This window comes from Enterococcus sp. FSL R5-0957, from assembly GCF_038008005.1.
In the GTDB taxonomy this organism is placed as follows: Bacteria; Bacillota; Bacilli; order Lactobacillales; family Enterococcaceae; genus Enterococcus_B; species Enterococcus_B faecium.
This window is the reverse complement of the sequence record NZ_JBBOYG010000001.1, coordinates 1,354,201-1,411,871: the sequence shown is the minus strand read 5'-3', so window position 1 is coordinate 1,411,871 and position 57,671 is coordinate 1,354,201. Positions and strand designations below refer to the sequence as shown.

The window sequence follows — 57,671 nt, the reverse complement described above, 5'->3', positions numbered from 1 at the left end:
ATTGATAGCCGTCTCTGGAAATATCAGACACATTTCCGGACAATTCTTCTTTGTTGGCGTAAGCAACTGCATGGACAAGGCCGTGGATCTCCCCAGCATATTCACCGATGGCATTCATTGCTTTTTCGATGCTTTCGTCGCTAGAAACATCACATTCTACAGTGAATGCTTCTTCGCCGACCAATTTGACTAATGATTTTTTCATTCGTTCATTTTGGTAAGTATAGATAATTTCTGCCCCTTGTTTCAACATTGCTTCAGCACAACCCCAAGCAATGCTTTTTTTGTTAGCGACGCCCATAATGACGATTTTTTTTCCTTCTAGAAATGACATAATGACTCTCCTTTGTTTCTGATAAAAATTTGATAGTAGTAAAAAAATAGAGAATAATAGCTAAAATAACTTCTTGATTTCTTAATTATTAGTCAAAATGTTTTGATTGTCAAACTATTTTTTCTTAAATCGCGAATTGTAAAATTAAGTTAGAAAAATAAAAAGGCATTTATGGTACACTCAAATTGTATTTCCGACGAAAGAAAACAAAGGAGTGTAACCATAAATGACCTACAAACATCTTACCATAGACGAACTGACAATGATAGAATCATATTATCTTCAACATAATAAGCCGGTTGAAATCGCTAACCGAATGGGACGTGCTATACAAACTATTTATAATGTAGTCAATAAGTTCAAGCAAGGTAAGACTGCTCTTGATTATTGGCACCAGTATAAAGAAAATAAGAAAAAATGTGGGAGAAAAGTCATTCAATTACCTGCTCATGAAGTAGATTACATTAAAGAGAAAGTCACTCTTGGTTGGACGCCTGACGTCATTATCGGGCGAAAAGAAAGACCTGTTTCATGCGGTATGAGAACCCTTTATCGTTTATTTTCTAAAGGAATATTTGATATTGACACACTACCGATGAAAGGTAAAAGAAAACCCAATGGCCATCAGGAAAAACGGGGAAAACAACAGTATCAGCGCTCAATCCATGATCGACCTGATAATTATCCTGATTTCAATTCTGAGTTTGGTCACCTTGAAGGTGATACGATCGTTGGCATTCATCATAAAAGTGCCGTCATTACTTTAGTTGAAAGATTATCTAAAGTCATTATCACGATTAAACCCAACGGCCGTAAGGCATTAGATATTGAAACTGCCCTTAATCAATGGTTTTCTCGCTTCCCTAAAAACTTCTTTAAATCTATTACGTTTGACTGTGGAAAAGAATTTTCTAACTGGAAAGCCATTAGTAACCAACATGATATTGATATATATTTTGCGGACCCTGGAACACCTTCTCAACGCCCATTAAACGAGAATTCTAACGGGATTCTGCGTCGTAATGGACTGCCGAAATCAATGGATTTTAGAGAAGTGAATCAGACATTTATTTCCAGTGTCAGCAATCAACGTAATCATATTCCAAGAAAATCATTGAATTACAGAACACCAATCGAAATATTTTTGAGCTATGTACAAGAAGCATTTTATTCTAGCTTAATTTGACAAATCATAAATTAAAAAAAGATTGCTAAATATTTAGGAATATGATACTTTGATAGTCAAAGTAATGAAAATGGCAATTGCCTGAAAGAAGGAGTTTAATTATGTCTTACGTATTATCTGCTACTGAAGTAATGGAATTGATTCCTAATCGTTATCCTATTTGTTATATTGATTATGTAGATACTTTAGAACCAGGAAAAAAGATCGTTGCGACAAAAAATGTAACAATCAATGAAGATTTTTTCCAAGGTCACTTTCCTGACAATCCAGTGATGCCGGGTGCGTTGATTCTAGAAACACTGGCACAAGCAGGTTCGATACTTATCCTAAAATCAGAAGAGTTTCTAGGAAAAAGAGCTTATATCGGTGGGATCAATAAGGCCAAATTCCGTCAAAAAGTTGTTCCAGGAGATGTGCTGAAATGTCATTTTGAAATCACCAAAATGAAGGGATCAGTCGGTACAGCGTTATCTGCAGCATATGTAGATGATAAAAAAGTCTGTGAGTGCGAGTTCACGTTCATCGTCAACCAAAATGCTTGACTATAAAACCTGATATAGCAAAACAGAAGGAAGCTTACTTGCTTTTTATGTAAAAAGAAGACGCCTGAATCCTAGCATACGTTGTCATCTATGCGGGATTCAGACGTTATTTTTTTATTTTTGTTTTGCTTCTTGCAGTATATTGATTTTATCGATTTTTACTTCTTCTTTTGGTTTGTCTGAACTATCTGTTTCGATATTTGCAATAGCATCCACGACATCCATTCCTTCAATCACTTGGCCGAAGACAGTATAATGGCCATCTAGTGAAGGATAACCGCCGTTTTTATAAGCGTCGATGATTGCTTGAGGATAGTCGTCTTTTAAAAGACCATCATGCATATCATCTGTATTTTGAACGATAAAGAACTGGCTGCCGTTACTGTTAGGATCTTGTGAGCGAGCCATAGATAACGCACCTCTTATATTATAAAGGTGGTTGTTGATCTCTGTTTCAAATCCTTCTCCCCAAATGCTTTCCCCTCCAGTGCCATCGCCTTTAGGATCGCCACCTTGGATCATGAAATCTTTGATGACGCGATGGAAAGTCAGTCCGTTGTAGTAACCGTCTTTTGCATGTGTCATAAAGTTTTCAACCGCTTTTGGTGCGTATTCGGGAAATAATTTGATTTTGATTGTGCCTTTATTCGTCACCATTTCGACCAGATCTTCATTTTCGGCGACATCTTTCGTCAATTGTGGTAATTCCAATGCGTTCAAATCGACGCTACTGGCAGTCGTGCTTTCCGCAGTAGATGTACTTTTTGAACTTTCTGTAGACGAACTAGAAGAAGTCGTGTTGTTTGCAGAACAACCAGCAGCAAACAGCAATGCTGCTGCTAAACTAATACTTAAAATAACTTTATTTTTCTTCATAACTGTTCCTTTCCAATTTACTATTTTGTTATCTTTAATGATAACAAAATAGAGGGAAAATACCTACTTAAATTATTGGAATTTATCATTTATTTTAAAAGAAAAGGTGTAGACCATTTACTTTGTGTTTGCTATAATGTAAGTGGATACAAAAATGAAAAGATGCAGGAGGAAATGGTAATATGGGAAAATTAGGAATCTCGATTTATCCAGAACGGTCAACATTTGAAAAGGACAAAGCGTACTTGGATTTAGCTCATAAGTATGGGTATAAACGGGTTTTTACCAGTTTGCTGCAGATCAATGATGATAAAGAAAAAGTTCTTTCAGAATTTAAAGAAATAGTTGATTACGCGAATAGCCTAGGCATGGAAGTAATGGTTGATATCAATCCAGCGTTATTTGAACAGTTGGAGATTTCTTACGATGACTTATCTTTTTTCCATAAGATGGGTGCCTACGGGGTCCGCTTAGATATCGGATTCACAGGAGCAGAAGAAGCAAAAATGACGCGCAATCCTTTTGGTATCAAAATCGAGATCAATATGAGTTCGGGCACGAATTACGTTGACAACATCATGAGTTATTCGCCAAACACGGATAATTTATTAGGTTCTCATAATTTTTATCCTCATCGATACTCTGGTTTAGGATACGAACACTTTATTTTTTGTTCAGAAAAATTCAGAAAATATAATTTGAATACGATGGCATTCGTCAATTCGCAATCTGCTGAGTTTGGCCCTTGGCCTACGCAAGATGGCTTGTGCACGCTGGAAGACCACCGAGATCTTGAAATTGCGACACAAGTGAAGCATTTAATCCTTACAGGATTGATTGATGATATTTCTATTGGAAATGCGTACGCAAGTGAAGAAGAATTGAAAGAAATGGCAGAAGCATTTAACGCGGATTATCCAACATTGAAAGTAGATACGGAAGAAGGTATTACAGAAAACGAACGAATCTGCTTGTTTGATAACCTTCATAGTTATCGAGGGGATCGCTCAGAATATATCCTTCGTTCAACGATGACTCGTGTATACTACAAAGATAAAGATTTCCCGCCTCATAATACGCGAGATATGCATCATGGGGATGTACTGATTGACAATGAAGGGTACGGTCAATACAAAGGAGAAACACAAATCGCCTTGAAGGATATGAAAAACGACGGACGTGTCAATGTTGTAGGAAGAATCTCCGATGACGAATTATTCCTCCTTGACTTTTTGAAACCATGGTCAAGCTTTAAATTAATTGAAAATAAAAAATAGATAATTAGTTATTGCAGAAATAATCCGCTAGAAATAGCCAGTTATTTCTGCTTTTTTATTTTGTTTTTTTATAGGTTATAAAAATGAACATTGCATAGTAGAGATTCTTTGATTATACTAATTCAAGGTTATATGAAAAAAGAGAAATGAGATGGATGATTTATGAAACTTTGGATGAAAATCCTTTTAGGCGTCGCTTTAGCTCTGATTGTTGCGTTAGTGTTTGCAGGGAATTATTTTTATAATTATGCTGTTGTGCCTTCTGAGAAAGACTTTTTAGACGAAGATACACCTGGTACAACACAGACATCCAAAGAAACGGATGCACGTAAATGGTTTAGTTCAAAAGAAAACCGAAGCGATTGGACCATCACTTCAAAAGACGGTCTGAAATTATCAGCGATTTATCTTCCTGCTGAAACGAAAAGTGAAAAAACAGCTCTTGTGGCTCATGGCTATATGGGAAACGCTGAAACGATGACCAATTACGCAAAGATGTTTCATGATATGGGTTACAATGTCCTTGTTCCTGATGCAAGAGGACATGGAAAAAGCGAAGGGGATTACATTGGATTTGGATGGCCAGAGCGTAAAGACTATGTACAGTGGATAAACAAAGTGCTAGAAAACAATGGAAAATCGCAAGAAATCGTTCTATACGGTGTCAGCATGGGAGCAGCAACAGTTATGATGACTAGCGGAGAAAAACTACCAGATAATGTGAAAGCAATCATTGAAGATTGCGGTTATTCTTCCGTCCATGATGAGCTTGCCTATCAGCTAGACGATATGTTTAGTCTTCCAGCATTTCCGCTTATGCAAGTAACGAGTCTAGTGACAAAAGTCCGTGCTGGCTACTTTTTCGGTGAAGCAAATGCAGTGGAACAATTGAAGAAAAACCAGCGCCCAATGCTCTTTATACATGGAGATGAAGATACATTTGTACCATTTGAAATGTTAGATAAGGTCTATCGTGCAACGAAGGGACCAAAAGAAAAGTATGTTGTAAAAGGAGCCGAGCATGCGGAAGCATACAAGACAGATCCTGAAAAATATCAGCAAGTAGTCCAACAATTTTTAAGCCAATATGTTCATTGAACGAGTTTAAAAGTAGGGGATGAAAAGAAAGAAGCCTTTGACTGGATCCAGTCAAAGGCTTCTTTTATCGATTGATCTATCAAATTACAAGTTAGCGAATTTTTCTAGTAAGCGAATCATTTGGCAAGTAAATCCATACTCATTGTCATACCATGCAACAGTTTTAACAAGTTGGAAATCACCAGCAGTTGTTACTTCTGTTTGCGTTGGGTCAAAGATCGAACCTTGAGTTGTTCCAATGACATCGCTAGAAACGATTTGACGGTCATCATACCCGAATGAAGGATTGTCAACTGTGTGTTTTTTGATTGCTTCGTTTACTTGATCAGCAGTTACTTTTGTTTTCAATACTGAAACCAATTCAGTTAATGAACCATCAACGACTGGAACACGTTGTGCGTGTCCTTGTAATTTTCCTTGTAGCTCAGGGATAACTAAGCCGATTGCTTTCGCAGCACCAGTAGAATGTGGGATAGTATTGTCAGCAGCTGAACGAGCAGCACGCAAATTACCGCCTTTTACAGGTCCATCTAAGAGCATTTGTGTGGAAGTGTAGGCATGAACTGTTGTCATTGTACCAACTTCGATCCCAAATTCATTATTTAAGAAATAAGCCATAGGTGCTAAACAGTTTGTTGTACATGAACCTGCTGAGATGATTTTGTCGTTTTCATCTAATGTATCATCATTGACGTTATAGACGATGGTTTTCATAGCACCAGCTGGGGCAGAAATAACTACTCGTTTGACACCAGCATCTAAATGCGCTTTTGCTTTTTCTTCAGATGTATAAAAACCAGTACATTCTAGTACGATATCTACACCGTTTTCTTTTGCCCAAGGGATTTTGCTTGCGTCGGGTTCTGCATAAACACGAGTTGCTTCGCCATCCACTACGATTGAGTCTTCTGTTGCAGTAACTGTGCCAGGATAAGTACCATGAGTAGAGTCAAATTGCAATAATTGTGCTAACATAGTTGGACTTGTTAAGTCGTTGATTGCTACTACTTCAATATCATCTGAGACTTCTTTGATGCGGCGGAAAGCCAGACGGCCAATACGCCCAAATCCGTTAATACCTACTTTTACTGTCATATCAAAAGTTCCTCCTTTATTAGGGGTGCTGTGAAACGGCATCCTCAATTAATACAATTAATACACTGTTATTCTGCTACGCAAAGAATATTTTGTCAAAAAATTATACTTGGTAGCAGAAAAAAGGTTGGAAACCTTACCAAATGATAAAAAAAGAAGAAGCTAAACAATCTTTTTGCTGAAATGATAGACAAAATCAGATTTCACCGATAAAATAAGTAAGACTTTTGTTTATTGTGGAAATTCAGGCAGTCAAATAAATAAATGAATAATAGGAGGACTTAATTATGTCCATGTTTTTAGATCAAGTAACGATCGATGTGAAAGCTGGCAAGGGCGGAGACGGAATGGTTGCATTTCGTCGTGAAAAATACGTTCCTGACGGCGGACCGGCTGGCGGAGACGGTGGTCGTGGCGGCGATGTCATCTTGATCGTCGATGAAGGGTTACGTACATTGATGGATTTTCGGTTCAATCGCCATTTCAAAGCGCAGCCAGGTGAAAATGGGATGAGTAAAGGGATGCACGGTCGTGGTTCAGAAGATACCTATGTTAAAGTACCACAAGGAACCACTGTCCGAGATGCGGAGACTGGTGCTCTTTTAGGAGATTTAATTGAAAATGGTCAAACACTAGTTGTGGCAAAAGGTGGACGCGGTGGACGAGGGAATATCCGTTTTGCCTCTCCTCGGAATCCTGCACCGGAAATTGCTGAAAACGGTGAACCAGGACAAGAGCGAAAAATCGAACTAGAATTGAAAGTATTGGCAGACGTTGGACTTGTAGGTTTTCCATCTGTCGGGAAATCGACTTTACTATCTGTTATTTCATCTGCTCGTCCAAAAATCGGCGCTTATCATTTCACGACGCTCGTCCCTAATCTAGGAATGGTTACTACAAGTGATGGCAGAAGTTTTGCCGCAGCAGACTTGCCAGGCTTGATTGAAGGAGCTTCGCAAGGTGTTGGGCTGGGTACACAATTCCTTCGTCATATCGAAAGAACACGAGTAATTTTACATGTGATCGATATGAGTGGGATGGAAGGACGAGATCCTTATGAAGACTATCTTGCCATCAACAAAGAATTATCTACTTATAACTTACGCTTGCTAGAGCGTCCGCAAATCATCGTGGCAAACAAAATGGATATGCCGGATGCACAGGAAAATCTAGTGAAATTCAAAGAACAGCTGAACAAGGAAAAAGAAGATGAATTTGCTGATGACATCCCAGTATTTCCAATTTCTGGAGTGACTCGACAAGGATTGGACGCGTTATTGAATGCTACAGCAGATTTGTTAGAAGTAACGCCAGAATTCCCATTGTACGAAGAAGAACTGGAAGAAGAAACTGTACACTATGGATTCAATCCAGAAGGTCCTGAGTTCCAAATCGATCGTGATTCAGATGCAACGTGGATCTTATCTGGTGAGAAGATCGAAAAATTATTCCAAATGACGAATTTCGATCATGATGAAACAGTGATGCGTTTTGCTCGTCAATTACGTGGTATGGGTGTGGATGAAGCTCTTCGGGCACGCGGTGCGAAAGATGGCGACCTTGTACGTATCGGTGAGTTTGAATTTGAATTTGTCGAATAGGCAAGCAAATAAAAACAAATACCAAAAAATATAGATTCAGATTTAAGGGAGGTTGTGACAGAAGTGGTCAGCTTCAAGAACGCCGTTTATTCGGAAAAAGGAGCTGTGATACGACTTTTGTCACAGCCCTATTTTATTTGAAAAAAAGAGTGCTTTTCTTTTCTTATTTTACAATTAAAGGTAAAATAAATAACAAGAAGGTATGAAAGGGGCGTTTTTAATGAGCAAACGAGTAATCATTTTAAATTTTCAAGTAGAAAGCCAGGCATATCAGGCATTTTCAGAAATCAAAAAGTTACATGCTGTTCGTTCGATTAAAGGAGAACAGATGGCGGTTGTCAGCCATGATCCTAATGGGACACATCAATTCAAAATAGAAGATTTTATCGACTTTACCGGTAATAACAAATCTTCTACGGGTGGATTAATCGGAATGTTGGTTGGTGTATTAGGTGGTCCGCTAGGGATTTTATTAGGATGGTTTGCCGGAGGAATGATCGGTGCGACACAAGATGCCAAAGAAATAAAAGATGCCCAGACCGTGTTCGACTTTGTAGGAAATAAAATCGGTGAAGGAGCTACAGGACTGATCTTGATTGCTGATGAAGAGGACAATCGCCCACTGAATCAATTGGTAATGATGGAATTAGGCGGAGAAATTACCCGCTTGGATTATGAAGATGTCGAAAAAGATGTGCATGATGCGAAAGAAGCTGAAAATCATGCGAAAGAAGCTGCACAAAAGACTTGGAAGGACAAACATCCGCAAACTTCCAACGACAATGAAAGTTCTGGATCTTCAAATTAATAAAAAACAGCAGAGGATCTCAAACGGGTTCGCTGCTGTTTTTATAGTAATTTTCAAAGAAAACGCTATCGTTTTAGAACGTTATTTTTAATTTGAACCCATTCTCGACTTACGGTTGATTATCCCTTCTTTTTACCCTAAAATTAAAGAGGAACTTAAAGAAAGTCAGGTAGATTATGGAATTACAATTTTTAGGAACAGGTGCAGGTGTTCCTGCAAAACATAGAAATGTGACAAGTATAGCATTGAAACTTTTAGACGAGCGCAATGAAGTTTGGTTGTTCGACTGTGGCGAAGGCACGCAAATGCAGATTTTGCGAACGACTATTCGTCCGAGAAAAATCGGTAAAATTTTCATTACACATTTACACGGCGATCATATTTTTGGACTTCCCGGGCTCATCAGCAGCCGGTCATTTCAAGGTGGGGATACGCCATTAGAGATTTACGGGCCAAAAGGGATAGAGGAATACATAAAAGTCTCTTTAGGTATTTCGCAAACGCGTTTAAGTTATCCGCTGAAATTCATTGAGCTAAATGAAACAGCCCCGATTTTTACTGATCAGCAATTTTCTGTTTATACAAAAAAACTAAATCATGGGATCGACAGTTTTGGCTATCGTGTGGTTGAACATGATCATAAAGGAGAATTGCAGGTGGATCGTCTAAAAGAATTAGGTATTCCAGCTGGACCACTGTACGGCAAACTGAAGCAAGGTGAAACGATCCAACTAGAAGATGGGCGGACGATCAATGGAAAAGATTTCGTAGGTCCAGATAAAAAAGGACGAATCGTGACTATTTTAGGCGATACGAGAAAAACACATAATTCCGTTGTGCTTGCGGAAAATAGCGATATTCTGGTACATGAAAGCACATTTAATAAAGATGAAGCAAGAATGGCGCACAACTATTTCCATTCCACGACTCATCAAGCTGCTGAAGTTGCAAAAGAAGCGCAGGCAAAACGGCTGCTACTTACTCATATCAGTGCGAGATATTTAGGAAAAGCAGCTTTAGAGCTTGAAAAAGAAGCACAAGAAGTGTTTGAAAACACGACGATCATGAAAGATTTTGATAGCATTGAGATTCCATTTCGCGAGGAGGAAGAGGCATGAATTTAGAAGATAAAGTTGTTTTAGTAACAGGTAGTTCAGGCGGTCTGGGCGCACAAATCTGTTATGAAGCAGCAAAGCAAGGAGCAATCGTTATAAGTTGCGCACGAAGAATGGCATTTGTAGAAGGTGTCAGAGACGAGTGCAGACGCTTGAGCGGCAAAGAGGCTTATGCTTTCAAGGTAGACGTCAGCAATCCTGAAAGCGTGGACGAATTATATGAAAAGGTGATGGAAGAAGTCGGGCGCGTCGATATTCTGGTAAACAATGCGGGTTTTGGGATTTTCGAAGACTTCCTTACATTCGACCTTGGAAAAGCATACGATATGTTTGAAGTCAACATCTTAGGAATGATGGTTTTGACACAAAAATTTGCGATCGATATGGCAGAAAGAAGACAAGGTCATATCATTAATATCGCGTCTATGGCTGGAAAAATGGCAACTGCAAAATCAACGGTTTATTCTGCCACGAAATTTGCAGTCCTTGGCTTCTCCAACGCTTTACGATTAGAATTGAAACCACTTGGCGTAGCTGTTACGACAGTGAATCCAGGTCCAATCGAGACAGATTTCTTCGATAAGGCTGATCCAAGCGGAAGCTATTTGGAAAAAGTCGGACAAATCGTTTTAGAACCTGCCAAGTTGGCAAAAATGATCGTCCGCAATATGAGACATCCAAAACGGGAAATCAATCAACCGTTTATTTTAGAAGTTGCATCAAAATTTTATACGCTGTTTCCAACGATTGGTGATTATTTAGCCAGCGGAATTTTTAACAAAAAGTAGGTGAAGGAATTGAAAAAGCAAAGCAATGTGATTCTTGGATTTGTTTTAGTTTTGATTATTGTTCTTTTTGCTGTATTGAACAATAAAAATGTTCCTGTAAGTTTTGGCTTCACTTCCTTTTCTGCGCCATTGATCTTAGTGATCATCGGTTCTGCGCTGATTGGTGCACTGATTGTATTTTTGACTGCTTCGGCAACACTATGGCAGCAAAAAAAGCAAATCAAACAGCTGACTCAGGAAATGTCAGAATATCAAACAGAACTTCAAAAGAAAATTGAAGAAGCAAAAGAAGAACAGCAACGCGAGTTTAGAAACGAACGTGCGGAGTTGGAAGCTGCTTATCAGGCGGAGTTACAAGCGAAAACCGCACAAATCAGTCAATTGAAAGCGCCGGAAGAACAAAAAACTCAATCGCCCAAACAAAGCTTCAATTATTTTGACTAATAGGGATATTTCATAAATGGTCGTACAAAAGATCAGGTCCTGCTGAACATCTGTCTAGCGGATCTGATCTGTTTTTATTCTTTCTTTCTGCTTTTTTTTGCTGATTTCCTTTGCTATAATAACTAAGTTAGGAGTGAGAAAGTGAGACAAGCAAATTTTGATTGGAAGTTAAGCGAGACAGAGCCTTCTGAATCCTTTCTCCAAATGATCCGTGAACTGAAATTATCTCCATTTGTCGGTAAGTTACTGTGGCAAAGAGGTTACCATGAGGAAAAGGATATCAACCGATTTTTACATCCAAAGGAACAAGAATTACATGATCCGTATCTGATGCACGATATGGATAAAGCAATCAGCCGAATCCAAGAAGCTGTAATCAGTGGAGAAAAAATCCTCGTTTACGGTGATTATGACGCAGATGGGATCACCAGTGCAACGGTAATGAAAGAAACACTGGAATTACTTGGTGCAGAAGTAGAAGTATTCCTGCCAAATCGATTTGAGCATGGGTATGGACCAAACCAATCTGTATACCAAGAAAAGATCGAAGAAGGAATCCAGTTGATCATCACTGTTGATAACGGGGTAGCAGGAAATGATGCGGTAGCATACGCTCAGCAAGCTGGTGTAGACGTGATCATTACAGATCATCACGAACTACCTGAGAATTTACCAGACGCTTATGCGATTGTTCACCCTCGTCATCCAGCGGGGCACTATCCATTTCCAGATTTGGCAGGAGTCGGAGTAGCATTCAAAGTAGCTTCTGCATTATTGGAAGAACCGCCTGTAGAATTTTTGGATTTAGTAGCGATAGGAACGATCGCCGATTTAGTTTCATTGACTGATGAGAATCGAATCCTTGTTTCATTAGGAATCGATGCCATTCATCATTCAGAACGGATAGGACTTCAGGCGCTATTTGAAGAAAGCGGCGTAAAAATGAGGGACGCAGACGAAACAACGATCGGTTTTTCGATTGCTCCCAGACTAAATGCAATCGGTCGGATGGGCGATCCACGTCCTGCCGTCTCGTTACTTGCGACGTTTGATGAAGAGGAAGCATCCGTTCAAGCAAAAAAATTGAATGAGATCAATGAAGAAAGAAAAGCAATCGTAGAGCAGATAACACAAGAAGCATTAGCGATGGTCAATAAGGAGAATCGTATCCATCTATTGGTAAACCGAGGATGGCATGAAGGCGTTTTGGGCATTGTTGCTGGGAAAATAATGAATGAAACGGGTAAACCAACGCTTGTCCTTACTTTAAAAGAAGATGGATCAGCTAAAGGATCTGGACGTAGTATTGAAGCCTTGAATCTTTTTGAAATGCTTGACCAGATGCGAGATTTATTTACTTACTTCGGAGGACATCATGCAGCAGTCGGTTTAACGATGCCAAGTGAAAATGTCACTATACTACAGGAGAAGATGAACCAATATATAGTCGATCATCAAATTGACTTGATGAGAGGGCCTGAGTTGAGAATTGATGAAGTATTGCTGCCAAATGAAGTAACAGTAGAGCGAATTGATGAGCTGAAACTATTGGCGCCATTTGGTACGGATAATCCTTTGCCTCAGTTTTTATTTCGACAAGTTCAAGCAGAAAATATCAAAAGAATCGGAGCAAACCAACAGCATCTGAAATTTGTCCTTTCCGATGCATCGAGTCAGCTTGATGCGGTCGCTTTTGGTTTTGGTACTCAAGAAGAAGAACTGCTGAATAATCAGGTAGATGTGGTAGGAAAGCTTTCGATCAATGAATGGAACGGGCGTAAGAAACCGCAGCTGATGGTATCTGATTTTTCTGTGGGTGGTCTGCAAGTATTTGATTGGCGGGCAAAACGTTTCCGTGAACAGAGCCGAACGTCGGAAGGTAGCCTTTATTTAGCATTTGATTCTTCGACGTTGAAATTCGTGCCTGAGATTATCCAGGAAGCTGCGATTGTTTTCGAAGGACTAGATTCTGTAAAGGCAATAATTGAAAAAAGAAAACCGAACTCTCTAGTTATTATGGATTGTCCAGATGATTTAGCGGATCTGAAAGAAGTTTTTCGGTCTTATTCATTCAATCGTGTTTATCTGATGGGGATTTCGCCTGATGAGGCCTATTTGAATGGGGTAGGCACAAGAGAACAGTACGCAAAATTGTTTAAACTGATCCATTCTCAAGAACGAATTGATATACGTCATAAAATAAAAGCAATAGCTCAATATTTGCGTATCCCTGAAAAATTATTAATTTTTATGATACAGGTGTTTTTTGAATTGAAATTTGTTACAATAGAGAACGGTGTTTTACAAAAAGTCGCTAGCCCAGAAAGTCATCCTTTGACTGAGAGCAGATTATACCAGCGGCGGCTCAATAAAATCAAAGTTGAGGAATTTTTGCTTTTGAGCGATATTCCTACCATAAAGAAATGGTTAACAACCTAGGAGGAAACAAAGAGTGGATTTAAAAGATTATATTGCCAGTATTCCCGACTATCCGTCAAAAGGAATTGTGTTTCGAGATATTTCCCCACTGATGGCAGATGGTGACGCTTATCGGGAAGCTACGAAGCAAATCGTAAATTATGCAAAAGAAAAACGAATTGATATGGTAGTTGGGCCAGAAGCCCGTGGATTCATCGTAGGATGTCCTGTTGCTTATGAGTTAGGAGTCGGTTTTGCCCCAGTCCGCAAAAAAGGGAAGTTACCTCGAGAAACCATCGAAGTGACTTATGGATTAGAATATGGAACAGATACATTGACATTGCATAAGGATGCCATTAAACCAGGTCAACGTGTGCTGATTTGTGACGATTTGCTAGCTACTGGAGGAACAATCAAAGCGACGATCGAACTGATCGAACAATTAGGCGGTGTAGTCGTAGGCTGCGCATTTTTGATCGAATTGATGGATCTCCATGGACGCGACAAAATCAAAGGATATGACATCATTACATTAATGGAATATTAAGCAGAAAAAAGAAGCTATTCTTGATGTTATTCTTAAAGAAGCGATTTTAAAGCGACCCTCAAAAGTCAGATTCTCTATCTGACTTTTGAGGGTCGCTATTTTTTTATAAATGGAAACAAGCAAAGACCAGTAGAAGTTTTAAAAATCACTTTTTCCGCAATTTGACTTAATACCGAAAAACTGACTTTAGAACACCGTTTATTCGAAAAAAGGATGTGACCGATTTTTGTCACACCCCCGTAAAAGTTTAACTTCTTGTCTTTTGAATAATTAGCAGTCAATCCTTATTATGATTGCCTGGATCTGTAGTAGGGCTCATGATAGAAATGATCTTCATGAATTCTGCGCCGCTCAGATTGACGGTACTTCTTTTCATCCCACAACATGAACCACAAAATAAATAACGGAACAAACACAAGTAAAGCTGGACGTATGCCGAAATTACCAATAATAATACCTAAAAACAAAACAGTTAATACTAAGCCAAGACGTCTCATTGATTTCATGAATTCTCACCTCGTTAATTTATGCGAACAATTGTTCGTATATTTAGTATACGAATATTTGTTCGGTTTGTAAAGAGGGAAGTGATAAAAATTTGAAAGAAGAAGAACCCGGGCGAAAAAAGAGTTTGAGACCATCGTCTCAAACTCTTTTTAAAAAGTTTTCTTTTATTAGTAGCAATTAATAGATATGACTACGATAAAGTCCTACTACTCGTCCTAATATAGATACTTGATCTAAGATGATTGGTTCGAGCAAGTCGTTTTCAGGCTGCAGACGGAAAAAGTTTTTTTCTTTATAGAATCGTTTGCAAGTCGCTTCGTCCTCGGCAGTCATTGCAATGACAATATCGCCATTTTGAGCAGTTTCTTGCTTCCGAACGATCACGTTGTCACCATCCAAGATCCCAGCATTGATCATACTATCTCCACGAATTGTCAGCATAAAGAGACTGCCTTCTTCGGAAGAAAGATTAGGAGGGATTGGAAAGAAGTCTGAAGCATCCTCTACTGCTAAAATGGGTTCTCCAGCTGTTACGACGCCAAGTACTGGAATAGTTGTTGGACGAATCCCAATCTTTTCTAAACCTTGTTTTGTCAACTCGATTGCACGAGGTTTCGTCGGATCTCTTTGGATAAACCCTTTTTTTTCAAGCCGTGCAAGATGACCGTGAACAGTAGAAGTAGAAGAAAGCTGAACAGCTTCCCCGATTTCACGGACAGTTGGCGGGTATCCTTTTTGGGTTACTTGTTCATGGATATATCGTAAGACTTCGATTTGTCTTGATTCAGTTTGTCGGGCCACAAGGTACACCTTCTTTCACTTGATAAATAAATAGTACCATATAAAAAGCGCTAAATCAAACGAATGTTCGTATTTTATTTAGTTTATCTAGTTGTTTTTTTTTCAGTTTTTATATAATATGAAGGAGAGTAAAAGGAGGGCTGAGCATGCTGTCACCTGAAAAAATAGAGCGGATCAATGAACTTGCACGTAAAAAGAAGGAAAATGGTCTCTCAAAAGCCGAAGAACAAGAACAAATCAACTTGCGCAAAGAGTATTTGGAAGCTTTTCGTTCCGGTATGCGTCATCATATCGAAGGAATGAAAGTCGTCGATCCTGAGGGGAATGATGTGACCCCGGAAAAATTAAAAGAAATCCAAAAGAAAAAAGGCTTACACAACCGAAATGACAACTTTTAGTAAAAAATACTGAAAAAGATTGCTTTTTCGTGTGACATCTTATAGAATGAAAGTGTAAGAAATAAAGGTAAAAAAAACCTAAATTAATAGGAGGGGTTATTTTGTTTGACAAAATTGACCAACTTGGCGTTAACACAATTCGTACATTAAGTATTGAAGCAGTCCAAAAAGCAAACTCAGGACATCCTGGATTGCCGATGGGCGCAGCACCTATGGCATATGCGTTATGGACAAAACACCTGAAAGTAAATCCAACGACATCAAAAAACTGGGCTGACCGCGACCGTTTCGTTCTTTCGGCAGGACATGGGTCAGCAATGTTGTATAGCTTGCTTCATTTAGCTGGCTATCAAGTGACAATCGATGATTTGAAACAATTCCGTCAATGGGATTCTAAAACACCAGGACATCCTGAAGTACATCATACAGATGGTGTAGAAGCCACTACAGGGCCATTAGGACAAGGGATTGCAATGGCTGTCGGTATGGCAATGGCAGAAGCGCACCTTGCAGCAACGTATAACAAAGAAAACTTTAATGTGATGGATCACTATACGTATGCAATATGCGGTGACGGAGACTTGATGGAAGGGGTATCTCAAGAAGCAAGTTCGATGGCAGGTCATATGAAACTAGGGAAATTGATCGTTTTATACGATTCAAACGATATTTCACTAGATGGTCCAACTTCAAAAGCTTTCACAGAAAACGTTGGTGCTCGCTATGAAGCATATGGCTGGCAACATATCTTAGTGAAAGACGGAAATGACCTAGAAGCAATCTCTAAAGCGATTGAAGAAGCAAAAGCTGAAACAGACAAACCAACATTGATCGAAGTAAAAACAGTCATCGGCTATGGTGCTCCTAAAGAAGGAACATCTGCTGTTCATGGTGCTCCTCTTGGTGAAGATGGCATCAAGATGGCTAAAGAAGTTTATGGTTGGGAGTATCCAGATTTCACTGTTCCAGAAGAAGTAGCTGCCCGCTTCCATCAAACGATGATAGAAGAAGGACAAAAAGCTGAAGATGCATGGAATGAAATGTTTGCCAATTATAAAAAAGCTTATCCTGAATTAGCACAACAATTTGAAGATGCTTTTGATGGCAAACTACCAGAAAACTGGGATGCAGAATTGCCAACTTATGAAGTTGGAAGCAGTCAAGCAAGCCGTGTTTCAAGTAAAGAAGTCATCCAAGAATTATCGAAAGCTATACCAAGCTTCTGGGGTGGTTCAGCGGACTTGTCAGGTTCCAATAATACAATGGTGGCTGCAGATAAAGATTTCACTCCTGAACATTATGAAGGACGCAACATCTGGTTCGGTGTCCGCGAATTTGCAATGGCTTCGGCTATGAATGGTATCCAACTTCATGGCGGAACTCGTATCTACGGTGGAACATTCTTTGTCTTTGTCGATTATCTAAGACCAGCAGTTCGTTTAGCAGCAATCCAACATACTCCTGTTGTTTACGTCTTAACACATGACTCGGTTGCTGTCGGAGAAGACGGACCAACGCACGAACCGATTGAACAACTAGCATCTGTTCGCTGCATGCCTGGTGTTCAAGTGATTCGTCCGGCAGACGGAAATGAAACACGTGCTGCTTGGAAAGTAGCGATGGAGACAACAGATGCGCCTACTATCCTTGTATTGAGTCGTCAAAACCTTCCAGTATTGCCTTCTACAAAAGAAGTAGCAGATGAAATGGTGAAAAAAGGCGCGTATGTTCTTTCTCCATCACAAGGAGAAACACCAGAAGGTATTTTGATTGCAACAGGTTCTGAAGTTGACTTGGCTGTGAAAGCTCAAAAAGAATTGGCTGAAAAAGGCAAAGATGTTTCTGTTGTTTCTATGCCAAGCTTTGACCTCTTTGAAAAACAATCTTCTGAATATAAAGAAAGCGTACTTCCTAAATCAGTGAAGAAACGTGTGGCTATCGAAGCTGCTGCATCATTTGGATGGGAACGCTACGTAGGAACAGAGGGCGCAACGATTACAATCGATCATTTCGGTGCATCTGCCCCTGGCACTAAAATTTTAGAAGAATTTGGATTTACAGTAGAAAATGTCGTGAATACGTACAATCAACTATCATAGATCCAAGCAATTGTTTGACTGATAAGAACAGCTGTCTGCAAGTTGGAGACAGCTGTTCTTTATGTGTTAGAAGAATAAATCAATATTACTTTTCGTTTTCGGCTATGTTACATTTAAATGACAAAACAAAGAATTCTTCGGATTAGTTTGTGTTTCTTGAGAATTAAAAGTATAATTTAATTAATTAAGTTTGTTTTAAGAAGAGAACTTTTTATTAAGTTTTTTTATTTTGAGGAGGAATTTGAATGCAAGAGCTGAAGACCCGCAGTGCCCGACACCATAGACCTAAAAGAAAAATGGTGATCAATAAAAAAGCGATTGCTCCTTTAATTGGAACGAGTCTTTTAGTTGGGCCGATGATGGTTACAGCGGTACCGCAACATGTTCATGCAGATGAACAAGGATCTCAAACAGTCGCTGATCCTCAAGCGTTTATCGATCAAATCGGCTGGTCTGCGTCAGAAGTTGCTGCAAGTAATGACTTGTATGCTTCAGTCATAATCGCTCAAGCGTTGTTGGAAAGTGCATATGGCACTTCCGGATTAGCTAGTGCGCCAAATTATAATCTATTCGGTGTGAAAGGAAGCTATAACGGACAGGTCGTTTATATGGCAACCAAAGAATATGTAAACGGACAATGGGTAACGATAAATGAACCATTCCGAAAATATTCTTCTTATTGGGAATCCTTCCAAGACCATGCGAATGTTCTTCGTTCAACCAGTTTTTCCACGGGCGATTATCATTATGCTGGCGTGTGGAAAAGCAATACAACAAGTTTTTATGATGCAACAGCGTACTTGACAGGTCGTTATGCTACCGATCCAAATTATGGGGCCAAATTGAACTCATTGATTAATACTTATAATTTAACCCGTTTTGATACGCCATCAACAGGTTCGGCTACAACAACCACAAGTACAACAACAACGACTACTACGACGACTTCAACGTCATCATCTTCAACAACAGATGTAAATACAAATAATGGTCAGACATATACAGTCGTGTCAGGTGATACGCTATGGGATATTGCACAAAAATTTGGCATGTCTGTTGATGATCTAATGGCGAAAAATGGCATGTCTATGTCCAGTTATTCTTTATTAGTTGGTCAAGAACTAAACGTTTGATTTAGATAAAAAGGCAAAGAAACTACCATATATGGTATATCTTTGTCTTTTTTTTGCTAGTCAAAGACGAATCACTCGCCATAAATGAACAGATTGTATTATGATAAGTAAGAAGAGCAAAGACAAGGAGGAATTGAAGATGACAGCTATCTATAACTCAGTCACCGAATTGATTGGCAAAACGCCAATCGTCAAATTAAATAAAATCGTACCAGAAGATTCAGCAGATGTTTTTGTAAAGCTTGAGTTTTTTAATCCAGGAGGAAGTGTAAAAGATCGTATTGCTTTAAGTATGATAGAAAAAGCAGAACACGATGGTCTACTGAAACCAGGTGATACTATCATTGAACCTACTTCTGGAAATACAGGAATCGGATTGTCGATGGTAGGAGTTGCAAAAGGATATAAAGTAATCATCGTGATGCCTGAGACGATGAGTATCGAAAGACGTTTATTGATGAAAGGGTACGGCGCAGAGTTGATTTTGACTCCTGGTGCGGATGGTATTTCTGGATCAATCAGAGAAGCAGAACGTTTGGCAAAAGAAAACGGCTACTTTTTACCATTACAATTTGAAAATGAAGCAAATCCTCTTGTGCATGAGAAGACGACTGGTCCTGAGATACATCAAGCATTTGGAGTAAATGGCTTGGACGCGTTTGTTGCAGGTATCGGTACAGGAGGAACGATCACTGGCGCTGGCCGAGAATTAAAACGTGTGTATCCGAAAATCGAATTAATCGGGGTAGAACCAGCAGAATCTGCTATTTTAGAAGGGAAAGAAGCGGGACCTCACAAAATCCAAGGAATCGGTACAGGTTTTGTTCCTAAAACACTGGATACTTCTGTGTATGATAAAGTCCTTTCTATTAGTGGAGACGAAGCGATGGAAACAGCTAGAGAAGTTGGGCGAAAAGAAGGGATTTTAGTAGGCATCTCATCTGGCGCTGCAATTGCTGCCGCGCTAAAAGTCGCAAAAGAATTAGGAAAAGGCAAGAAGGTATTAGCTGTGGTTCCCGACAATGGTGAACGTTATTTATCTACAGCCCTTTACCAAGAGATATAAGGCACTTGGTTTTTCTCCAGATAGGTTTATGTAAAAAACTTTTAAAGATGAAAAGAACACACAAAAATTTATGATGAGAAAAATTATTTGAATAGAGACGTAGAATAGTGAACGCGACTGTTTTACGTCTTTTTTCATTAAAATACAATAAAATTGAATTTTCTTTTCATGTTAAGTGGATTTTAAAATGTAAAAATAGTATGATAAGACGAGAATAACAACGTGGGGTGTTTACATGGAAAATAAGTTAGTCGAAGAGGTTATCGAAAAGTTAAAAAAAGAGAACATTCGAATCACACCTCAACGGTACGCGGTTTTAGAATATTTGATTGAACATCATTCCCATCCAACGGCTGATGAGATTTATAAAGCACTTGAACATCGGTTTCCAAATATGAGTGTTGCGACTGTTTACAATAACCTTCGCTTATTTACTTCGATTGGATTTGTTCAAGAAATGAAGTACGGCGATGCTTCTAGCCGATTTGATTTCAGTTCAAAGCATCATTATCATGTAATTTGTGAAAACTGCGGTAAGATTGTTGATTTTCATTACCCAGGGCTTGAAGATATAGAAATGGCTGCGAGCAGACTGACTGATTTTGAGATTAATGAACATCGGTTAGAATTGTATGGACTCTGTCCGGATTGTAAAGAGTCAGCAAAAAAGGCGCAAATGTAAAAACAGTTTCTATAAGTGTTATACCTAAAAAAAGCTAGCTGTGTAAAAAAAACGCTAGCTTTTTTATTTTTTTGTCTTTTATTCACAATCTTAGATATCAAAGTGAATATTATCACAATAAGAATCTTGTAGATATTGGGTTCTTATGCTTGAAAAGAAATGAAACTACAAACAAACCTTTGTGAATTCACAAGCATTAAACTGTTGTATCCGTTTTATTTCTGTTATAGTAGTTTTGTCGAAGGACAAAATGTTAATCGGAGGGACCATAAATGAAAGTAGTAGTAATTGGCTGTACTCATGCAGGTACTGCAGCTGTAAAAAGTATTTTAAAAAATCATCCAGAAGCAGAAGTGACAGTATATGAAAGAAATGACAATATTTCTTTCTTATCTTGCGGTATCGCACTTTATGTCGGAGGAGTAGTAAAGGACCCAGCAGGCTTGTTCTACTCAAATCCTGAAGAATTATCTTCATTAGGAGCAACAGTTAAAATGGAACACGATGTAACAGACGTCGATACAGAAAATAAAACAGTAACGGCAAAAGATCTGAAAACAGGAGAAACAGAAACGGTTTCTTATGATAAATTAGTGATGACAACTGGTTCATGGCCTATTATCCCACCGATTAGTGGAATCGATGCGAAAAATGTACTCCTATGCAAAAACTACAATCAAGCAAATGAAATTATTGCACAAGCGAAAGAAGCAAAACGTGTAGTAATTGTTGGTGGTGGATATATCGGTATTGAATTAGTAGAAGCTTTTGTCGAATCTGGAAAACAAGTGACATTGATTGATGGATTAGATCGCATCTTGAATAAATATCTAGATAAACCATTCACAGATATCTTAGAAAAAGAATTGACAGACCGCGGTGTTACTCTTGCGCTAGGCGAAAATGTTACTGAATTTATCACAGATGAAGAAGGAAAAGTGAAACAAGTAGCTACACCAACAGATACATTTGATACAGATATGGTCATTTTATGTGTAGGCTTCCGTCCAAATACAAAACTGATCGAAGGAAAAGTAGATACACTGCCAAACGGGGCAATCAAAGTGAATGAATACATGCAGACAAGTAATCCAGACATTTTTGCAGCTGGAGACTCTGCAGTAGTCAACTACAATCCAAGTGGCACGCAAAACTATATTCCTTTGGCAACAAATGCCGTTCGTCAAGGTTTGCTTGTGGGAAATAATTTGACAGATCATAAAATGGCGTATCGTGGTACTCAAGGAACTTCAGGACTTTACCTATTTGGCTGGACGATCGGTTCGACAGGTGTGACCAAAGAAAGCGCAACTTTGAACGATCTAGAAGTCCAAGCGACTGTATTTGAAGATAATTATCGTCCAGAGTTCATGCCAACTACTGAAAAAGTAATGATGGAGCTAGTCTATGAAAAAGGAACGAATCGTATCGTAGGTGCTCAGTTCATGTCCAAATACGACATTACACAATCAGCAAATACCATGTCTTTAGCTGTTCAAAATAAAATGACTGTAGAAGATCTCGCACTTTCAGATTTCTTCTTCCAACCACATTTTGACCGCCCATGGAATTACTTGAACCTACTTGCACAAGCAGCGCTAGGCGAAATCGAAACTGCACAATAAAGAAAAAGGGTTGTGACACAATTTTGTCACGACCCTCTGTCTTTTTTGTGAAAAGTACAATTAGTTGTCTTTCTTCGCATTTTTTGTCACAATAAGCAGCAAAGATAAAGCTGTTACATAAAAGAACAAGCAGCTTTATTTGATTTTGAAAAGAAAGGTGAGAAAGAAGATGAATAAAGAATATTTTGTCCAACAAGATGCATTTTTAGAAGACGCGAATTGTAAAATTAAGTTAGAAAAATAAAAAGGCATTTATGGTACACTCAAATTGTATTTCCGACGAAAGAAAACAAAGGAGTGTAACCATAAATGACCTACAAACATCTTACCATAGACGAACTGACAATGATAGAATCATATTATCTTCAACATAATAAGCCGGTTGAAATCGCTAACCGAATGGGACGTGCTATGCAAACTATTTATAATGTAGTCAATAAGTTCAAGCAAGGTAAGACTGCTCTTGATTATTGGCACCAGTATAAAGAAAAAATGTGGTAGAAAAGTCATTCAATTACCTGCTCATGAAGTAGATTACATTAAAGAGAAAGTCACTCTTGGTTGGACGCCTGACGTCATTATCGGGCGAAAAGAAAGACCTGTTTCATGCGGTATGAGAACCCTTTATCGTTTATTTTCTAAAGGAATATTTGATATTGACACACTACCGATGAAAGGTAAAAGAAAACCCAATGGCCATCAGGAAAAACGGGGAAAACAACAGTATCAGCGCTCAATCCATGATCGACCTGATAATTATCCTGATTTCAATTCTGAGTTTGGTCACCTTGAAGGTGATACGATCGTTGGCATTCATCATAAAAGTGCCGTCATTACTTTAGTTGAAAGATTATCTAAAGTCATTATCACGATTAAACCCAACGGCCGTAAGGCATTAGATATTGAAACTGCCCTTAATCAATGGTTTTCTCGCTTCCCTAAAAACTTCTTTAAATCTATTACGTTTGACTGTGGAAAAGAATTTTCTAACTGGAAAGCCATTAGTAACCAACATGATATTGATATATATTTTGCGGACCCTGGAACACCTTCTCAACGCCCATTAAACGAGAATTCTAACGGGATTCTGCGTCGTAATGGACTGCCGAAATCAATGGATTTTAGAGAAGTGAATCAGACATTTATTTCCAGTGTCAGCAATCAACGTAATCATATTCCAAGAAAATCATTGAATTACAGAACACCAATCGAAATATTTTTGAGCTATGTACAAGAAGCATTTTATTCTAGCTTAATTTGACAAATCATAAGATTATAAAAGTGCTTCGAAGAAATCAACGATCAATATTGATGAGTTGGCAGATCAAGTACTCTCTCAGTTGAATGAAACGCAAGAGGAATATTACACGATGCCAGCAAAAGACGCCAAAGATAATGTTTCTCATCGTTTTCCTTTCAGTAGACGCATCTACTCAGATGAAAATGACGGCACATTGAATACAGAGTACACATATGAAGGTCAGCCGTATGTGCTAGAAACTGATGATGATCTTTAAAGACAGTTTTTGAAAAGGCCGCTCATCCTTAAGTGATGACAAAAAATCATCACAATTACCGATGACTGTCTCTTTACTATCTTTTAATCAGAAAAAGGGGTTATGACAAGCTTTGTCAACCCCTTTTTTTCTTGGTTTCAGATTGGGTTTTCCTGCAAAATATTTTTATCTTTGTTGAATAGGAAACAAAAAAACAATATAATGAAAGAAAAAGAAGGTGTAGAAATGGATAAAAGACAACTGCTAATAGAAGAATATCTGGATTTAGCTAATGAGATTATTCATCGTAATAAACCAGAAATGGAAAAAGAATTTGCAGGATTTACTCTAAATGAACTAGAAGTGATTGAACATATCGGGAAAATCCCTGATCCTAACGTGACAAAATTAGCGAATGCTAGTTATATGACTAGAGGAGCCATCAGTAAGCTAACAAAAAAACTGATAGCTAGAGGGATCATAAACACTTATCAAAGCGAAGAGAATAAAAAAGAGATCTATTTTCAATTGACGCCAATCGGACAAAAAATAAGGAATAGACACGAGCAACTCCATCAAAAATGGGTACAGCGAGATGCTACTGTATTTGAAAATATGTCAAAAGAAGAATTTGACACAGTATTTCGTTTTATCGGTCGATACAGAGAATTTATACGAAGTAGCAAATGAAGCTACTATTTTTTATTGTAGTGATAATAGGCAAAAATCATAAGCAAAAATCCGAATACCGTTGGAAGAAATGGTGCTGCAGCATAAAGCTGTCCTGCGATTAGCGGGCCGATGACGCGCGATAGAGATTGTATACTTTGGGTACCGCCCATTACAAGACCTTGCTGGTTATCTGAGACAGAATTGGATAGTTGGCCATTGAATACAGGAGTAAAAATAGAATCACCGAAACCATAACAGATAATCCCAAATAAAAACAAAATCGGCAGTAGAAGAATTCCAGATAATGTGATGAATAGATAGGCGAGGATTTCACTGAACATCCCTATTCTTGTGATCTGCTGTTCTGAAAATTTTTTGAGCAATCGAGGCATAATGAACAATTGCGAGACAGTATCCAAGATTCCAATCAAAGAGAAGCTTAAACCAACCAACCCAGCCTTCCACTGAAAGGCGTCAATCGAAAATTGAGAAAAGATAGATTGAAGAGAGCCAGCTGCCAACCAAACAGCAAAACCTGCTGTCAATAAAGGAATAACGGATGAAATCTTGAATAATTGTTGTAATTGGTGAAAAGGTCTTACATGGGAGAAACTTAAATCTACTGAACGTTTTTTTATTGGAAGGCTTTCTAGCATAAATGTGTAGCCATAAACGGCATTTAAGAAAGTAAAGAGTGCTCCAATAAATATAGGAACAGAATTCCCCAACTCAGCTAATAGACCCCCTATAATAGGACCCAGCGTTGTTCCTATACCGACTAAAGCACCCATCCATCCAAAAACTTTGGTTCTTTCATTAGGTTCCGTGATGTCGGCAAAGTAAGCATATAAGGTGGAGATTTCTCCTGCCGTCAATCCTTCAATGATACGACCAAGGAACAACATCCATATCGAATTTCCTAAACCAAAAAGCAAATATCCGATACTTGATCCTAATAAACTGATAATAAGGATCGGACGACGCCCAAAATGATCACTTAAGCTACCGAGAATGGGGGCAGATAAGAAGGCAGCTAGAGCATAAACAGACATGAGCAAAGTGATATAGAAAGCTTGCTGATGTATGGAGTGAGAATAAGGCAGCGTTAAAAACGGAAGTACAGGACTGACGATAGTAAATCCTAATCCAGTGAATAAGACAGAGACGTATCCAAAAACTTTAGAATGTTTATTTGTGAAACTGTACATGTAAAAACTCCTTTATGCAATAATGTTAACTTGGAAACAAAAGTAGTGTATAGTAATTTTGTTTCCTTGTCAACATTCTAAGGAACAGCGAAATCTACTTAATTTATTTATTCCGAAAAGTGAAGATGCGCATCAAAAACATGAACAAACAAAAATCAAGTAGACGACATTGTAAATCTGACCGATCAGTGAAGTAAATAGAAAAGAAACCTGTTCTTGCTTCCCATGTTTTTTTTACGTATACTGTGATTGAGCGGAGGAGAAATCATGTTGAATTTAGAAAATTACTTAAGCGCTGGACAAACAGTTATATCTAATCTTTTACTTAAAAATTACCATAGGATCGGTCTACAATCTGAAGAATTTTTATTTGTTCTACAGTTGCATATGGCACAGCTTGAAGGAGATACTTTCCCTGATTTGCAGATGATTGCTATGGATATGGGAATCAAGCAAGATCAGATTTTTCAAATACTGGATCGTCTCGTAACAAATGGGTTTATCAAGATAGAAACGACGATTGTCAACGGTAAAAAAGCAGATCGATATAATCTTTACCCCATCTATGATCTATTAGGTGAGTATTTAAAAACACAAGAAAAAAAATACGAAGAAAAAACACAAGAAAAAGAAATCCAGTCAGTGTATCAATTATTTGAACAAGAATTTGGACGCCCGCTTTCTTCGATCGAGTTCCAGCGAATCGGTCAATGGCTAGAAGAAGACCATTATCAGCCGGAAATTTTGAAGCTAGCACTGAGGGAAGCCGTATTAAATCAGGCTTATAGTTTTAATTACGTTGACCGCATTTTGCTATCGTGGGAAAGAAAAAATCTACGTACAAAACAACAAGTGGAAGAAGACCAAAAACGAAGAAAACAGCAGCTTCTTCAAAGAGAAGTAGAACAGTCAGCTCAACAAGAAGAATTGCCGAAAGTCTCACTGAAAAATTGGTTGGAGGAGTAGCGGAATATGTTAAGCAAACAAAAAACAATGGAAGCTCTAGAAACGATGTATGGAATGTTTCCCGAAGCACATGGAGAACTCAAGCACAATAATCCATTTGAATTATTGATTGCAGTGATCTTAAGTGCCCAGGCGACAGATGTATCAGTGAATAAAGCAACGCCAGATTTGTTTGCCTCCTTTCCGACACCCGATGCGTTAGCGGAAGCTTCAATCGATGAAATCATTCTTAAAATAAAAACGATTGGTTTGTATCGAAATAAAGCAAAAAACATCAAAGCGTGTGCACAGCAGCTGATTGAACGTTTCGATGGGCAAGTGCCAACGTCAAGAGAAGAATTGATGTCTCTTCCTGGTGTAGGCAGAAAGACAGCAAATGTCGTATTGGGGGATGCATTCGGGATACCAGCAATCGCAGTAGATACCCACGTGGAACGTGTCTCAAAACGCCTGAGGATCTGCAAACTAGATGCTACGGTCATGGAAGTAGAAGCAACACTGATGCGGAAAGTACCACAAGAATTATGGGTAAAGACACATCATACACTGATTTTTTTCGGTAGATATCATTGCACGGCAAGAAATCCCAAGTGCGAGGTATGTCCTTTGCTATCAATATGTCAAGATGGGAAAAATCGGATGCGTCTAAAAGAAAAGGCGCTAAAAAAGAAACCACGCCTGTAGACGTGGTTTCTTTAATTGCAAATAAATGTATGAATTATCTTGTTATTATGGAGAAAAGCTGTTTCGTTTATCTTTTTTGCATGAAAAAGTAAATGTACATACTCAGTAGCTAGGATGGTAACTTATTACAATTTATTGCGATAAAAATAAATGTTGTTATTTTTCTTGGGAAAATACCCGATGTAGAAAATAATGCCTTCCAATATACCTATAAAATAAGTCCAGTATTCCAAAGGATTATATAAATAAGTGACGTATCTATCTAAAGGTGTAATAAAAATGATAAGTGATAATAAAAAAATACCATTTATAACTAAACATAAACTAATGGATTTGGGCGGTTTCAGGCTCATCAGAAAAATATAGATTCTGGTGAACAACAACCATAAAAAAGTGAGAATCATTGCATGAGAGCTTCTTTCCATAAATTTTCCTTTAAGAGTAGTGCTTAAAAGTACAGAAAAAATAATAAATGCAAGGATAGGAGCAATTAAAGTAAATTTATTTAATAATAAACTAAATTTTTCAGCTTTTTTATTCTTGGAATAACGAGGTATTGTTTTCGATAAAAAAAGATGGTGCAGACAAATTATGATAATTAAGCATACTATCAGATAACTCAAAATGAAGCCTTCTTTCAAAAAATTATTCAAAACCATATATTGTATTTTTTATTTGATAATAACAATGGGACTATTAAGAAGTGGCACTAAATAAAAGACTAGTGTGTATTTAGCCGATTTAATTATAAACAAGTAAATGGATAAAGTATATGTAATGATAAAAGAAAAATGGATTTTCTAATTTTTAAGCTAAATGTTAGATCACACATGTATATGCTGGATAGTCTTATAAAAAATCATGTAATACAGCTTGGTACATGATTTTTATTTGTAGCTGTTTTTTACATAGACACAAAAAAGAAACCACGCTTGTAGACGTGGTTTCTTTTTTACTATCTGTTTCCAGAAGCTGAGGTGCTACTGGATGGTGTATGGTCATTTGCAGCATCCGCTCCGCTAGTTGCTGGCTCACTGGAAGAAGCAGGAGGAGCAGATGAAGACGGTGTCGAGCTTTCTTCGGATGAAGAAGAAGGAACCGTTGTTGAAGACGCTGGCTCGCTTGTTTCTGCTGTCGTGCTTTCTTTTGAGGACTCAGCAGTTGATTCACTTTGACTAGTAGAGCTAGAGCTTTGAGTCGTTGTCTCTGTTGTTGAGCTTCCAGGAGTCTGGACATAGCTGGAAGATGGAATAGTTGTTGATGGTGTAACTGCATTCGATCTAGCTGTATATTGATCTTTATAGTACAGTTCACCGCCCACACGAATTAATCCGCTTGGCATCTCCCAGTCTGTATTTGTCACGTTAGCTGAAACATACTGCATAAGCTCGCGATAAACATCAGAGGCTACGTGTGACGATTCTGAAGTGACAGGTGTCATTTTTTTATTGTAACCTGTCCACACGGAAATCGAATAATTTGGCGTATAGCCCGCAAATAAGATATCTGGATACACCCCAGAAGAAATACCGAGTTTTGCATACTCGTCATCTGTGTAATTGGATGTTCCGGTCTTACCGGCTTGATATAACCCAGCGATTTGCGCATTCGTACCAGTTCCTTCAGTGATCGTATCTTTTAAAATGTCTGTGATCATATAAGCTGTTTCTGGAGACATGGCTGTTTTTCCATCTGGCTCATAAGTTTCTTCTGTTCCGTCTTGGAAGACGATTTTATTAACATATTGAGGTTTGTAATAAGTCCCTCCATTGGCGAAAGCCGCATAGGCTGCTGCCATTTTTAAGGAAGAAGCTCCGTATTTTGTCCCATCTTGTTCTTCCGTATTACTAGAGATCGCATTCGATTGATGGATCGTACTGTATTCGATCCCAAGATTTTTTAAGAAAGAAGCCACTTTATCTGAACCGACTTCATTGAATAATTTGACTGCTGGAACATTACGGGATAAGTAAAGTGCTTGGCGTAAAGTAATGGTGCCCATATATTGATTATCCCAGTTTCCTACAGGAGTCGAAGTCCCTTCATAGTTATACGGTGCGTCAGTAATAGTTTTTCCAGTAGAATATTTCAAATATTCAAAAGCTGGTCCGTAATCTGTGACAGGTTTCATCGTAGAACCAAAATCACGGGAAGTATTCACTGCTAAGTTGTTTCCTAAAGTTACGTCTTCTGCGATGTGACGTCCGCCAATCTGGGCTTTTACTTTCCCGGTATTGGTGTCGATAAGGGTGGAGGCAACTTGCATCTCGTCGTCTGGGTAAGAGACATACTGATCCGTGTTGACGATATCATATAGTTTCTTTTGGACGTCCAGATCCAAATTCGTATAAATCTCTAAACCGTCTGTGTAGACATTCTTATCTGTTTTTTCTTGTACTTCATTGATGACTTCTTTGACGTAATTATCGACGATCTTAGTATTGTCATCGGATTGAGTTAGTTCTTGCAGACCATCCGTTACCGGTACATTGACAGCTTGATCATACTCTGTTTGAGAGATTTTTTCGTTTTGAAGCATCGTATACAAAACAGTATCTCGTCTTTTCTTCGCCTGATCTGGATAAACATAAGGATCATAGGCGGAAGGGGCTTGAGGCATCCCAGCAAGCAATGCTGTTTGCGGTAAAGAAAGTTCTGATAATTTCTTACCAAAGTACATCTCAGAAGCTGTCTCCATCCCGTACAAGCCGTTTGACATATACACTTTATTTACGTAGTAGGTCAAGATCTCTTGTTTCGATTTTTTTTGTTCCAATCTTACAGCCATCCACGCTTCTTGGGCCTTGCGTTTCAGGGTCTGATCCTCTGCACTAGTGGAGAAGAAGGAAAGTTTGATCAATTGCTGTGTCAAAGTACTTCCGCCTTGCAGTCCGCCAGAGGTAAAGTTAGAGAGGGCAGAACCGATGATCCGAATAGGGTCAACCCCGATGTGTTTATAAAAACGGCGATCTTCTACCGACACGATCGCATCTTCTAATGTTTTCGGTAATTCATTCGCAGAAATTTTTTCACGCTTTTCTGCGCCTAAATCTTCGAATAGTTCGCCATCTTGTGTATATAGTTTGGAAGATACGGTAGCGTCTAATTTTTTATCCGTCAATTCGGGCGCATCTTTTGCGTAATACCAGAAAAGTCCTACACCTGCTAAAAAGAGGATACAGAAAAATGAGAGTATTCCTAAAAGGATCTTGATAAATAATCCTTTTTTATGTGTTCCAGAGGACTTTCCAGAACCTTTGCCAGAATTCTTCTTCACACTCTTTTTAGGAGTAGGCTGTTTCTGTCGTCTAGAGCTTCTAGTTTGTTCATTTGCCATTCTTGCTTTCTCCTTCAATAGATAATGTTGATAAATAGAAGTCAACCGCGTCCAAATAAGGAATCCGCGGAGAAATACCAGTTTTGATCTCTATTCCTAGTTCTTCGATCAAAGATAAAGGTAGTGATTTGCGTCCTTTTTCCTTTTGGGCGTCCCAGTAAGCAATCAAATGAACACTATTCAAATAAAAACAGCGCTTCAAAGACGAAAACCATAACAAGACAAAGCAGACCCCATTTTGTTCGAGGCATGCTTTCATATGTTCGATTTGATGGGCATGGAAGTTTTTAAAGGGAAAAGATGTTTTGTTCTTGGTTTCTTTTGCTTCAAAGTCCAAGTAAAAGCCTCGATAGACGCCATTATAGTCTGTAGTTGAGGCTTGGGTAAAGTAGGCTTCCTTGATCACAGCAGCACTTCTCTTAGGATAGTCTACTTTCACGATTTGGATAGGGGTAGGCTTTTTATGGATAACCGCCAACCCGCGGGAAAGATAATATTTATTACTTTCATTGATTGCTTCTTCAAAGCGCATCCCCCGATTGCCGAATTCAGTGATCTGATTTCTTTTTTCTTGAATTTTTTCGACGGGAGAGGCATTCTTATAATAAGGTTGGCCATTTGGATAGCGCAATACCATCTTTAATCACACTCCTAGGCCACATTATAGCAAAAAAGCGGATAGAAAGAAAAGGAATCTGAGATGGATAAGTCAAAAGTAATCTATGTGTCTGGGTATCGAAGTTTCGAACTCGGTGTTTTTAAAGAAAATGATCCTAAAATCCAAGTTGTTAAAAATGTTTTAAAAAAAGAACTCCATCAGTTAGCAGAAGAAGGACTGGAATGGGTACTTGTCAGTGGGAATTTGGGCGTTGAACTATGGGCTGTGCAAATAGTAGCGGAATTGAAAGAAGAATATCCGGAACTATCCCTTGGTATTTTGTATCCTTTTGCTGATTTTGGTAATAACTGGAATGAAGGGAACCAAGAAAAAAAACAATTAGCAGAACAATTAGCAGATTATGTCGAAGCTGTTAGCCATCAACCCTATCAATCACCTAGTCAGTTAAAGAATCACACTCGTTTTATACTTGAACATACAGTGGGCTGTTTGCTGATCTATAATGAAGAATTCCCTGGAAAAACGAAGTATTTTTTTGAAGATGCACAGAATTACCAAGCAGATCATCCCTACGAAATTCGGCTGATCAGTATGGACGATCTTCAAAATTTTAGTGAATAATCGATATTGTGTTTGATTTATCAACTTTTTTCCTATACAATGAAAAAGGTAGAAATGTTATTACGTAAATGAAAACTAGAGGTGTAAATATGGCGAATTTGGTTTATAGTCCTAAAGACATTTTACAACAAGAATTCAAAACAAAAATGCGCGGCTATGATCCCGTTGAAGTTGATGAATTCTTAGACAATATCATCAAAGATTATGAAACTTACAGCAAAGAACTCCTTGCTTTACAAGAAGAAAACGATCGATTGAGTGCAAAAGTAGCTCAATTATCTAAAACTCAAGGAGCAGCTCAAACACGCGTGCAACAAACAGAGGCACCAAAGAGCGCAGCAGTGACCAATTTTGATATCTTAAAACGCTTGTCAAATCTTGAACGTGAAGTATTTGGTAAAAAGCTTGATCAACAAGCAAGTGCAGTCAAACCAGCACAACCTAATCCAAATAACTACACAAATGCAGACACAAGCTTAGATGATAATGAAAAAACACGTCAATTTTAATTTTTGATTAATGAATTTGCGGTTTTCGGGTAATCGCGGTCTGACTTGATCAGGCTGAGGAAAGTCCATGCTCGCACAGGCTGTGATGCCTGTAGTGTTCGTGCTTAGCGAAACCATAAGCTAAGGTACTCTTTGGAGTAACGGCAGGAAAACAAGCTAAGGCTTCGGCTATGCTTAAGTATCCTTGAAAGTGCCACAGTGACGAAGCGGCTGGGGAAACCCATCCGGTGGAACGCGGTAAACCCCTCGAGCGAGCAACCCAAACAATGGTAGGGGCGCTTTTTGTCTGGAAGAAGAACAGGACAAAAAGGCAGTATAACTGCAGATAGATGGTTACCGCTTTGTTTTTTCTCCCTGGAAAAGCAAAGTACAGAACATGGCTTATAGAAAACCGCAAACATCAGGGAATTAGGTCGTGACAAAAGTAATGCGTTATAAGAAACGAGAAAAACATTTGAAAGCTATTTTTCAATACTTCAGATGAGTCGTTCTTATTACAAAACAAACTTTTGTATCACCGGTTATTCGGAATTTGAGTAAAAGTGTGGGGTAGGACTGATGTCCCACCTCCTTTTTTTATAAATAAGGAGATTGTGTATGGAAAAAAACAGGAAGTTCAACCTCGTCGCAACTGCGGCAAGCGGGCTAGAAGCACTGGTTGGTAAAGAATTAAGAGATCTTGGAATCGAATGCCAAGTTGAGAACGGACGTGCACGTTTTGAAGGAACAATGGAAACGATCGCTACAGCTAATTTATGGTTACGTACAGCAGATCGAGTAAAAATCGTGGTTGGGGAATTCGATGCATATACGTTTGATGAATTGTTTGAAAACGTAAAAGCATTGCCTTGGGAAGATTTTCTCCCACTAGATGCAGCTTTTCCTGTAGCTGGAAAATCGATCAAGTCGAAACTATATAGCACACCTGATTGCCAAGCGATCACAAAAAAAGCAATCGTTGAACGTCTCCGTACCTATTATCACCGTCCAGCTTCTGTACCACTGACGGAAACTGGCGCACATTTTCAGTTGGAAGTAGCTTTGCTGAAAGACCATGTGATGGTAACTCTGGATACGACAGGACCAAGTTTATTCAAACGTGGTTATCGCTTAGAAAAAGGTGGAGCACCATTGAAAGAAAACATGGCAGCAGCACTTATTATGTTGACAAATTGGCGAAAAGACCGTCCATTTTATGATCCTGTATGTGGTTCAGGTACGCTTTGTATTGAAGCAGCCTTAATAGGCCATAATATCGCACCAGGATTCAATCGTGAGTTTGCTTGCGAATCTTGGGATTGGTTCAGTCAAGAAATCATGGAAAATGTTCGATCAGCAGCCGAAGAAAAAGCAGATTATGATATTGAATTAGATATTACTGGTTCAGATATCAATGGACGGATGATTGAAATTGCCAAAGCCAATGCAGAAGAAATCGGATTAGGCTCTTCGATTACCTTTAAGCAACAAGCAGTCAAAGACTTCAAAACGGATAAAGAATACGGGGTCATCGTGGCTAACCCGCCTTACGGGGAACGTCTAGGAGAAGAAGAAACCGTTCGAAAATTATATAAAGAAATGGGCGATGTGTTCCGTCCATTAAAAACATGGAGTAAATATATCTTGACTAGCGACTTAGCGTTTGAGGAATTTTACGGACAAAAAGCAACCAAAAAAAGAAAATTGTATAATGGTGCATTGCGTACGGATCTATTCCAGTATTGGGGAACTCGTCCGCCTAGAAAAGAACGGGCTGAAAACGAATAACTAGGATATAAGTATGGGTACCTAAAAACCATAGTTGGGGATTTAAAACCTTTAAACTTATGATTTTTGGAGGAATTGAAAATGAATAAACAAGCAAAAAAGTATTGGAAAGAATTTTGGCAAGGTGAATTCCCTGAAACAAATGTTACCGCAGAGCAGTGGGGTTGGGAAGGAACACCGATGGCTGATGAGCTAGCGGACTTGATTTTAAAGGGGATCAAAACAGCGTCATGTTCATCATACGATGAATACCTGTATTACGATGAAGATCCTTTGTCTAAAATCGGAAGTTATACCATTGTTTTAAATAGTAAAGACAAACCTGTAGGAATCATAAAGTATACAGATATGACGATAATGCCGATGAATGAAGTAACAGAAGAAATTGCCCGTGCTGAGGGTGAGGGTGATTTGAGCTATGATTACTGGTATAAAGCTCATAAAAAGTTTTTTAGGGAGTTAATGCCCCAAATTGGAAAAGAATTTTATGAAGAAATGCCACTGGCTGTTGAACGGTTTGAATTAATCGATGCGAAGGAAATGTAGTAAATGTAAGTGAGATATAGCTATTGGATAAATGATAACTAGGATAAGTTGGAGGACTTTTGGATGAATGAAAAGGAATTTTTACAAGAAGTAAAAGAAATCAATCTTCTACAACAAGCTTTAGGAATCCTCGATTGGGATACACAAACAGGTATGCCTGAAAAAGCTAGTGCATACCGAAGTGAAGTAGACAGCTATCTTTACAGCATTTATTTTTCAAAAAAAATCGGTCCAAAGATCAAAGAAGCCATTCGCTATTTTTCTGAACATCCGGAAGAATTGTCGGAAGTTGGAACTGCCGTTTTTGCCAAAGTAAAAGAAGAGTATGATTTGGAACATCGCGTACCGGAAGATCTTATGAGAAAATATACAGCTGCCGTTTCTTCAGCACACGGACAATGGCAAAAAGCTAGAGAAACACAACAATTTTCTGATTTTCAACACGCATTGAATCAAAATATTGAATTAACAAAACAGTTGATACCTTACTGGAGAAAAGATGAAAAGACGAATTATGATGTTTTGCTGAATCAATACGAACCCGGGATGACTGTCGAAATCCTTGATAAGGTATTTGATCAGCTTAAAGAAGGAATTCTTTCGATCCGCCGTACGCTCCAAGAAAAAGGGACTGAACCTGAAACAGACTTTTTAAATCGGAGAATGACGAAAAAGCAACAGAAGAGATTTGTAGTGAAAGTAATCGAACAACTTGGTTATGATTTTAGCCGTGGTCGTTTAGATGACACTGTCCACCCATTTATGACTGGAATTAATCCGAATGATGCACGAATCACGACACGATGGAACGAAACAGATTTCAAAATGGCTGTTTTTGGAGTGATCCACGAGGCTGGTCATGGTATGTATGAACAAGACATCGATGATAAATATGCGTATACACCGGTTTATGAAGGTACATCAATGGGTATCCATGAATCACAATCGTTGTTTAACGAGATCATTATTGGAAGTAGTCGCAGCTTCTGGAAAAAGCAATATCCTTTCTTTCAAGAATGTGCAGAAGGAACATTCGATGATATTCCTTTTGACAAATTTTATCGTTCATTGAACCATACAAAATCAAGTTTGGTTCGTATCGAGGCAGACAGTTTGACTTACCCTCTCCATATCATCATTCGTTATGAAATCGAAAAAATGATTTTCAATGAAGGGGTAGATGTTGCTGAACTACCTGAAATATGGAATCAAAAATATGAAGAGTATCTGGGAATACGACCAACAAATGATGTGGAAGGCATCCTACAAGACGTTCATTGGTCAGGTGCAAGCTTTGGTTATTTTCCCTCTTATGCATTAGGGTACATGTATGCGGCACAATTACTTCATTCTTTGCAGCAAGAAATAGATGTGGAAAATGTTCTAGCGTTAGACGATTATTCTCCAATCAAAAACTGGATGTCAGAGCATATCCATCAATATGGTGCATCTAGAAAACCAAATCAATTAATCATGGATGCAACACATGAACCGCTTAATCCGCAATACCTGATCGACTATATGAAAGACCTGTATTTTAATGTATATCAGGTAAAATAAAATACAATTTACAAAGATAGCTGAAATTCATCTAATCTATAGATGTTTTCAGCTATTTACTTAAGAAAGAAGTGGAACGAATGGATAAATTACAAGTGATCGCTGATTATAGTATGGACCAATTAGCGCATGATCAAACAGGACATGGGAGCGATCATACCAAAAGAGTTGTCAAGTTAGCTGAAAAAATTTTGGAGACGGAACCGCAGGCAGACCGCTTTGTGACGCTTGCAGCAGCTTACCTACATGATACGATTGATGATAAAGTCGTTAAAAATGAGAACGAGGCAAAGCAACAGCTTCGTGTATTCCTTCGCTCTTTGCCAATAGTAGAGGAACAGATCTCGATGATTTTTTCCATTATCGAAAATATGTCCTTTTCTAAAAATCTCTCTGAAGCCGCCGAACTATCTCTGGAAGGTAAGATCGTTCAAGACGCTGATCGTATCGAAGCATTAGGAGCAATCGGCATTTTGCGTACTGCTTATTTCGGCGGTGGACATGGGCACCCGATTTTTGATCCTGAACTATATCCGCAAACATTCAAGGACAAAGAAAATTACCGAAAAGGCACGACAGTGATCAATCATTTTTATGAAAAACTGTTCTTGCTGTCTGATAAAATGAATACTGATTACGGATATGAAGAAACCAAACGAAGAGAAACCTTCATGCGTGAATTCTTAGAAGAATTTTTTCTGGAATGGTCTATTGACGATGAAAATTTTACTCCAGACAATTGGATCAAAAATAACAAAAAATGATGGAGGTTGTGACAGAAGTGGTCAGCTCCAAGATATTTCGGATCATTTTCCGTAAAAGTTACTTCTGGAACACTATTTACCAAGAGGTCGTGAGCCTGCCGTTCAGCTCCGAGTCACAAGGAACAATTTCAAAAAATAGCTTCTCATGTTTGATGAATATTGTAACTTGTGATTCGGAATTGGCAGGAGAACACCGTTTATTCGGAAGAATAGGACTGTGACAAGACTTTTGTCACAGTCCTTTTTTCGAATTCAACAAGTAAAACTTTTAAGAAATATTCAGAGAGTAAAATTAAAAATTGCTGATAAATGAAGATGGAAGTTTTATGTATTTTTATTGGTCTATGCAATAAATAAATTAAATATTCAGAATACAATTGATTTTAACGAAAGGGCTTCTATCAATGGTTGTGTTGTATTTATCTGCCCAAGTAGAGTAAAATAGATCATTATCTAAAAGGTAATTGTTCATACTATATAAGTCATTTGAAAGTAAAAAGATACTGTAAATAAAAAATGTGGTTAAATAATTCTCATAATCAGTGTAAGCGTTATCAAAAACATGGCATACTTGTTTTGTAGATGAATGACACGATATATGTTTGGTATGTTCTGCAAGACAGATGAATATGGAGGTGGAGACAATGTCTTCCAAAGAACTAACAATGTATTTAGAGAAAGAATTGGATCAACTGAAAGAAAAGGGGTTATACAATACGATCGACATACTAGAAAGTGAAAATGGTGCTTGTATCATCGTAGACGGAAAAAAGATGATCAATCTAGCATCCAACAATTATCTTGGATTTGCCAATCGCGAAGAATTGAAAAAAGCATGTATTGAAGCAACCGAAACTTATGGTGTAGGAGCAGGAGCAGTCCGAACGATCAATGGTTCGCTGAAAATCCATCAGCAATTAGAAGAAAAAATCGCAGAATTCAAAGGGACAGAAGCAGCAATCGCCTTTCAATCTGGATTCAACTGCAATATGGGCGCTATCTCTGCAGTAATGACAAAAGAAGATGCTATCTTATCGGATGAATTAAACCATGCATCTATTATTGACGGTTGCCGCTTATCCGGAGCAAAAATCATCCGAATTAAACATCAAGATATGAAAGACCTTGAGAAAAAAGCAAAAGAAGCGATAGAAAGTAAGAAATATAAAAAAATCATGTATATCACAGATGGTGTTTTCTCCATGGATGGAGACATTGCACGATTGCCGGAAATTATTCCGATTGTTGAAAAATATGGACCGATCACCTACGTTGATGATGCGCACGGCTCAGGCGTAACTGGAAAAGGTGCAGGAACCGTCAAGCATTTTGGATTAAGCGACAAAATCGATATGCAAATGGGCACGTTATCGAAAGCTATAGGTGTTGTTGGGGGTTATGTAGCTGGATCGAAAACACTAATCGACTGGTTGAAAGCTAGAAGTCGGCCATTCCTATTTTCTACCTCGCTAACTCCAGGTGCAGCTGCAGCTGCATTGGCTTCGATTACTTTGATGCAAGAACATCCGGAACTTGTCGAAAAAGTTTGGGAAAATGCTAATTATTTTAAAGAAGAATTGAAAAAAGTAGGCTATAACATCGGTATGTCTGAAACACCTATTACTCCAGTCATTTTGGGAGACGAAAAAGTGACTCAGACTTTCTCTAAGGAGCTGATCGAACATGGGATTTATGCTAAACCAATCGTTTATCCAACTGTGCCTCTTGGGACAGGCAGGATCAGAAATATGCCGACTGCGGAACATACGAGGGAAATGCTTGATGAAGCAGTAGCAGTTTATCAAAAAATAGGAAAAGAAATGGAAATTATTTAACTAAATTTAGTTTTTTCGTCTATTTAAAATTAGAGAACATGTTCACGCATATATTGTTAATCATCTGAAGATAGTAGTAAAAAAGATCAAGGAGGATCATCATGAAAAAAGTATTGGTGACAGGATGTTTAGGACAAATTGGTTCAGAGTTAATCACACGGCTACGTCAAGAACTAGGCAGTGAAAATGTCATTGCGACAGATATACGCATGCCTGAAGTCATTGAGAAAAACGATATCTTTGAGATCCTAGATGTAATGGATTACGAAAAAATGCGTAGCATAGCAGAACAATATCAAGTGGACACATTGATTCGCTTGGCTGCTCTTTTGTCAGCTGTTGCAGAAGCAAAACCACAATTGCGTTTGGTCCAAATACTCCAAAAGATCGTACCCCACAAGATACTCTTCAGCGTCCTACAACCATGTATGGGGTAACGAAGGTAGCTGGAGAACTACTATGTGATTATTATTATGTGAAATATGGCGTAGATACTCGTGGTGTCCGTTTCCCTGGATTGATTTCTTATGCAACCTTGCCAGGAGGCGGTACGACAGACTACGCAGTCGATATTTATTATTCAGCAATCAAAGAAGGAAAGTACACTAGTTTCATTGATCAAGGTACATCAATGGATATGATGTATATGCCAGATGCGATCGATGCCATTATAAAACTCATGAATGCAGATCCTGATCGATTGGTTCATCGAAATGCCTTCAATATATCGGCGATGTCTTTTGACCCGGAAGAGATCAAAGCATCTATTCAAAAAATCATACCAGATTTTGAAATGGATTATGGTGTGGATCCTGTACGTCAGTCAATAGCAGAATCTTGGCCAAATTCACTAGATGTTTCTTGTGCGCAAGAGGAATGGGGCTTTTCGCCGAAATACGACTTAGATGCGATGACAAAGGATATGTTGGAAAAACTGAAAGAAAAATTGGTAGAGACGGTATAAAACAAGAACCACATCCAAAAAGTTTTTTATACTTTTGGGATTGGCTATGGTATGAAAGGGGACAAGGGATGGAAGAATATCAAGCCACGCCAGTAAAAGAAGTAAAAATAGAAAATGAATTAAAACGTACGATGGGATTTTTTACTGCTTTATCGACTGTTATGGGCACAGTGATCGGTGCAGGGGTATTTTTTAAAGCCGCAAGCGTAGCAGAAGTTACAGGATCCGCCAGTTTGCATATGTTTTCTTGGTTTCTCGGTGGTATGATTTCTGTCTGTGCAGGACTAACAGGAGCTGAACTGGCAGCTGCTATTCCAGAAACAGGAGGGATGATTAAATATATCGAACGGATTTACGGAAATACAGCAGCTTTTTTATTGGGCTGGGCGCAAGTCGTGATTTATTTTCCAGCAAATGTAGCAGCCTTGTCGATCATTTTCGGTACACAGTTCGTCAATCTATTTGGTCTTTCCCAGTCAATGATTGTTCCCGTAGCTGTTACAGCTGCTGTATCGATCCTGCTGATCAATTTTTTAGGTTCTAAAGCTGGAGGGGCTTTTCAGTCGATTACGCTTGTCTGCAAGCTTATCCCTTTGTTTGTGATCGTCATTTTCGGTTTGTTCCGACAAGAAGGAGTAGACTTCCAACTGTTTCCGATCCAAGCAGGAGAAAATCTTTCATTTTTCTCAGCCTTGGGAGCGGGCTTGCTAGCAACGATGTTCGCATACGACGGTTGGATACACGTAGGAAATATTTCGGGAGAATTGAAAAAGCCGGCGAAAGATTTGCCAAAAGCAATTTCTTTAGGAATCATCGGAATCATGATCGTTTATTTATTAGTAAATGCGGTGTTCTTAAGAATCGCATCTATCGACGGAGTCGCAGGAAACAGCAATGCGGCAAGTGACGTTGCAAAAATGATTTTTGGCGGCTTCGGTGGAAGACTGGTCACAGTTGGTATCTTGATTTCTGTTTATGGAACCTTCAATGGCTATACCCTTACTGGAATGCGTCTCCCTTATGTTATGGCAAAAGAAAACAACCTGCCTTTTAGCAAGCTCTTTGCTAAACTTCATGATAAAACTAAAGTTCCTGTAGCCGCAGGTATCTTAGAGCTAGTCATCGCTATTGGCATGATGATGATCGGTGGTTTTGATACACTAACGGATATGCTGATCTTTGTCATTTGGATTTTTTATACGATGGTCTTTGTTGGTGTCATTCTTCTTCGTAAAAAAGAACCTGATTTGTTTCGACCATACAAAGTTCCAAAGTATCCGTTTATTCCACTAGTAGCAATCATTGGAGGGACTTTTATCGTATCAAGCACGCTTATCACTCAGACCTTTTTAGCTTCGATGGGGATAGTATTGACACTTGCTGGTATCCCGATTTATCTCTATTTAAAACGTAGATAGCTAAAACATTCGAATTTTATTAGAACTGCACTTCTCTGCCAAACAAAATATTTTATTTAAATGAGGAGTACGTGGAAGAAATGTCAAAAGTACTCGTTAATTTTGATCACGTAAATGTCGTTTTGTCTACGATGAAATAGCAAAGTAAAAGACAGAAATCGGGCTCAACCGATTTCTGCCTTTTACTTTGATTTGCGTAACTGAACTATTCGGCGTACGCCGCGATAAATATTTAATAAAACCAAGTAACCAGAAATGAAAATGGAAAGCCAAATCAGATAGACAGGGTAACCAAGCACTTTAGACAAAGCATGTGGAGTCATTTTATCCATTTCAAGAAGTGCTTGCTGCCAAGTCTGAAGATTGAAGACTAGCATGAAACCCGAAATAATCAGGAGAATAAATCCTAAATAATGAATTGTAGTTCTTTTTCTTACATAAGCGATCGTAGCATAAAGGAACAGTAAAAAAATAGGTACGCCAAAAACAAAGTACATATTCAGCATTTCGACACCCCCTTTGTGTTTATCTTACTTTACTTTGAAAGAAATGAGAAATAATAGCCTCGTTACTTGCTTGAAACAGCAAAGGACTGCTAAGATAAGAGAGATACAAAGAATCAAGGAGGAGTCATATGGCAAGTTATATCGAACCGATTCGTTTTGCGCTGATTGTTTTTCCATTTTTAGCCTTAGCGATCTCATCTGTTTTTTTTATTTATGAATATCGAAAGTATGGAACATTTCTAGTAACAAGGGCAGTTATTTTGTATTCTTTCGTTTTTTATTTATTGTGTGCGTATTTTTTGGTGATCTTACCACTTCCGGCAAAGGAGACGGTTGCCCAAATGACAGGGCCAAAGATGGAGCTGCATTTATTTGCTTCATGGCAACATTTCAGAGACAACACGGTATTGGTCTTGTCTGAACCTAGTACCTACCTGCCGGCAATGAAGCAGAGCGTATTTTTGGAACCAGCTTTTAATGTTTTATTACTCATACCATTTGGCATTTATTTAAGATATTATTTCCGGCTTTCTTTTATGAAAACGATGATTGCTAGTTTCTGCCTTTCTCTATTTTTTGAATTGACGCAGCTAAGTGGACTTTATTTTATCTACCCAAGACCATACCGCTTATTTGATGTGAATGATTTAGTGACAAATACATTGGGTGGAATCATTGGTTTTGTCGTTACGCCGTTATTTACATTTATGCTTCCTACAAGAAGACGAATGGATGAACTTTCTTGTGAAAAAGGAAAGACTGTCTCATTGACTCGACGCTTGGTCGCTTATTTGATTGACTGGACATTTTTATCTCTTATTAATTTGGTAGCGGCGATTTTCTTTAAACTTGCGTTCGATTCAGGGACAGTTACTTCTCATATCTGGTGGCTTTTATTAGAAGTAGGGGTATACTTTATGATTGTACCGTTTATAACCAATGGATGGACACTTGGGAAAAAAATTGTGCGTATCCGTTTGGTGGAAGAAGACCGCGAACGAATTTCTTTAAAAGCATTGATGATCCGCTACGGGTATCTGTACTTTCTTTTTTATGGTTTAAGCTGGTTGGGGCAGTTGCTTCAGCAAATCATGAATTCGACAACGAATACGGTGTTGCAGATGAGTGCAGTATTCATTTCTCTCGGTGTCTTGTTACTGCAAGGTATTTTTATTTTAAATATCTTGCTATCATTTTTGAGAAAAAAACGGATTCTGTTTTATGAAAAAGCTAGTCACACATATACTGTTAGCACGATTGGCCGAACAAAGGATGATGATTCTCGAAATTAGCTGAGCAAAAACGCTTTGTCTGTGTTATAATGCCAAAGTCGTGATAATTTAAAGAGAAGAGGTGCACGAATGAATAATTTTGATATATTCCGCTTCAAACCGTTTATCAATGAAGCGTTAACCGCAAAGGGCTTCAAACAGCCCACAGAGGTCCAGGAACGTTTGATTCCTTTAATTGCAAAAGGAAAAAATATCATTGGGCAATCTCAAACTGGTACAGGAAAAACACATACGTTTTTGTTGCCTTTGTTTGAAAAAATCAATGCAGAAAAAGAGGAAGTACAAGTTGTTATTACAGCTCCAAGTAGGGAACTAGCTGCACAGATCTATGAAGCAGCTACACAAATCGCTAAATTTTCTACACCGGAGATCCGTGTCTCGAATTTTGTCGGCGGTACAGACAAACAGCGTCAATTAAATCGTCTGCATCACCAACAGCCACAGGTTGTAGTAGGCACGCCTGGTAGAATATTAGACATGATGAATGAACAAGCGCTGAAGATTCACACCGCATTTGCATTTGTTGTCGATGAAGCGGATATGACATTGGATATGGGTTTTTTAAATGAAGTAGACCAAATTGCAAGTCGATTACCAGAAAAGCTGCAGTTTTTAGTTTTTTCTGCCACTATTCCAGAAAAACTTCGTCCATTCTTACGAAAATACATGGAAAATCCAATCATTGAAGAAATCAAACCAAAAGCAGTTATTTCTGAAGACATTGAAAATTGGCTGATTTCAACAAAAGGTAAAGATGAGAATCAAATGATTTATCAACTGCTGACAATTGGTCATCCTTATTTAGCAATCGTATTTGCCAATACAAAACAGCATGTGGATGAAATTGCCGATTACTTGAAAAACCAAGGCTTGAAAGTAGCAAAGATTCATGGAGACATCACCCCAAGAGAGAGAAAACGAGTGATGCGACAAGTACAGAATCTGGAGTATCAATATGTTGTAGCGACTGATTTAGCTGCTAGAGGGATCGATATCGAAGGTGTTTCTCATGTTATCAATGCAGAAATTCCAGAAGATCTAGACTTCTTTATCCATCGTGTCGGACGTACTGGACGTAATGGCTTAAAAGGAACGGCCATTACGTTATATTCGCCAAATGATGAGCAAGCCATTGATGCGATAGAAAAATTGGGCGTCTCATTTGAACCAAAAGAAATCAAAAACGGGGAAATCGTCAAAACATACGATCGTAATAGACGTGCCAAACGAGAAAAATCAAAAGATGTATTAGATCCCACGCTGATTGGTCTTGTGAAGAAGAAAAAGAAAAAGATCAAGCCTGGTTATAAGAAAAAAATCGATTGGGCAATTGCAGAAAAAAATAAAAAAGAACGCAAAATCGAACGCAGACAGCAAAGCCGTACTGCTCGTAAAAATAAGAAAAATTCACATAAATAAAAAACAAGAGGTTGTGACAAAAGGCGTGTCACAATCTCTTGTTTTTAAGCTAGACTTTTTTCCATTCCGATACAAAGTACTTCATCTTCAATAAAAGGTTCTGTGCAAGTATGATACCCTTGTTTTTCATAAAAATCTACAGCCGTCATTTCAGCTACTACATAACTAGTCTGACAACCTTCTGAAACCGCCCGTTTTTCAGCAGCTTCAAGCAACTGACCGCCTAACCCTTTTCCTCGGTATTCTTTTGCTACGCAAAATCGTTCCGGCTTGAAGCAAGTAGGTGTTTTCTTTTCATAACGCAAAGTAGCTACTGGTCTTTTTTGATCAAGAAATAGATAATAGGTTTGTTGCGGGATATCTTTTCCGTCGAATTCTAGTTCTGCAGGAATCCCTTGTTCTAATACAAAAACTTGATATCTCAAAAAGCAGCTAGCTGCGCGTATCCATTCATCCGCTCCAACTATTTTTTTCATCATATTCCTCCTTGTCATGAATAGCAGAGATGTATTGATTCCTTTATTCTTATCGTACCAAAAATCGTGGAGTATGACCAAAAGGAAATGAAAATAAAAATTGAGATATTGACAGTGATCAATAGAATGCGTATACTAATTAAGTACGAAAAGGATATGATTTGTTTTTTAAGACTCACAGAAAATTCTTTCTTGGCTGAAAAAAGAATAGTCACTAATCAAATTGCTCCCTTTTTCTATTTTGGTAGAAATACCGACGCAGCTCAGCGTTATCGAGTTTAAGAGGTAATGATTACACATCATTGCAATCAAGGTGGTACCGCGAGTTTTCGTCCTTGGCTGTGATGGTGTTTTTTTGTATTTAATTTATAGAAAGCAGGTAATGACATGAAACAATTAAGTAGTGCACAAGTTCGACAAATGTTTCTTGATTTCTTCCAATCTAAAGGACATACGATTGAACCTAGTGCGTCTTTGATCCCCGTGAACGATCCAACCTTATTGTGGATCAACTCTGGTGTTGCAACATTGAAAAAATATTTTGATGGTTCAGTTGTGCCAGAAAATCCAAGAATCACAAATGCCCAAAAATCTATTCGAACAAATGATATCGAAAATGTCGGTAAAACAGCACGTCACCATACGATGTTTGAGATGCTGGGTAATTTTTCGATTGGTGACTATTTCAAAAATGAAGCCATCCACTGGGCATGGGAATTTTTGACTGATCCAAAATGGATGGCATTCGATCCAGAAAAACTTTATGTAACAGTTTATCCAAAAGATACAGAAGCAAAACGCATCTGGCATGAAGAAGTTGGCCTGCCACTAGATCACATTATTGATGTAGAAGACAACTTCTGGGATATCGGTGCAGGCCCATGTGGTCCGGATACGGAAATTTTCTATGACCGTGGAGAAGCTTATAACGATTTAGCAGAAGATGATCCTGAAAACTATCCAGGAGGAGAAAATGAACGTTATTTAGAAATCTGGAACTTAGTATTTTCAGAATTCAACCATAAGCCTGATAACACATTTGAACCACTTCCTCATAAAAACATTGATACGGGGATGGGATTGGAACGCATGGTCTCAATCGTTCAAGATGCGCCAACGAACTTTGAGACAGACTTGTTTATGCCTATTATCCACGCCGTAGAAAAGCTAAGCAAACAAGTAAAATATGGTGAAAACCCAGTAACAGATATTTCTTACAAAGTAATCGCAGATCATATTCGCGCCCTTTCATTTGCTATTGGCGACGGTGCATTGCCATCGAATGAAGGGAGAGGGTATGTCTTACGCCGTTTGCTTCGTCGTGCTGTCATGCATGGGAAAAAATTAGGTATTGAACAAGCATTCTTATATCGTTTAGTCCCTGTTGTTGGGGAAATCATGGTAAGTTATTATCCTGAAGTACTTCAACAAAAAGAATTTATTGAAAAAGTTATCCGTACAGAAGAAGAACGTTTCAATGAAACAATCAATGAAGGTTTGGAAATCTTAAATCAAGTGATCCAAGAAGTAAAAAACGAAAACGGGACGACTCTAGCAGGAAAAGACATCTTCAAACTATACGACACATATGGCTTCCCAGTAGAATTAACGGAAGAGGTGGCAGAAGATGAAGGACTGAAAGTTGATCATGCTGGTTTTGAAAAAGAAATGGATGCACAACGCGAACGTGCTCGCTCTGCCCGCAGTACTGAAAAATCAATGGGGGTACAATCTGCTTTATTGACAGATATCAAAGTAGAAAGTAAATTCATTGGATACACAGAACAAGAATCAGATAGTCAATTATTGGTCATCGTTAAAGGTGAGTCTCTTTTGAATGAAGTCGCAGAAGGTGAAGCTCAAATGATCTTTGATCAAACACCTTTCTATGCAGAAATGGGTGGGCAAGTAGCGGATCAAGGATGGATCATGAATGAAGTAGGCGAAATCGTAGCAGTTGTTACAGATGTTCAAAAAGCGCCTAATGGTCAATTTATGCACACCGTAGAAGTAAAAGCACCAATGAGTGAAGGACAAACCTATCATCTATTGATTGATCAATCGATGCGCAATCGGATCATCAAAAACCATACAGCAACCCATCTACTGCACAAGGCATTGAAAGAAGTACTTGGCGAGCATGCAAATCAAGCTGGTTCTTTAGTCGCTCCTGGACATTTACGATTCGACTTTACCCACTTTGGTCAAATCACTTCAGATGAATTAGCTGAAATGGAAAGAATCGTCAACGAAAAAATCTGGGAAGCTATCCCAGTTGAAACAATTGAAACAGATATCGATACAGCCAAAAACATGGGTGCAATGGCTTTGTTTGGTGAAAAATACGGACATGACGTTCGAGTAGTAAATATTGGCGGCTGGTCAATCGAACTGTGCGGAGGCACACATGTAGCAAATACAGAAAACATCGGAATCTTCAAAATCGTTTCTGAATCAGGAATTGGTGCAGGCGTGCGACGAATCGAGGCTGTAACAAGTAAAGAAGCGTACGAACTACTTGAAGAAGAAGAAAAACAACTAAAACAAGTAGCAACAATTGTTAAATCACCTCAATTGAAGGAAGTTGTTTCAAAAGCGGAACAATTGCAACAGCAAGTAAGAGAGCTACAAAAGGAAAATGAACAATTAGCTAGCAAGTTAGCGAATCAACAAGCTGGTGATGTATTCAAAGATCCAGAAACGATCAATGGAAAAACAATCATTGCAGCACAAGTAAAAGTGAAAGATATGAATCAGCTGCGTCAATTAGCTGACCAATGGAAACAAAAAAATATTTCAGATATTCTTGTTTTAGCAAACGAACAAGAAGGAAAAGTCAGTCTGCTAGCGGCAATGACGAAAGAATCAAATGAAGCTGGACTAAAAGCTGGCGACTTGATTAAAGCAATCGCACCGAAAGTAGGCGGTGGCGGTGGTGGACGTCCAGACATGGCACAAGCTGGCGGGAAAAATCCTGCTGGTATTCCAGATGCACTTAAAGCTGCGAAAGAATGGGTTGCGCAACAATAGGGCGTTTACGTTTGACAGAAAAACAAAAGTTCAAACATTGAACGAAACATGATTATGGGGGCGAAGACAAACAAGTCTTGCCCTCATACTTTTTTCAATTGGCTGGCGCATCTAATCAAATGGTCGGATTCGGATGGTCTTTAGTTGACGAAAGTGACAGAAATTTTTACGATTAGTATAAATAAAAAGGGGTGAAAAAATGAATAGTAGAAATAAGACCTTTCGACTAGTCTTACGTGCGATCTTGTTAGCAATCATCATCGTACAAGCGATGGTTCCTTGGCTGGGATTTATTCCATTAGGATTCATTAGTTTAACAATTATCCATATCACAGTAATTATTGCTGCAGTAGTATTAGGCCCAAAAGATGGCATGGTGATTGGCTTGTTTTGGGGAATCGCTACAATTGTTCGTGCCTATGCCATGCCAACAACGCCATTTGATACATTAGTGTTCACGAATCCGATTATCTCGGTAGTTCCCAGAGTACTTGTTGGCTTAGTAGCAGGCTTGGTTTTCCACTGGATTTATCAAAAAAATAAATCAATAACGATCAGCTCAGCCTTTGCAGGGGTACTGGGTTCATTGGTCAATACAGTCTTAGTGTTAGGATTCATGGGATTATTTTATACAGGTGCAATGGCAGATGCCTATGGTGTAGATTCTGCTCTTTTATTTAAAACCTTAGCAGGGGTTGCAGCAATCAATGGGATACCAGAAGCAATAGGTGCGGGAATCATAACACCATTACTAGCAAAAGCGTTATTTGCAGCAACACCGTTGAAACCAGAATAATGACCATCTTTTAATAGTAATAGGACGCACGATAGATAGAAAAAGGAAGAGAGGAGAGGAAAACAATCGTCCTCTCCATCTGTTTACCTGAGCAACAAGCAAACTAGAAGGGGTAAAAAACTTGGCTAAGAAACAAGAAGAAAAAAAGAAACAAATACCGCAACAGCGGACAAAAAAAGGAGTACTAGCGGGTATCTTAGGATTGGTTACGAATCTGATCTTGTTTGTCTCTAAGCTAATGATCGGGCTTTTTTCAGGAAGTGTCTCCATTATGGCTGATGCAGTGAACAGTCTATCAGATACTGCTTCATCCATATTGACTTTGATCGGATTTAAAATTGCTGCAAAGCCAGCAGATCAGGAACATCCTTATGGACACGAACGCTTCGAATATATCAGTGGGTTATTTGTTTCGATCATCATTACTTATGTAGGATTTCAATTTTTAGAGTCTTCTGCTGAAAAAATCATCCATCCAGAAAATGTCTCTTTAACACCCATCGTCTTTTTTGTCCTAATCATTTCCATCTTTTTGAAATTTGCACAAGGCAAAATGTATCAGGTTATTGCGCAATCCATTGATTCTGAAACATTGAGAGCTACAGCAACAGATAGTTATAATGATGTCTTTACTACACTGGCTGTATTGCTTTCAGCAGCAATCGAATGGGTAACTGGATGGCGTATCGATGGATATATAGGTTTTGCTTTAGCATTATATATCCTTTATAGTGGATTGACGATGCTTCGAAATTTTGTATACGAACTATTAGGAAGTCGCCCAACGCCAGCAGAGATTGAAGAAATGGAAGAGCATTTAAATGCTTGCGATGATATACTTGGCTATCATGATTTATTGGTGCATAACTATGGACCCAATAAACGCTTTGCATCAGTCCACATCGAAGTAGATGAATCAATGAATTTGAATGTGGCTCATAAGATTATTGATCTGATAGAAAAAGACTTTAAAAAGTCTTTGGATGTGGAACTTGTCTGTCACTTGGATCCAATGCCTGTTGATAACGAAAAATACTATAATATCTTGCGGCAGTTAAAACAAATTCTTCTTGAAACAGGTACAGGGCTTAATATTCATGATTTTAGAGTAATTCATCAAGGAAAAACGCTGCAATTTGATGTAGTGGTCCCTGAGAAATTCCAGTTTGATGATACAGAACTAGAAAGAATCTTACGTAGTCAAATAGAAGAAAAAATCGGAGATTACCAATTGGAAATTACGTTTGATCACAATTATCTTTTATATTAAATGAGAAACTATAAAAAGACTCCTTAAAGTTTTTAATTTAAAGAGTCTTTTTTTCTTTTAATTGTTTATAGAGAGCCTGACGTGCAAGATTATCTGCTCCTTTATTTTTGTTTTCGGGCAACCATTGCAGGATCAATAAAGAAAATTCGGATAGAAGTTCTTGGATTCTTTGAAGGTAGGGAAGGAAGAGCTCGTTCTTCGTTGCGTTTTTGTCGACCGTAGAAACTAGTGTTTTGCTGTCTGAAAAACAGAAAATCGTTTCATTCTGTAAGTCGTTTTTCTTTAGAAATTCTAAAGTTTTTAAAAAGACTTCGAACTCTGCTTGATGGTTTGTCCCTATAGAAAGCGGGATAGATAGCTGTTCTTGTTTACCTTGATAGACAATCAAGATTCCGCCTCCACTAGGACCAGGGTTGCCTTTTGTAGAGGCATCAATGTATACTTTTAACATAAAAAGAGATTCTCCTTTTTGTTCAAACTAATGTTATGGTAAGATTATATCATTACTGAATCGGTGAGAGGTTAGAGAATGAAAAAAAATATTCGATGGCAGCCTGAACTGGCACATACGATCATCTATTGGTCATTGACCTTGATCATTCTGTTTTTTAGTCTGATTCTTTCTTTAGAAAACACAGGTCCTTATTGGAAAAGCAATTTTGTTCTAGGTATTTTTCTTGTTTTTCTATTTCTAGGTTTGCGACGTTCTTTTATTTTAAAATCAAACTCTGTGATTATACGTTATGCTGCTTTTTGGAAAGACCGAGAAATATCTGTCGGACAGATTCGATCTTTGACGCCAACTAATACTGGGGTGCAAATGATGTTGCAAGATGAGAAAGCCCCATCTGTTTTCATGATGCGAAAAAAAGATCAAGTAGTCCTTTTTGATCATTTTGAAAAAAACGGACCCAAATCAGAATCAATTCCTTATCCTTATACGAAAAAAAGAAAAAGCTAATTTTAAAAATCAGAACCTAAAAAAACGAATTTTTACAGGAAAAGAAAAGAGTGAGACGTACGGTTCATCCCGTTTAGCGTCTCACTCTATTTGTTTATCTATTCATGCATACTAGTATCGGTAGTCTGAACGTTGTCTTTCTTGACATGGGCAGCTTGTGTTCCTCGATTCCCTTCGATGATCTCAAATTCGACCACTTGATTTTCTTCCAAAGTTTTGAATCCCTCTTCTTCAATCGCAGTAAAATGTACAAAAATTTCTTCTGTGTCATCATAACTGATAAAGCCGTATCCTTTTTTGTTGTCAAACCATTTTACAATTCCTGTGGTCAAAGCACTCACGACCTTTCTAAAGTCTGATCATAGCCTTCATTATAAAGAGTATTTATAAGTACGTCAAATAAATTAAAAACCTGTAATTTTATGTTTTTTTTCTGAATAAAAAAAGGTATAATTGGCATATCTTAACAAAGAAGATATTTTGTTGAATAAAGTTCGTGAAAAGGGGTAATCAAATGAAGAATGATCTGCAAATTTCACAAGAAACAGAGCTAGAACCGATTGTTGAAGTGGCTAGTAAATTAGATCTTAAGGAAGACGATTTGGAACTGTATGGGAAATATAAGGCGAAAATCAATTTTTCTGGAATCAATCGATCAAAGGATAACGCTGAGGGGCATTTGATCTTAGTTACTTCCATCAATCCAACACCAGCTGGCGAAGGAAAGTCAACGATCACTGTAGGGTTAGGAGACGCGCTCAATAAAATCAATAAAAAATCTGTTATTGCATTGCGAGAACCCTCACTTGGTCCTGTGATGGGAATCAAAGGCGGTGCTGCAGGCGGAGGATATGCACAGGTATTGCCTATGGAAGATATCAACTTGCATTTTACTGGTGACATGCATGCTATCACAACAGCTAATAATGCATTATCTGCTCTTTTAGATAATCATATTCATCAAGGAAATGAATTGAACATCGATGCCCGCCGAGTGATTTGGAAACGGGTAGTCGATCTCAATGATCGTGAACTGCGTAAAGTAATTGTTGGCTTGGGTGGGCCAATCCAAGGTGTCCCAAGAGAAGATGGATTTGATATCACAGTTGCCAGCGAAATCATGGCTATCTTGTGTCTTGCGGCAGACCTTGAAGATTTAAAGGCTCGTCTTGCAAGGATCGTTGTCGGCTACACATTTGACCGTCAGCCTGTGACTGCTGGAGACTTGAAAGCAGAAGGCGCTCTGGCATTACTGCTGAAAGATGCAATCAAGCCGAATCTTGTACAAACAATTTACGGAACACCAGCTTTTGTCCACGGGGGACCGTTTGCCAATATCGCTCATGGCTGCAATAGTATTTTAGCTACCAAGACAGCATTGAGATTAGCAGATTACGTTGTCACAGAGGCAGGATTTGGTGCAGATCTTGGCGGAGAGAAATTTTTAGATATCAAAGTACCTAACTTGAAAAAAGCGCCGGATGCTGTGGTGATTGTCGCCACTGTCCGTGCATTGAAAATGCATGGCGGAATGAAAAAAGATGAACTTAAAAATGAGAATCTTGATGCTTTGAAAGTAGGTTTTGCAAATTTAAAGCGCCATATACGTAATATGGAACAATATCAGCTACCTGTGATCGTCGCAATCAATGAATTCGTAACAGATACAGACAATGAACTCACACTGTTGGAGCACTTGTGTGAAAATCAGGGGATTCTTGCCGAGAGAGCGAGTGTATGGGCAGATGGAGCAGAAGGCGGCGTTGATTTAGCAAAAGCTGTAGTACGATTGATTGATAGAAAAGAAGCTAATTACAAGCCATTATACCGCCTAGAAGAAACGATACAAGAAAAGACAGAAACAATCGTCAAGAAAATTTACGGAGGAAATGGTGTTGTTTTCAGCAAAAAAGCGCAAAAACAAATAGAAGAGTTTACGAAGAATGGATGGGACGAACTGCCGATTTGTATGGCAAAAACACAGTATTCATTTTCTGATGATCCTTCACTGCTAGGTGCACCGGAAGATTTCACCATCACGATCCGCGAAATCATCCCAAAATTAGGGGCAGGATTTTTAGTAGCCTTGACTGGAGATGTTATGACGATGCCTGGTTTGCCTAAAAAACCTGCTGCATTGAATATGGACGTGACAAATGACGGAGAAGTGTTGGGATTGTTTTAAGCTTGATTATAATCTACCATCGAAGGAGCTGTATTTTGACTACAGCTTCTTTTTTTAGACGATAGGGAATTAATTTTGTTTACACTAGGATCATTCTTTTTCTTTATTGTATTTTGAGCTATACTAAAGCATAATAGGAGGGTATGATGAAAACGACATTTATAAGAAAAACCGGTTTTTACGGTATGGGTAGCTCGATTCAATTAAGAATCAACAATGAAAAACGCAGTGTTCTCAGTCATGAACAAAAGATAACGCTTGATCTGGAAGTGCCCTTTACGATGCAGGTTACCTTTTATTGGCTAAAAAGCCCCGTTTATACAGTGAAAGAAGCAAAGCCTGCTTATGTGATCACAATGAATTACTTGATTCTTCAAATCTATCCGTTTTTATTTCTAGCAACTGGGTTGGGGGCCGTTTTCCTACAAAATTTATTTTTCAGTTTTTTTGCAGTTATTGTGTTGATTGCGTTCTTTTTTTATATAAAAAACCGGGCATATTTGACCAAGGAGGAAAATTATGGCAAACTCTGATCTTTTTTTAATCAGTTTCAATCGAATCGAAAAATGGATGAGAGACGAGATGGGAAATGCACGAAATATGGGATTTACCGAACTTGTCAGACGCCTAGCTCAAAGAAAACAATTAATGATCAGAAAATACGAAGATGATCTTTTACAGCTTGCTCAGTTAAGGAATGCGATCGTCCATGATCGGATCGCAGTCGATTTTGTCATTGCAGAGCCAAATGATTGGACAGTCAAGCGAATCCAGCTGATCGAACAAGAACTGATTCAGCCTGAAACCGTGCTGCCTCGATTTGCAAAACGTGTAACAGGTTTTGAACAAGATCTTCCGTTACTTGAACTGTTAAAGATAGTAGCAGAAAAAAGGTATTCACAATTTCCGTTATACAATAAAGGAAAATTTGTAGCATTGATTACTTTACGTAATATCGGGTTTTGGCTAGCAAAAGAAAGCCAAAAAGGTCCGGTTGATTTAACAAATAAACGAGCGTTGGATTTGATCATCCAAAACGGAAAGTACACAAATTATCATTTTGTTCCAGCTAACACACATATTTACGAGGTTGAAGCGATGTTTCGTGAGCAAGGGACTTTGGAAGCCGTACTTATCACTAAAGATGGGAATCCCGATGGTAATCTGCTCGGGATCGTACGACCTCGTGATATTTATAAACAAATAGAAAAGGATTGATTTTTTGTTAATTATTTATTGGATATTCAGCGCTTTGCTAGTAGGAGTGGATCAGTTGGTCAAATGGTGGATCACTGATAATCTAGCGCTTGGAGAGACGAAAAATCTTATACCAGGTATTTTGTCACTGAATCATATTCGAAACACTGGAGCCGCATGGAGTATGCTAGAAGGGAAGATGTGGTTCTTTACTATAGTGACACTCATTGCAGTCGTTGTGATTCTCACATTGATGATTAAAAATCGTGAAAAAGGTAATCGCTGGTTCATGATTGGATTGAGCCTGATTTTAGCTGGTGCGATTGGCAATTTTATCGACCGTATTCGTCTTGGCTATGTAGTAGATATGTTCCAGACAGATTTTATGAGCTTTCCGATTTTTAACGTAGCAGATGTGACGCTTGTATGTGGAGTGATTTGTATATTAATTTATATTATTTTAGATGAAAAGGATCAAAGAAAAAAATGACAGAACTTAAAACGACGATTCACCATGAATCTGGTAGGATCGATAAAGTATTGACTAATTTATTCACCGATTACAGCCGTTCGCAAATTCAGCTGTGGCTGAAAAATGGAGCGGTTTCTGTCAATGGACAGCCAGTCAAAGCAAATTACAAAGTAAAACAAGGAGACGAGATTACTGTCTTGATCCCCGAACCAGAAACATTAGATGTGGTCCCAGAAAATATCCCGTTGACGATCGTTTACGAAGATGAAGATGTAGCGGTGATAAACAAACCTCAAGGAATGGTCGTTCATCCTTCAGCAGGTCATACGCATGGCACAATGGTCAATGCGCTGATGTACCATATCAAGGATCTTTCTACGATCAACGGCGTTATTCGTCCAGGTATTGTTCACCGAATCGACAAAGATACTTCTGGACTGCTAATGGTTGCCAAAAATGACCAGGCACACGAATCATTAGCTCAGCAATTAAAAGATAAGACCTCTTTGCGCAAATATGTTGCTTTAGTCCATGGAGAGATTCCTCACGAAAAAGGAACCATCAATGCGCCAATCGGCCGTTCGAAGGAAAACCGGAAAATGCAGGCGATAAGAGAAGATGGGAAGCCGGGTGTCACACATTTTACTGTATTGGAACGTTTCGAAGGATTTACTCTGGTTGAATTAAAACTAGAAACCGGAAGAACACACCAGATCCGTGTGCATATGAAGTATATCGGTTATCCGTTAGCTGGAGATCCAGTATACGGACCGAAGAAAACTTTGAAAGGCAATGGTCAGTTTCTCCATGCGCAAATGTTAGGTTTTACGCACCCGACTACAAACGAAAAGATGATCTTTGAAGCACCTCTTCCAGAAGTTTTTGAAAAAACTTTAGAAAAATTAAGAAAAAACATTGCATTTTAATTTAGATAACGGTATAGTAATTAACAACGAAAGCATAAAACTTAATAGAATTCCTTTAAGTTTAGTCCCGTGAGGCTAAGAAGGGTGGGAGCAAGGATACGTATGGTGCGCCATAAGTAGATTGCTCATTGACATAGTATAGCTATCAGTGTATCAGTATACGCTCAGTCTAAACATTCTTCCTGTCCTCTTAGGGCAGGAGTTTTTTTATGCAAAAAAGTAGGGGGAATGAAAATGCAAGCAAAAGAAGTAGTAGATCAGGTAACGATGAAGCGAGCATTGACTCGAATTACTTACGAGATTATCGAGAGAAATCATAGTATCCAAGATATTGTATTAGTAGGTATCAAAACACGTGGAATCTACATTGCATCAAGAATTGCCGAACGCCTGAAGCAGCTAGAAGATATCGATATTCCTGTAGGAGAACTGGATATCACTTTATACCGAGATGACAAAAAAGAAAATCCAGAAGAACCGGAACTTCATTCTTCTGACATCCCAGTTTCCTTAGAAGGAAAAGAAGTTATTTTGATTGATGATGTTTTGTATACAGGACGAACGATTCGAGCAGCAATGGACGCAGTAATGGATTTTGGCAGACCAAGAAAAATTTCATTAGCAGTCCTGGTGGATCGTGGGCATCGAGAATTGCCAATCCGTGCAGATTATGTTGGGAAGAACATTCCAACATCTCGGGCGGAAGAGATTTTAGTAGAGATGCAAGAGCTTGATGGACAAGATCGCATCATGATTTTGAAAGAGGAAGATTAGAGGAGAGAGAAACATGTCGGAGAAAAAAGGATTTCATAATGATGACGTGGTGTTAGATATCCACGATCGCCCAACCCCAGGACATTGGGTAGGATTAAGTTTACAACACTTGTTCACGATGTTCGGAGCAACCGTGTTAGTCCCCATCTTAGTAGGTATCGATCCAGGTATCGCGCTAGTCAGTTCAGGACTAGGTACATTGGTGTACTTATTTACTACTAAAGGAAAGATACCTGCGTACTTAGGAAGCAGCTTCGCTTTCATTGCAGCGATGCAGCTTTTGATGAAAACAGATGGTTATCCAGCGATTGCACAAGGAGCAGTCACAACTGGATTAGTCTATTTGATTGTTGCGCTGATCATCAAAAAGATCGGTTCAGCATGGCTGGATAAAATCTTGCCTCCAATCGTCGTCGGTCCAGTCATCATGGTTATCGGGTTGGGACTTGCGGCAAATGCAGCAACAAATGCTATGTATAATCAAGGCACATATGATTTCAAGTATATTGCCGTAGCACTGATCACATTAGGATTAACAATTTTCTTCAACATGTGGCTAAGAGGTTTTCTCGGATTGATTCCGATTTTACTAGGTATCATTAGCGGATACATCGTAGCCTTGCTGTTTGGAATCGTGGATACTAAGCCAATCGTAGACGCTGCCTGGTTTGCTGTTCCTAACTTTGAGATTCCCTTTGTACAATATGAACCAAAGCTATATCTTGGAGCAATCACAACAATGGCACCCATCGCTTTTGTGACGATGACAGAGCATATCGGCCATCTTATGGTATTGAATAAACTAACTAAACGTAATTTCTTTGAAGAACCGGGTCTTCATAAGACGTTGACAGGTGATGGGTTAGCACAAATCGTGGCAGCCTTTGTCGGAGGTCCTCCTGTAACAAGTTACGGTGAAAACATTGGTGTTCTGGCTATCACACGTGTCCATAGCGTGTTT

General features: G+C 38.5%; 54 protein-coding genes, 1 other RNA gene and 3 pseudogenes (2 of these 58 only partly in view). 45 read left to right on the top strand and 13 right to left on the bottom strand.

Annotated elements, in window-relative coordinates:
- Positions 1–334 carry the 5' end (the start) of an enoyl-ACP reductase FabI gene (fabI, locus tag MKX69_RS06805; RefSeq protein ID WP_341009467.1) on the bottom strand. It extends 422 nt beyond the left edge of the window, so the window shows 334 of its 756 coding nt (coding positions 1–334); the start codon lies at positions 332–334; its stop codon lies off the left edge, out of view.
- Between the two features lie 226 nt (positions 335–560).
- On the opposite strand from fabI, the gene MKX69_RS06800 reads away from it, so the two are divergent.
- Together MKX69_RS06800 and fabZ are read left to right on the top strand one after the other, a co-directional pair.
- Entirely contained in the window at positions 561–1,520 is a 960-nt protein-coding gene (locus MKX69_RS06800) for an IS30-like element IS6770 family transposase (protein WP_002293280.1), read from the top strand.
- 101 nt (positions 1,521–1,621) lie between these two features.
- The gene (fabZ, locus tag MKX69_RS06795; RefSeq protein ID WP_002295797.1) at positions 1,622–2,062 is read left to right on the top strand and encodes a 3-hydroxyacyl-ACP dehydratase FabZ; all 441 of its coding nucleotides are present in this window, start codon (positions 1,622–1,624) and stop codon (positions 2,060–2,062) included.
- A gap of 114 nt (positions 2,063–2,176) precedes the next feature.
- On the opposite strand, the gene MKX69_RS06790 is transcribed toward fabZ, so the two are convergent.
- Complete coding sequence (locus MKX69_RS06790; protein ID WP_002295798.1) at positions 2,177–2,938, bottom strand: peptidylprolyl isomerase; 762 nt, start codon at positions 2,936–2,938, stop codon at positions 2,177–2,179.
- A gap of 182 nt (positions 2,939–3,120) precedes the next feature.
- Here MKX69_RS06790 and MKX69_RS06785 point away from each other — a divergent pair, with 182 nt between their 5' ends.
- Together MKX69_RS06785 and MKX69_RS06780 are read left to right on the top strand one after the other, a co-directional pair.
- The gene (locus MKX69_RS06785) at positions 3,121–4,215 is read left to right on the top strand and encodes a DUF871 domain-containing protein (protein WP_341009464.1); all 1,095 of its coding nucleotides are present in this window, start codon (positions 3,121–3,123) and stop codon (positions 4,213–4,215) included.
- A 162-nt stretch (positions 4,216–4,377) separates the two neighbouring features.
- Positions 4,378–5,313 (top strand): alpha/beta hydrolase, encoded by a 936-nt coding sequence (locus tag MKX69_RS06780; protein WP_341009461.1) that lies wholly within the window; start codon positions 4,378–4,380, stop codon positions 5,311–5,313.
- An 84-nt stretch (positions 5,314–5,397) separates the two neighbouring features.
- Here the strand turns inward: MKX69_RS06780 and gap are convergent, their stop codons facing one another.
- Positions 5,398–6,408: a type I glyceraldehyde-3-phosphate dehydrogenase gene (gap, locus tag MKX69_RS06775; RefSeq protein ID WP_002289734.1), complete on the bottom strand. Its 1,011-nt coding sequence runs from the start codon at positions 6,406–6,408 to the stop codon at positions 5,398–5,400.
- A gap of 287 nt (positions 6,409–6,695) precedes the next feature.
- Here gap and obgE point away from each other — a divergent pair, with 287 nt between their 5' ends.
- The 7 genes from obgE (at position 6,696) to MKX69_RS06740 (ending at position 14,129) form a co-directional block, all read left to right on the top strand.
- Positions 6,696–8,009 carry a GTPase ObgE gene (obgE, locus tag MKX69_RS06770; protein ID WP_002295805.1) on the top strand — a complete coding sequence of 438 codons (1,314 nt, stop codon included), beginning with the start codon at positions 6,696–6,698 and terminating at the stop codon, positions 8,007–8,009.
- A 220-nt stretch (positions 8,010–8,229) separates the two neighbouring features.
- On the top strand, positions 8,230–8,817 hold the full coding sequence (locus tag MKX69_RS06765; RefSeq protein WP_002295807.1) for a hypothetical protein: 588 nt from the start codon (positions 8,230–8,232) through the stop codon (positions 8,815–8,817).
- Between the two features lie 176 nt (positions 8,818–8,993).
- A complete protein-coding gene (gene rnz / locus MKX69_RS06760; protein WP_002295809.1) occupies positions 8,994–9,935 on the top strand; it encodes a ribonuclease Z in 942 nt (313 codons plus the stop codon).
- Positions 9,932–10,720 (top strand): SDR family NAD(P)-dependent oxidoreductase, encoded by a 789-nt coding sequence (locus MKX69_RS06755; RefSeq protein ID WP_002295810.1) that lies wholly within the window; start codon positions 9,932–9,934, stop codon positions 10,718–10,720. The genes rnz and MKX69_RS06755 overlap by 4 nt, the downstream gene beginning before the upstream one ends.
- Positions 10,721–11,164, top strand: a complete 444-nt coding sequence (locus tag MKX69_RS06750) for a LapA family protein (RefSeq protein WP_002303793.1) — start codon at positions 10,721–10,723, stop codon at positions 11,162–11,164.
- 141 nt (positions 11,165–11,305) lie between these two features.
- Entirely contained in the window at positions 11,306–13,603 is a 2,298-nt protein-coding gene (gene recJ / locus MKX69_RS06745; protein WP_341009456.1) for a single-stranded-DNA-specific exonuclease RecJ, read from the top strand.
- A gap of 13 nt (positions 13,604–13,616) precedes the next feature.
- Positions 13,617–14,129, top strand: coding sequence for an adenine phosphoribosyltransferase (locus tag MKX69_RS06740; RefSeq protein WP_002295813.1), 513 nt, complete (start codon positions 13,617–13,619; stop codon positions 14,127–14,129).
- 287 nt (positions 14,130–14,416) lie between these two features.
- Here the strand turns inward: MKX69_RS06740 and MKX69_RS06735 are convergent, their stop codons facing one another.
- Together MKX69_RS06735 and lexA are read right to left on the bottom strand one after the other, a co-directional pair.
- The gene (locus MKX69_RS06735) at positions 14,417–14,635 is read right to left on the bottom strand and encodes a hypothetical protein (protein ID WP_341009453.1); all 219 of its coding nucleotides are present in this window, start codon (positions 14,633–14,635) and stop codon (positions 14,417–14,419) included.
- A 178-nt stretch (positions 14,636–14,813) separates the two neighbouring features.
- The gene (lexA, locus tag MKX69_RS06730) at positions 14,814–15,437 is read right to left on the bottom strand and encodes a transcriptional repressor LexA (RefSeq protein ID WP_002296572.1); all 624 of its coding nucleotides are present in this window, start codon (positions 15,435–15,437) and stop codon (positions 14,814–14,816) included.
- Positions 15,438–15,583: 146 nt separating this feature from the next.
- Here lexA and MKX69_RS06725 point away from each other — a divergent pair, with 146 nt between their 5' ends.
- From MKX69_RS06725 to MKX69_RS06685, 9 genes and pseudogenes are all read left to right on the top strand, one after another.
- Positions 15,584–15,835, top strand: coding sequence for a DUF896 family protein (locus MKX69_RS06725; protein ID WP_002295816.1), 252 nt, complete (start codon positions 15,584–15,586; stop codon positions 15,833–15,835).
- A gap of 101 nt (positions 15,836–15,936) precedes the next feature.
- Positions 15,937–17,934, top strand: coding sequence for a transketolase (gene tkt, locus MKX69_RS06720; protein ID WP_002295818.1), 1,998 nt, complete (start codon positions 15,937–15,939; stop codon positions 17,932–17,934).
- Positions 17,935–18,179: 245 nt separating this feature from the next.
- A complete protein-coding gene (locus tag MKX69_RS06715; RefSeq protein ID WP_341009449.1) occupies positions 18,180–19,067 on the top strand; it encodes a glucosaminidase domain-containing protein in 888 nt (295 codons plus the stop codon).
- 139 nt (positions 19,068–19,206) lie between these two features.
- Entirely contained in the window at positions 19,207–20,133 is a 927-nt protein-coding gene (cysK, locus tag MKX69_RS06710) for a cysteine synthase A (protein WP_002296093.1), read from the top strand.
- A 235-nt stretch (positions 20,134–20,368) separates the two neighbouring features.
- A complete protein-coding gene (locus MKX69_RS06705) occupies positions 20,369–20,815 on the top strand; it encodes a Fur family transcriptional regulator (RefSeq protein WP_252701889.1) in 447 nt (148 codons plus the stop codon).
- Positions 20,816–21,087: 272 nt separating this feature from the next.
- The gene (locus MKX69_RS06700) at positions 21,088–22,440 is read left to right on the top strand and encodes an NADH oxidase (RefSeq protein WP_002289543.1); all 1,353 of its coding nucleotides are present in this window, start codon (positions 21,088–21,090) and stop codon (positions 22,438–22,440) included.
- Between the two features lie 309 nt (positions 22,441–22,749).
- A pseudogene (locus MKX69_RS06695) lies at positions 22,750–23,701 on the top strand (IS30-like element IS6770 family transposase).
- Positions 23,702–23,711: 10 nt separating this feature from the next.
- Positions 23,712–23,957: pseudogene (locus tag MKX69_RS06690) on the top strand (DUF5960 family protein); the annotation flags it as partial.
- Positions 23,958–24,182: 225 nt separating this feature from the next.
- Positions 24,183–24,626: a MarR family winged helix-turn-helix transcriptional regulator gene (locus MKX69_RS06685; protein WP_002289545.1), complete on the top strand. Its 444-nt coding sequence runs from the start codon at positions 24,183–24,185 to the stop codon at positions 24,624–24,626.
- 5 nt (positions 24,627–24,631) lie between these two features.
- Here MKX69_RS06685 and MKX69_RS06680 read toward each other — a convergent pair whose 3' ends face one another.
- Entirely contained in the window at positions 24,632–25,816 is a 1,185-nt protein-coding gene (locus tag MKX69_RS06680; RefSeq protein ID WP_002297435.1) for a tetracycline resistance MFS efflux pump, read from the bottom strand.
- A gap of 267 nt (positions 25,817–26,083) precedes the next feature.
- On the opposite strand from MKX69_RS06680, the gene MKX69_RS06675 reads away from it, so the two are divergent.
- Both MKX69_RS06675 and nth read left to right on the top strand, forming a co-directional pair.
- Positions 26,084–26,782, top strand: coding sequence for a DnaD domain-containing protein (locus tag MKX69_RS06675; protein ID WP_002289610.1), 699 nt, complete (start codon positions 26,084–26,086; stop codon positions 26,780–26,782).
- A 6-nt stretch (positions 26,783–26,788) separates the two neighbouring features.
- Entirely contained in the window at positions 26,789–27,466 is a 678-nt protein-coding gene (nth, locus tag MKX69_RS06670) for an endonuclease III (RefSeq protein ID WP_341009445.1), read from the top strand.
- Between the two features lie 125 nt (positions 27,467–27,591).
- On the opposite strand, the gene MKX69_RS06665 is transcribed toward nth, so the two are convergent.
- From MKX69_RS06665 to recU, 3 genes are all read right to left on the bottom strand, one after another.
- Entirely contained in the window at positions 27,592–28,125 is a 534-nt protein-coding gene (locus MKX69_RS06665) for a hypothetical protein (protein ID WP_016629411.1), read from the bottom strand.
- A gap of 296 nt (positions 28,126–28,421) precedes the next feature.
- Entirely contained in the window at positions 28,422–30,803 is a 2,382-nt protein-coding gene (locus MKX69_RS06660) for a PBP1A family penicillin-binding protein (RefSeq protein ID WP_341009443.1), read from the bottom strand.
- The gene (recU, locus tag MKX69_RS06655; RefSeq protein ID WP_002289604.1) at positions 30,793–31,440 is read right to left on the bottom strand and encodes a Holliday junction resolvase RecU; all 648 of its coding nucleotides are present in this window, start codon (positions 31,438–31,440) and stop codon (positions 30,793–30,795) included. Before recU ends, MKX69_RS06660 begins: the two co-directional genes overlap by 11 nt.
- A 63-nt stretch (positions 31,441–31,503) precedes the next feature.
- Here recU and MKX69_RS06650 point away from each other — a divergent pair, with 63 nt between their 5' ends.
- From MKX69_RS06650 to MKX69_RS06605, 10 genes and pseudogenes are all read left to right on the top strand, one after another.
- Entirely contained in the window at positions 31,504–32,043 is a 540-nt protein-coding gene (locus MKX69_RS06650) for a DUF1273 domain-containing protein (protein WP_341009441.1), read from the top strand.
- A gap of 89 nt (positions 32,044–32,132) precedes the next feature.
- Entirely contained in the window at positions 32,133–32,552 is a 420-nt protein-coding gene (gene gpsB / locus MKX69_RS06645) for a cell division regulator GpsB (protein ID WP_002295835.1), read from the top strand.
- Positions 32,553–32,573: 21 nt separating this feature from the next.
- An RNA gene (gene rnpB / locus MKX69_RS06640) (RNase P RNA component class B) lies at positions 32,574–32,941 on the top strand.
- 208 nt (positions 32,942–33,149) lie between these two features.
- Positions 33,150–34,319, top strand: coding sequence for a THUMP domain-containing class I SAM-dependent RNA methyltransferase (locus MKX69_RS06635; RefSeq protein WP_010724040.1), 1,170 nt, complete (start codon positions 33,150–33,152; stop codon positions 34,317–34,319).
- 81 nt (positions 34,320–34,400) lie between these two features.
- Positions 34,401–34,865, top strand: a complete 465-nt coding sequence (locus MKX69_RS06630; RefSeq protein WP_341009439.1) for an ASCH domain-containing protein — start codon at positions 34,401–34,403, stop codon at positions 34,863–34,865.
- A gap of 63 nt (positions 34,866–34,928) precedes the next feature.
- A complete protein-coding gene (locus MKX69_RS06625) occupies positions 34,929–36,425 on the top strand; it encodes a carboxypeptidase M32 (protein WP_341009438.1) in 1,497 nt (498 codons plus the stop codon).
- Between the two features lie 80 nt (positions 36,426–36,505).
- Positions 36,506–37,189, top strand: coding sequence for an HD domain-containing protein (locus MKX69_RS06620; protein WP_341009436.1), 684 nt, complete (start codon positions 36,506–36,508; stop codon positions 37,187–37,189).
- 644 nt (positions 37,190–37,833) lie between these two features.
- Positions 37,834–39,024, top strand: coding sequence for a glycine C-acetyltransferase (locus MKX69_RS06615; RefSeq protein WP_341009434.1), 1,191 nt, complete (start codon positions 37,834–37,836; stop codon positions 39,022–39,024).
- 101 nt (positions 39,025–39,125) lie between these two features.
- A pseudogene (locus MKX69_RS06610) lies at positions 39,126–39,988 on the top strand (NAD-dependent epimerase/dehydratase family protein).
- Between the two features lie 68 nt (positions 39,989–40,056).
- Positions 40,057–41,406 carry an APC family permease gene (locus tag MKX69_RS06605; protein WP_341009432.1) on the top strand — a complete coding sequence of 450 codons (1,350 nt, stop codon included), beginning with the start codon at positions 40,057–40,059 and terminating at the stop codon, positions 41,404–41,406.
- A 182-nt stretch (positions 41,407–41,588) separates the two neighbouring features.
- On the opposite strand, the gene MKX69_RS06600 is transcribed toward MKX69_RS06605, so the two are convergent.
- The gene (locus MKX69_RS06600) at positions 41,589–41,912 is read right to left on the bottom strand and encodes a hypothetical protein (RefSeq protein WP_341009430.1); all 324 of its coding nucleotides are present in this window, start codon (positions 41,910–41,912) and stop codon (positions 41,589–41,591) included.
- A gap of 128 nt (positions 41,913–42,040) precedes the next feature.
- Here MKX69_RS06600 and MKX69_RS06595 point away from each other — a divergent pair, with 128 nt between their 5' ends.
- Complete coding sequence (locus MKX69_RS06595; RefSeq protein ID WP_341009428.1) at positions 42,041–43,204, top strand: VanZ family protein; 1,164 nt, start codon at positions 42,041–42,043, stop codon at positions 43,202–43,204.
- A 69-nt stretch (positions 43,205–43,273) separates the two neighbouring features.
- Positions 43,274–44,623: a DEAD/DEAH box helicase gene (locus MKX69_RS06590; RefSeq protein ID WP_002289190.1), complete on the top strand. Its 1,350-nt coding sequence runs from the start codon at positions 43,274–43,276 to the stop codon at positions 44,621–44,623.
- Between the two features lie 44 nt (positions 44,624–44,667).
- On the opposite strand, the gene MKX69_RS06585 is transcribed toward MKX69_RS06590, so the two are convergent.
- The gene (locus tag MKX69_RS06585; protein ID WP_002295842.1) at positions 44,668–45,099 is read right to left on the bottom strand and encodes a GNAT family N-acetyltransferase; all 432 of its coding nucleotides are present in this window, start codon (positions 45,097–45,099) and stop codon (positions 44,668–44,670) included.
- A gap of 387 nt (positions 45,100–45,486) precedes the next feature.
- Here MKX69_RS06585 and alaS point away from each other — a divergent pair, with 387 nt between their 5' ends.
- The 3 genes from alaS (at position 45,487) to MKX69_RS06570 (ending at position 50,195) form a co-directional block, all read left to right on the top strand.
- On the top strand, positions 45,487–48,129 hold the full coding sequence (alaS, locus tag MKX69_RS06580; RefSeq protein WP_002299704.1) for an alanine--tRNA ligase: 2,643 nt from the start codon (positions 45,487–45,489) through the stop codon (positions 48,127–48,129).
- A 199-nt stretch (positions 48,130–48,328) separates the two neighbouring features.
- On the top strand, positions 48,329–48,925 hold the full coding sequence (locus MKX69_RS06575) for an ECF transporter S component (RefSeq protein ID WP_341009424.1): 597 nt from the start codon (positions 48,329–48,331) through the stop codon (positions 48,923–48,925).
- Positions 48,926–49,046: 121 nt separating this feature from the next.
- The gene (locus MKX69_RS06570; RefSeq protein ID WP_002299705.1) at positions 49,047–50,195 is read left to right on the top strand and encodes a cation diffusion facilitator family transporter; all 1,149 of its coding nucleotides are present in this window, start codon (positions 49,047–49,049) and stop codon (positions 50,193–50,195) included.
- 37 nt (positions 50,196–50,232) lie between these two features.
- Here MKX69_RS06570 and MKX69_RS06565 read toward each other — a convergent pair whose 3' ends face one another.
- A complete protein-coding gene (locus MKX69_RS06565) occupies positions 50,233–50,646 on the bottom strand; it encodes a ribonuclease HI family protein (protein WP_002306768.1) in 414 nt (137 codons plus the stop codon).
- A 78-nt stretch (positions 50,647–50,724) separates the two neighbouring features.
- On the opposite strand from MKX69_RS06565, the gene MKX69_RS06560 reads away from it, so the two are divergent.
- Positions 50,725–51,156, top strand: coding sequence for an EbsA family protein (locus MKX69_RS06560; protein ID WP_002295850.1), 432 nt, complete (start codon positions 50,725–50,727; stop codon positions 51,154–51,156).
- Between the two features lie 98 nt (positions 51,157–51,254).
- Here MKX69_RS06560 and MKX69_RS06555 read toward each other — a convergent pair whose 3' ends face one another.
- Positions 51,255–51,488: a cold-shock protein gene (locus tag MKX69_RS06555; RefSeq protein WP_278014046.1), complete on the bottom strand. Its 234-nt coding sequence runs from the start codon at positions 51,486–51,488 to the stop codon at positions 51,255–51,257.
- A 182-nt stretch (positions 51,489–51,670) separates the two neighbouring features.
- Between MKX69_RS06555 and MKX69_RS06550 the strand changes: the two genes are divergently transcribed.
- From MKX69_RS06550 to MKX69_RS06520, 7 genes are all read left to right on the top strand, one after another.
- Positions 51,671–53,341: a formate--tetrahydrofolate ligase gene (locus MKX69_RS06550; RefSeq protein ID WP_341009421.1), complete on the top strand. Its 1,671-nt coding sequence runs from the start codon at positions 51,671–51,673 to the stop codon at positions 53,339–53,341.
- Positions 53,342–53,487: 146 nt separating this feature from the next.
- Positions 53,488–53,874 (top strand): hypothetical protein, encoded by a 387-nt coding sequence (locus MKX69_RS06545; protein ID WP_341009419.1) that lies wholly within the window; start codon positions 53,488–53,490, stop codon positions 53,872–53,874.
- Complete coding sequence (locus MKX69_RS06540; protein WP_341009417.1) at positions 53,861–54,559, top strand: CBS domain-containing protein; 699 nt, start codon at positions 53,861–53,863, stop codon at positions 54,557–54,559. The genes MKX69_RS06545 and MKX69_RS06540 overlap by 14 nt, the downstream gene beginning before the upstream one ends.
- 4 nt (positions 54,560–54,563) lie before the next feature.
- The gene (lspA, locus tag MKX69_RS06535) at positions 54,564–55,028 is read left to right on the top strand and encodes a signal peptidase II (RefSeq protein ID WP_002306762.1); all 465 of its coding nucleotides are present in this window, start codon (positions 54,564–54,566) and stop codon (positions 55,026–55,028) included.
- Positions 55,025–55,936, top strand: coding sequence for an RluA family pseudouridine synthase (locus MKX69_RS06530; protein WP_341009415.1), 912 nt, complete (start codon positions 55,025–55,027; stop codon positions 55,934–55,936). Before lspA ends, MKX69_RS06530 begins: the two co-directional genes overlap by 4 nt.
- Before the next feature lie 234 nt (positions 55,937–56,170).
- Positions 56,171–56,710, top strand: coding sequence for a bifunctional pyr operon transcriptional regulator/uracil phosphoribosyltransferase PyrR (pyrR, locus tag MKX69_RS06525; protein ID WP_002295862.1), 540 nt, complete (start codon positions 56,171–56,173; stop codon positions 56,708–56,710).
- A gap of 13 nt (positions 56,711–56,723) precedes the next feature.
- Positions 56,724–57,671 carry the 5' portion of a solute carrier family 23 protein gene (locus MKX69_RS06520; RefSeq protein WP_002288870.1) on the top strand. Its footprint extends 336 nt past the window's final position, so 948 of the gene's 1,284 nt are visible here — the first part of the coding sequence; the start codon lies at positions 56,724–56,726; its stop codon lies off the right edge, out of view.

Excerpts from the sequence above, each read along its gene's own strand:
- MKX69_RS06800 (WP_002293280.1), top strand. The coding sequence starts at position 561 with ATGACCTACAAACATCTTACCATAGACGAACTGACAATGATAGAATCA.
- fabZ (WP_002295797.1), top strand. The coding sequence starts at position 1,622 with ATGTCTTACGTATTATCTGCTACTGAAGTAATGGAATTGATTCCTAAT.
- MKX69_RS06790 (WP_002295798.1), bottom strand. The coding sequence starts at position 2,938 with ATGAAGAAAAATAAAGTTATTTTAAGTATTAGTTTAGCAGCAGCATTG.
- MKX69_RS06785 (WP_341009464.1), top strand. The coding sequence starts at position 3,121 with ATGGGAAAATTAGGAATCTCGATTTATCCAGAACGGTCAACATTTGAA.
- MKX69_RS06780 (WP_341009461.1), top strand. The coding sequence starts at position 4,378 with ATGAAACTTTGGATGAAAATCCTTTTAGGCGTCGCTTTAGCTCTGATT.
- gap (WP_002289734.1), bottom strand. The coding sequence starts at position 6,408 with ATGACAGTAAAAGTAGGTATTAACGGATTTGGGCGTATTGGCCGTCTG.
- obgE (WP_002295805.1), top strand. The coding sequence starts at position 6,696 with ATGTCCATGTTTTTAGATCAAGTAACGATCGATGTGAAAGCTGGCAAG.
- MKX69_RS06765 (WP_002295807.1), top strand. The coding sequence starts at position 8,230 with ATGAGCAAACGAGTAATCATTTTAAATTTTCAAGTAGAAAGCCAGGCA.
- rnz (WP_002295809.1), top strand. The coding sequence starts at position 8,994 with ATGGAATTACAATTTTTAGGAACAGGTGCAGGTGTTCCTGCAAAACAT.
- MKX69_RS06755 (WP_002295810.1), top strand. The coding sequence starts at position 9,932 with ATGAATTTAGAAGATAAAGTTGTTTTAGTAACAGGTAGTTCAGGCGGT.
- MKX69_RS06735 (WP_341009453.1), bottom strand. The coding sequence starts at position 14,635 with ATGAAATCAATGAGACGTCTTGGCTTAGTATTAACTGTTTTGTTTTTA.
- MKX69_RS06725 (WP_002295816.1), top strand. The coding sequence starts at position 15,584 with ATGCTGTCACCTGAAAAAATAGAGCGGATCAATGAACTTGCACGTAAA.
- MKX69_RS06715 (WP_341009449.1), top strand. The coding sequence starts at position 18,180 with ATGCAAGAGCTGAAGACCCGCAGTGCCCGACACCATAGACCTAAAAGA.
- cysK (WP_002296093.1), top strand. The coding sequence starts at position 19,207 with ATGACAGCTATCTATAACTCAGTCACCGAATTGATTGGCAAAACGCCA.
- MKX69_RS06705 (WP_252701889.1), top strand. The coding sequence starts at position 20,369 with ATGGAAAATAAGTTAGTCGAAGAGGTTATCGAAAAGTTAAAAAAAGAG.
- MKX69_RS06700 (WP_002289543.1), top strand. The coding sequence starts at position 21,088 with ATGAAAGTAGTAGTAATTGGCTGTACTCATGCAGGTACTGCAGCTGTA.
- MKX69_RS06685 (WP_002289545.1), top strand. The coding sequence starts at position 24,183 with ATGGATAAAAGACAACTGCTAATAGAAGAATATCTGGATTTAGCTAAT.
- MKX69_RS06680 (WP_002297435.1), bottom strand. The coding sequence starts at position 25,816 with ATGTACAGTTTCACAAATAAACATTCTAAAGTTTTTGGATACGTCTCT.
- MKX69_RS06675 (WP_002289610.1), top strand. The coding sequence starts at position 26,084 with ATGTTGAATTTAGAAAATTACTTAAGCGCTGGACAAACAGTTATATCT.
- nth (WP_341009445.1), top strand. The coding sequence starts at position 26,789 with ATGTTAAGCAAACAAAAAACAATGGAAGCTCTAGAAACGATGTATGGA.
- MKX69_RS06665 (WP_016629411.1), bottom strand. The coding sequence starts at position 28,125 with ATGGTTTTGAATAATTTTTTGAAAGAAGGCTTCATTTTGAGTTATCTG.
- MKX69_RS06660 (WP_341009443.1), bottom strand. The coding sequence starts at position 30,803 with ATGGCAAATGAACAAACTAGAAGCTCTAGACGACAGAAACAGCCTACT.
- recU (WP_002289604.1), bottom strand. The coding sequence starts at position 31,440 with ATGGTATTGCGCTATCCAAATGGCCAACCTTATTATAAGAATGCCTCT.
- MKX69_RS06650 (WP_341009441.1), top strand. The coding sequence starts at position 31,504 with ATGGATAAGTCAAAAGTAATCTATGTGTCTGGGTATCGAAGTTTCGAA.
- gpsB (WP_002295835.1), top strand. The coding sequence starts at position 32,133 with ATGGCGAATTTGGTTTATAGTCCTAAAGACATTTTACAACAAGAATTC.
- MKX69_RS06635 (WP_010724040.1), top strand. The coding sequence starts at position 33,150 with ATGGAAAAAAACAGGAAGTTCAACCTCGTCGCAACTGCGGCAAGCGGG.
- MKX69_RS06630 (WP_341009439.1), top strand. The coding sequence starts at position 34,401 with ATGAATAAACAAGCAAAAAAGTATTGGAAAGAATTTTGGCAAGGTGAA.
- MKX69_RS06625 (WP_341009438.1), top strand. The coding sequence starts at position 34,929 with ATGAATGAAAAGGAATTTTTACAAGAAGTAAAAGAAATCAATCTTCTA.
- MKX69_RS06620 (WP_341009436.1), top strand. The coding sequence starts at position 36,506 with ATGGATAAATTACAAGTGATCGCTGATTATAGTATGGACCAATTAGCG.
- MKX69_RS06615 (WP_341009434.1), top strand. The coding sequence starts at position 37,834 with ATGTCTTCCAAAGAACTAACAATGTATTTAGAGAAAGAATTGGATCAA.
- MKX69_RS06605 (WP_341009432.1), top strand. The coding sequence starts at position 40,057 with ATGGAAGAATATCAAGCCACGCCAGTAAAAGAAGTAAAAATAGAAAAT.
- MKX69_RS06600 (WP_341009430.1), bottom strand. The coding sequence starts at position 41,912 with ATGCTGAATATGTACTTTGTTTTTGGCGTACCTATTTTTTTACTGTTC.
- MKX69_RS06595 (WP_341009428.1), top strand. The coding sequence starts at position 42,041 with ATGGCAAGTTATATCGAACCGATTCGTTTTGCGCTGATTGTTTTTCCA.
- MKX69_RS06590 (WP_002289190.1), top strand. The coding sequence starts at position 43,274 with ATGAATAATTTTGATATATTCCGCTTCAAACCGTTTATCAATGAAGCG.
- MKX69_RS06585 (WP_002295842.1), bottom strand. The coding sequence starts at position 45,099 with ATGAAAAAAATAGTTGGAGCGGATGAATGGATACGCGCAGCTAGCTGC.
- alaS (WP_002299704.1), top strand. The coding sequence starts at position 45,487 with ATGAAACAATTAAGTAGTGCACAAGTTCGACAAATGTTTCTTGATTTC.
- MKX69_RS06575 (WP_341009424.1), top strand. The coding sequence starts at position 48,329 with ATGAATAGTAGAAATAAGACCTTTCGACTAGTCTTACGTGCGATCTTG.
- MKX69_RS06565 (WP_002306768.1), bottom strand. The coding sequence starts at position 50,646 with ATGTTAAAAGTATACATTGATGCCTCTACAAAAGGCAACCCTGGTCCT.
- MKX69_RS06560 (WP_002295850.1), top strand. The coding sequence starts at position 50,725 with ATGAAAAAAAATATTCGATGGCAGCCTGAACTGGCACATACGATCATC.
- MKX69_RS06550 (WP_341009421.1), top strand. The coding sequence starts at position 51,671 with ATGAAGAATGATCTGCAAATTTCACAAGAAACAGAGCTAGAACCGATT.
- MKX69_RS06545 (WP_341009419.1), top strand. The coding sequence starts at position 53,488 with ATGAAAACGACATTTATAAGAAAAACCGGTTTTTACGGTATGGGTAGC.
- MKX69_RS06540 (WP_341009417.1), top strand. The coding sequence starts at position 53,861 with ATGGCAAACTCTGATCTTTTTTTAATCAGTTTCAATCGAATCGAAAAA.
- MKX69_RS06530 (WP_341009415.1), top strand. The coding sequence starts at position 55,025 with ATGACAGAACTTAAAACGACGATTCACCATGAATCTGGTAGGATCGAT.
- pyrR (WP_002295862.1), top strand. The coding sequence starts at position 56,171 with ATGCAAGCAAAAGAAGTAGTAGATCAGGTAACGATGAAGCGAGCATTG.